The 57,671-nt window shown below is 47.6% G+C and carries 39 protein-coding genes and 1 pseudogene (1 of these 40 running past the window's edge); 17 read left to right on the top strand and 23 right to left on the bottom strand.

What is annotated here, in order from left to right; translation table 11 throughout:
- Positions 1-388 carry the 3' portion of a cupin domain-containing protein gene (locus LZG94_RS23855; RefSeq protein ID WP_233794176.1) on the top strand. Its footprint begins 179 nt before the window's first position, so only the last 388 of its 567 coding nucleotides appear in the window; its start codon lies beyond the left edge, outside the window; it ends in the stop codon at positions 386-388.
- Between the two features lie 175 nt (positions 389-563).
- On the opposite strand, the gene LZG94_RS23850 is transcribed toward LZG94_RS23855, so the two are convergent.
- Positions 564-1,874 carry a serine hydrolase gene (locus LZG94_RS23850; protein WP_233794175.1) on the bottom strand — a complete coding sequence of 437 codons (1,311 nt, stop codon included), beginning with the start codon at positions 1,872-1,874 and terminating at the stop codon, positions 564-566.
- A gap of 171 nt (positions 1,875-2,045) precedes the next feature.
- Here LZG94_RS23850 and LZG94_RS23845 point away from each other — a divergent pair, with 171 nt between their 5' ends.
- From LZG94_RS23845 to LZG94_RS23820, 7 genes are all read left to right on the top strand, one after another.
- Positions 2,046-4,442 carry a GAF domain-containing protein gene (locus tag LZG94_RS23845; protein ID WP_233794174.1) on the top strand — a complete coding sequence of 799 codons (2,397 nt, stop codon included), beginning with the start codon at positions 2,046-2,048 and terminating at the stop codon, positions 4,440-4,442.
- Positions 4,443-4,476: 34 nt separating this feature from the next.
- The gene (locus LZG94_RS23840) at positions 4,477-5,700 is read left to right on the top strand and encodes a Pycsar system effector family protein (RefSeq protein ID WP_233794173.1); all 1,224 of its coding nucleotides are present in this window, start codon (positions 4,477-4,479) and stop codon (positions 5,698-5,700) included.
- A 3-nt stretch (positions 5,701-5,703) separates the two neighbouring features.
- Positions 5,704-5,817, top strand: a complete 114-nt coding sequence (locus tag LZG94_RS26605) for a hypothetical protein (RefSeq protein WP_409013358.1) — start codon at positions 5,704-5,706, stop codon at positions 5,815-5,817.
- Positions 5,814-6,668 carry an SdiA-regulated domain-containing protein gene (locus tag LZG94_RS23835; protein ID WP_233794172.1) on the top strand — a complete coding sequence of 285 codons (855 nt, stop codon included), beginning with the start codon at positions 5,814-5,816 and terminating at the stop codon, positions 6,666-6,668. Before LZG94_RS26605 ends, LZG94_RS23835 begins: the two co-directional genes overlap by 4 nt.
- Positions 6,665-10,453: a metallophosphoesterase gene (locus LZG94_RS23830; RefSeq protein ID WP_233794171.1), complete on the top strand. Its 3,789-nt coding sequence runs from the start codon at positions 6,665-6,667 to the stop codon at positions 10,451-10,453. Before LZG94_RS23835 ends, LZG94_RS23830 begins: the two co-directional genes overlap by 4 nt.
- Positions 10,454-10,617: 164 nt before the next feature.
- A complete protein-coding gene (locus tag LZG94_RS23825) occupies positions 10,618-14,481 on the top strand; it encodes a GEVED domain-containing protein (protein ID WP_233794170.1) in 3,864 nt (1,287 codons plus the stop codon).
- Between the two features lie 42 nt (positions 14,482-14,523).
- Positions 14,524-14,706, top strand: a complete 183-nt coding sequence (locus LZG94_RS23820; RefSeq protein ID WP_233794169.1) for a phage tail protein — start codon at positions 14,524-14,526, stop codon at positions 14,704-14,706.
- 18 nt (positions 14,707-14,724) lie between these two features.
- Here the strand turns inward: LZG94_RS23820 and LZG94_RS23815 are convergent, their stop codons facing one another.
- From LZG94_RS23815 to LZG94_RS23765, 11 genes are all read right to left on the bottom strand, one after another.
- A complete protein-coding gene (locus tag LZG94_RS23815; protein ID WP_233794168.1) occupies positions 14,725-15,357 on the bottom strand; it encodes a response regulator transcription factor in 633 nt (210 codons plus the stop codon).
- Between the two features lie 102 nt (positions 15,358-15,459).
- On the bottom strand, positions 15,460-18,576 hold the full coding sequence (locus tag LZG94_RS23810) for a sensor histidine kinase (protein ID WP_233794167.1): 3,117 nt from the start codon (positions 18,574-18,576) through the stop codon (positions 15,460-15,462).
- Positions 18,577-18,684: 108 nt separating this feature from the next.
- Positions 18,685-18,981: a hypothetical protein gene (locus LZG94_RS23805; RefSeq protein ID WP_233794166.1), complete on the bottom strand. Its 297-nt coding sequence runs from the start codon at positions 18,979-18,981 to the stop codon at positions 18,685-18,687.
- Between the two features lie 88 nt (positions 18,982-19,069).
- Positions 19,070-19,381, bottom strand: coding sequence for a hypothetical protein (locus LZG94_RS23800; protein ID WP_233794165.1), 312 nt, complete (start codon positions 19,379-19,381; stop codon positions 19,070-19,072).
- 238 nt (positions 19,382-19,619) lie between these two features.
- Positions 19,620-21,080 carry a RagB/SusD family nutrient uptake outer membrane protein gene (locus LZG94_RS23795; RefSeq protein ID WP_233794164.1) on the bottom strand — a complete coding sequence of 487 codons (1,461 nt, stop codon included), beginning with the start codon at positions 21,078-21,080 and terminating at the stop codon, positions 19,620-19,622.
- A gap of 12 nt (positions 21,081-21,092) precedes the next feature.
- The gene (locus LZG94_RS23790; protein WP_233794163.1) at positions 21,093-24,185 is read right to left on the bottom strand and encodes a TonB-dependent receptor; all 3,093 of its coding nucleotides are present in this window, start codon (positions 24,183-24,185) and stop codon (positions 21,093-21,095) included.
- 70 nt (positions 24,186-24,255) lie between these two features.
- Positions 24,256-25,749, bottom strand: coding sequence for a PQQ-dependent sugar dehydrogenase (locus LZG94_RS23785; RefSeq protein ID WP_233794162.1), 1,494 nt, complete (start codon positions 25,747-25,749; stop codon positions 24,256-24,258).
- Between the two features lies 1 nt (position 25,750).
- Positions 25,751-26,815: a dihydrodipicolinate synthase family protein gene (locus LZG94_RS23780; RefSeq protein ID WP_233794161.1), complete on the bottom strand. Its 1,065-nt coding sequence runs from the start codon at positions 26,813-26,815 to the stop codon at positions 25,751-25,753.
- Positions 26,816-26,834: 19 nt separating this feature from the next.
- Positions 26,835-27,851: an NAD(P)-dependent oxidoreductase gene (locus LZG94_RS23775; protein ID WP_233794160.1), complete on the bottom strand. Its 1,017-nt coding sequence runs from the start codon at positions 27,849-27,851 to the stop codon at positions 26,835-26,837.
- 6 nt (positions 27,852-27,857) lie between these two features.
- A complete protein-coding gene (locus tag LZG94_RS23770) occupies positions 27,858-29,090 on the bottom strand; it encodes an Nramp family divalent metal transporter (protein WP_233794159.1) in 1,233 nt (410 codons plus the stop codon).
- A 189-nt stretch (positions 29,091-29,279) separates the two neighbouring features.
- A complete protein-coding gene (locus LZG94_RS23765) occupies positions 29,280-30,338 on the bottom strand; it encodes a LacI family DNA-binding transcriptional regulator (protein WP_233794158.1) in 1,059 nt (352 codons plus the stop codon).
- 203 nt (positions 30,339-30,541) lie between these two features.
- Between LZG94_RS23765 and LZG94_RS23760 the strand changes: the two genes are divergently transcribed.
- The 4 genes from LZG94_RS23760 to LZG94_RS23745 all read left to right on the top strand — a co-directional run bounded on the left by LZG94_RS23760 (position 30,542) and on the right by LZG94_RS23745 (position 32,103).
- The gene (locus tag LZG94_RS23760) at positions 30,542-30,964 is read left to right on the top strand and encodes an XRE family transcriptional regulator (RefSeq protein ID WP_233794157.1); all 423 of its coding nucleotides are present in this window, start codon (positions 30,542-30,544) and stop codon (positions 30,962-30,964) included.
- A 7-nt stretch (positions 30,965-30,971) separates the two neighbouring features.
- Positions 30,972-31,274, top strand: a complete 303-nt coding sequence (locus LZG94_RS23755; RefSeq protein WP_233794156.1) for a nucleotidyltransferase family protein — start codon at positions 30,972-30,974, stop codon at positions 31,272-31,274.
- Positions 31,264-31,602 carry a DUF86 domain-containing protein gene (locus tag LZG94_RS23750; protein WP_233794155.1) on the top strand — a complete coding sequence of 113 codons (339 nt, stop codon included), beginning with the start codon at positions 31,264-31,266 and terminating at the stop codon, positions 31,600-31,602. The genes LZG94_RS23755 and LZG94_RS23750 overlap by 11 nt, the downstream gene beginning before the upstream one ends.
- Before the next feature lie 126 nt (positions 31,603-31,728).
- Positions 31,729-32,103 (top strand): hypothetical protein, encoded by a 375-nt coding sequence (locus tag LZG94_RS23745; protein WP_233794154.1) that lies wholly within the window; start codon positions 31,729-31,731, stop codon positions 32,101-32,103.
- A gap of 14 nt (positions 32,104-32,117) precedes the next feature.
- On the opposite strand, the gene LZG94_RS23740 is transcribed toward LZG94_RS23745, so the two are convergent.
- The 7 genes from LZG94_RS23740 to LZG94_RS23710 form a co-directional block, all read right to left on the bottom strand.
- Positions 32,118-33,332, bottom strand: a complete 1,215-nt coding sequence (locus tag LZG94_RS23740; RefSeq protein WP_233794153.1) for an ABC transporter substrate-binding protein — start codon at positions 33,330-33,332, stop codon at positions 32,118-32,120.
- A gap of 110 nt (positions 33,333-33,442) precedes the next feature.
- On the bottom strand, positions 33,443-35,803 hold the full coding sequence (locus LZG94_RS23735) for a TIM-barrel domain-containing protein (protein WP_233794152.1): 2,361 nt from the start codon (positions 35,801-35,803) through the stop codon (positions 33,443-33,445).
- Positions 35,804-35,826: 23 nt separating this feature from the next.
- Positions 35,827-37,698: a glycoside hydrolase family 44 protein gene (locus LZG94_RS23730; RefSeq protein ID WP_233794151.1), complete on the bottom strand. Its 1,872-nt coding sequence runs from the start codon at positions 37,696-37,698 to the stop codon at positions 35,827-35,829.
- A 228-nt stretch (positions 37,699-37,926) separates the two neighbouring features.
- Entirely contained in the window at positions 37,927-39,093 is a 1,167-nt protein-coding gene (locus tag LZG94_RS23725; protein WP_233794150.1) for a glycan-binding surface protein, read from the bottom strand.
- A gap of 19 nt (positions 39,094-39,112) precedes the next feature.
- Complete coding sequence (locus LZG94_RS23720) at positions 39,113-40,738, bottom strand: RagB/SusD family nutrient uptake outer membrane protein (protein WP_215232187.1); 1,626 nt, start codon at positions 40,736-40,738, stop codon at positions 39,113-39,115.
- A 34-nt stretch (positions 40,739-40,772) separates the two neighbouring features.
- Complete coding sequence (locus LZG94_RS23715) at positions 40,773-43,991, bottom strand: TonB-dependent receptor (protein WP_233794149.1); 3,219 nt, start codon at positions 43,989-43,991, stop codon at positions 40,773-40,775.
- A gap of 304 nt (positions 43,992-44,295) precedes the next feature.
- Complete coding sequence (locus LZG94_RS23710; RefSeq protein WP_233794148.1) at positions 44,296-48,432, bottom strand: two-component regulator propeller domain-containing protein; 4,137 nt, start codon at positions 48,430-48,432, stop codon at positions 44,296-44,298.
- A gap of 174 nt (positions 48,433-48,606) precedes the next feature.
- Between LZG94_RS23710 and LZG94_RS23705 the strand changes: the two genes are divergently transcribed.
- Positions 48,607-49,971: an acetylxylan esterase gene (locus LZG94_RS23705; RefSeq protein WP_233794147.1), complete on the top strand. Its 1,365-nt coding sequence runs from the start codon at positions 48,607-48,609 to the stop codon at positions 49,969-49,971.
- 159 nt (positions 49,972-50,130) lie between these two features.
- Here LZG94_RS23705 and LZG94_RS23700 read toward each other — a convergent pair whose 3' ends face one another.
- The 3 genes from LZG94_RS23700 to LZG94_RS23690 are packed head-to-tail and all read right to left on the bottom strand — an operon-like array spanning position 50,131 to position 52,327.
- Complete coding sequence (locus tag LZG94_RS23700; RefSeq protein WP_233794146.1) at positions 50,131-51,042, bottom strand: ClpXP adapter SpxH family protein; 912 nt, start codon at positions 51,040-51,042, stop codon at positions 50,131-50,133.
- 27 nt (positions 51,043-51,069) lie between these two features.
- Positions 51,070-51,789, bottom strand: coding sequence for a PorT family protein (locus LZG94_RS23695; protein ID WP_233794145.1), 720 nt, complete (start codon positions 51,787-51,789; stop codon positions 51,070-51,072).
- A gap of 7 nt (positions 51,790-51,796) precedes the next feature.
- Positions 51,797-52,327, bottom strand: a complete 531-nt coding sequence (locus LZG94_RS23690; protein ID WP_233794144.1) for a hypothetical protein — start codon at positions 52,325-52,327, stop codon at positions 51,797-51,799.
- 177 nt (positions 52,328-52,504) lie between these two features.
- Here LZG94_RS23690 and LZG94_RS23685 point away from each other — a divergent pair, with 177 nt between their 5' ends.
- Positions 52,505-52,840: a PadR family transcriptional regulator gene (locus LZG94_RS23685; RefSeq protein WP_233794143.1), complete on the top strand. Its 336-nt coding sequence runs from the start codon at positions 52,505-52,507 to the stop codon at positions 52,838-52,840.
- Positions 52,837-55,455: an ABC transporter permease gene (locus tag LZG94_RS23680; protein ID WP_233794142.1), complete on the top strand. Its 2,619-nt coding sequence runs from the start codon at positions 52,837-52,839 to the stop codon at positions 55,453-55,455. Before LZG94_RS23685 ends, LZG94_RS23680 begins: the two co-directional genes overlap by 4 nt.
- Before the next feature lie 18 nt (positions 55,456-55,473).
- Here the strand turns inward: LZG94_RS23680 and LZG94_RS23675 are convergent, their stop codons facing one another.
- Positions 55,474-56,229, bottom strand: coding sequence for a hypothetical protein (locus LZG94_RS23675; RefSeq protein WP_233794141.1), 756 nt, complete (start codon positions 56,227-56,229; stop codon positions 55,474-55,476).
- A 64-nt stretch (positions 56,230-56,293) separates the two neighbouring features.
- On the opposite strand from LZG94_RS23675, the gene LZG94_RS23670 reads away from it, so the two are divergent.
- Positions 56,294-56,680 (top strand): barstar family protein, encoded by a 387-nt coding sequence (locus LZG94_RS23670; RefSeq protein WP_233794140.1) that lies wholly within the window; start codon positions 56,294-56,296, stop codon positions 56,678-56,680.
- Between the two features lie 79 nt (positions 56,681-56,759).
- A pseudogene (locus LZG94_RS23665) lies at positions 56,760-57,378 on the top strand (nitrilase-related carbon-nitrogen hydrolase).
- Positions 57,379-57,671: the final 293 nt, after the last annotated feature.

Below are 57,671 nucleotides of genomic sequence, written 5' to 3'. Positions count from 1 at the left end.
TAAGGTTTCGGGTAGCGATACAGATGGTGGTTTTGCGATTTTTGAGCAAACCTCACTCAGTCAGGGCCGCGGGACGCCGCTACATGTGCATCCGGGCCAGGACGAAGTTTTTTATGTGCTCGAAGGCGCCTATGAATTTCTTGTCGATAAGGAAAGGTTTAGTCTGACGGCCGGCGAGAGTATCTTTCTGCCGCGAGCCGTCCCCCACGCCTGGACCCAGGCATCGGCCAAAGGCAAAATGCTGGTAACCTTGCAGCCAGCTGGGAAATTGGAAGAATTTTTCTTGCAAATGGCAGCACTGACTCACGATCCTACGCCACAGGAAATTGCCAAATTGTTCGAAGCAAACGAAATGAAGGTGGTAGGGCCACCGTTGAAACTGGATTAATGATGCACCCTAAATCGCCTCAATCTCCAACACCACACTAGTCCTTTTCGCATTTAAAACCGGATTGAACCCGGCCGTCATCAAATATTACGTGTGCGCTTTGCGCGATCGGGAAAAAATAAGAATATTCCCATTGCATCAACACGCGTTCCAAAGGATCGATGTTGTCGCTCAATTACTTGAAGAGCTGATAAGCTTTGCTCAAAAATGGCTTATACATCGGCTCGTGCTTGGGCATATTCAGGTAAAACAGCACGATCATATTATTTTCAGGATCAATAATGTAATCCGTGCCGTACAGCCCTCCCCAGGCAAACGCGGTGTTGGAAACTTCCGGAACCGGTTTCTTTTCTGCATTGTACAGCTCAAATCCAAGTCCAAACTGAAAGCCTTTTCCACCGGAATTCACCTCAGGCAGGCGGTTCACTTTGGTCATCAGCTCAATGGTCTCGGGTTTGAGAATGCGCTTGCCATTGTATTCGCCTTTGTTGAGCAGCATCTGGCAGAATTTGGCATAGTCGCCGATAGGTCCGTTTAATCCAATAGCTCCCTCCGCATAAGTTTGGACCGGGCTGATCGTGGTCTCGCTATACTTGTTGGATTCCGGCACGAGTTTGCCATCAATGTCGCTGTAAGCCTTCACGAACCGGCTCATTTTAGAGGGCTCGTAATACCAGTCCGTTTCGGTCATTCCCAATGGATCCAAAACCGTTGACTTGACGTATTCACGCAGGCTTTTGCCCGAAATGAGCTCCACCATATAAGCCAGCATATTGGTGCTGATATGATAACTCCATTCGCTGCCGGGATCAAAGCCCAGCGGATATTTGGCAAGCGCGATCATTTCGTCTTTGAGGTATTTCGCCGTGCCATCTCCGCCGGTCCGCTGTCCCGGCCCTGCTGGTGGCGTGGCTCCTGAGGTTGCAGCGGCACTCTTCTTTTCCATTTCGGCGCGACGCGCCTTTCCTACCAGCCCGGCGCTGATCCCCGACGAGTGCGACATCAGATGTGCGAATGTCATCGGCGTCTTCACCGGCCTTGTCTCAAATGTTCCATCCTCTTTAATGGCTGTCGCTACTTTATCGGAAATCTCGGGGAAATATTTAGAAACCGGATCATCCACCGAAACCAATCCCTTTTCCACGAGGGTCATAAAAGCTACCGTCGTCACTGCTTTGGTCTGAGAAAACAGGATATAGTAATCGTCCACAGCGGCTGGAACCTTGTTCTCAACGTCTTTATAGCCAAATGCTTTGTTATAAACGACATTACCGCCTTTGGCAACAAAACCTACAATGCTGCTGGCCTTTTTCTGATCAATAAAACTTTGCAGCAGCGAGTCAATGCGTTTTGTTTTGTCTACGCTCGTGCCGGTGGCTTTGAGATCAGCTTTGTAGTTTAATGTTTGCGGCGCAGGCGATTTCTGCTGCGCTATTGTGCTGTTGAATGCAGCAAAAAGCGCAATGCTTAAATAGATTTTTTTCATAACAATTTAAAGGGTCAGGAATAGCAAAGCTTACTTAAAATCCTTGAAACTAACCTTATCCAACCAATGTTGAACTGAAAGAGTAATAAGAGATTTTACATTGGATTTTACCGAAAAACGCGGATTTTTGGTGACCGCCAGTAAGTGAGCGCGTTTTTAAAAATAATAATAATGGAACCGACGATTATTGATGTAATCCAAGATGCACCATACGGTCTCCAGAAAATCGATTCTTCCATTTCATTCAGAAACTTTATCAACTTTCTGGAAGAGAAAGCAGGACAGGAACAAACAGTCAAAAAAACATTCTTCTCCATGGTGCTGGACCGGCTTCGGTCGAATCCGGCTTTCTCGGCGGACATTGATATCAACAATATTGCAGATTTCAGAGAGGAACTAAGTTTGGTTTACGGCATGCTGATGCCGCCCGTTACGAATGAAGATGAAGTTTTTTGGGCGTTAAGTACGCCTGTAAGTCCGGTCGTATTTTACGGCACATCGGGTTTTTATAAGCTGATGACCGACAATTCTGGCAATGTCAGATGCGAGATTGCGGATAAAACCGCGATCAATGTGAAGCAGAAAATGAAAAAGCTGTACTCGTTTATCCTTGAACGGCTTTACCAATTTCCACCACTGCACGAGAGCGACCTGATCATTGCGCTGAACGACGAAAAGACCGGACTGAAACGATATTACCGTGCAAATCTGGACACCCGGTTTGCAGACGTATATGCTAAGGAGAGTCTTCCTGAACTTGATCGGGAAGAGATCCGGAAGGAGTTGCAGGAGTCCAACGATATTGATGTGCTGAGCCGGGTGCTTCCGTTAAACATGTTCCGGTTCGAAGGTTTTTCGGTCATTGTATTTACCGATGTAACAGCCGAACATGCAGTTGACAACATCAAAAGTGCGATTCTTGGCCGCGCTTCCTACGACGCAAATACCTATTTCAGCAACGTTACCAATGCGCTGAAAATGCTCGCCTGCAATTCTGACATTGATTTTGGATTGTTGCCCGTGCTGCGTGTGAACAATAAGCTTGTTTTCGACCGGAGTACTGTGCTTTTCAGTAAGCTGATGACCGCAGCACTTCAGGACAATGAGGCGGAAGATATGTATCTGTCTATGGCTAACCAGTATTTCCAGGCGCCTAAGGTGCTGTTTATGAGAAATCTGGCCCTGGAAGACGAAAGCAAGATGGATTTCATCCGCATACTCAAAGCCGATGGCGTGGAATCTTATGCTTTGCTACCCGTATACTACGATAACAAGGCTATCGGAGTGCTCGAAGTTTACTCCAAATCAAATACAGCGATCGACGAGCGTGTGCTGGCGCGGCTGGATGCCGCACTTCCTTTCATCGGGCAAATGATGAAATATTACATTGATGAATTCAATGTGGGAATCGATAATGTGATCAGGGAGAAATTTACGTCTTTGCAACCTGCCGTACAATGGCGGTTCCGCGAAACGGCCTGGCATTACCTCCGCGACAAATCGCTCAAAATGCCTTCTTCTACCATTGAAACGATACAATTCCGCAATGTATATCCGCTTTACGGTGCCATTGATATCCGGAATTCGACATTGGAAAGAAATGCCGCGCTAAGGGACGATTTACACTTACAATTTGATTTATTGATAGAAACCTTTACGATTTTAAAGCAGAAACTGGGATTCGGGCTCGCTGATGAGATGATCTATAAATGCAAAAAATGGATCGAAGAAATCGACAATGATTCCACGGACAGCGATGAGATGCGTGTGCGGGATTTCCTGGAATACGAGGCACATCCTTTTTTGTTACATTTTAAAGAAGCACGGGCTTTTCAATCGGCCTCTGGCGTGGCGGATGATGAAAATGAGGAACTGGCAGATGTTATCGATAAGTATTTCGAAATAACAGACGAACATACCGGAGCTGCTTATTCCAACAGACGCGCGCTCGAAGCTTCCATGCAAACGGTCAATTCATCTGTAAACCTGTATCTGGATCTTTTCAGAAAGGAAATTCAACAGTCTTATCCCTGCTATTTTGAGAAGTTCAGGACGGATGGCATTGAATATGATATCTATATCGGCCAGTCTATTGAGCCGGAAAAGAAGTTTAGTGAACTGTATCTTAAAAACATACGGCTCTGGCAACTGACTTCGATGGCAGCCATTTCAAAAATCACAAATTCGCTTATTCCGCAGATGGAAAAACCGCTGCAAACCACGCAGTTGATTTTCATTCATTCCAGCAGCATTGACATTAGTTTCCGCGATGATGAGCGGCGTTTCGATGTAGAAGGCGCGTACAACATTCGTTATCAGGTTATTAAAAAGCGTATCGATAAAGTACATATAAAAGGAAGTGGCGAGCGCCTTACGCAGCCGGGGAAAATAGCGCTCGTATATTTCAATACTAAATCCGCCGATGAATATGTCGGGTATATCCGGTATTTACAGGAGAAAAATAATTTAAAAGACGATTTGGAATTCCTTGATCTGGAAGAATTACAGGGTGTTACGGGATTAAAGGCGCTCAGGGTTGGGGTTAACCTCGACTCAGAGTGGCTCTGATACAATATTGAATGCAGCATTAAATTGAACTTCTATGAATTACAACCATCGGCTTGACAAGGTGCGGTATTATGTCCATCATTTTTTTGGCAAAAAAGAACTGGCGCAACTCAGTTACCATAACCTGGTGCATACCGAAGCCGTTGTATCCAATGCAGTCAAAATTGCCAATCATTACCGTTTGGAGGACAAGGAAACTTTCATCGTCGTCACCGCCGCCTGGTTCCATGACACGGGTTACAGCACCGGCGAGGCGGCAGGTCATGAACAACGCGGAGCTGCACTTGCAACCGAATTTCTACGATCCGAAGCATTGGATGAAAGTGTGATAGCAGAAGTGGAAGGGTGCATTCTGGCGACTATATGGCCGCAAAATCCCAAGAATTTCTTGCAGCAGGTGGTTTGTGACGCAGACCTTTTTCATTTCGGAACGCCTGAGTTTTCGGGTTGGAACAAACTGGTGCGCAAAGAAGCAGAACAGCGTTCCGGCAAAAAAATGGACAAAGCGGAATGGCGAAAAAGCACCATTGCATTGCTGGAATCGCACACTTTTCAAACCGACTACTGCCGTGATTTGCTGGCCAAGCAGAAGCGCAGGAACATTGAAAAGCTGAAAGAAAAGGAGCTGGAATCGTCGACCGTTGAACCGGTTGTTGAAACCGTTACGGAAACATTTACTCCGGCAACTGCGCCGGAAGTCTCAGACATTAAAAAGATAAAGAACGACCGACCGGACAAAGGCATTGAAACCATGTTCCGGATCAGTTCCAATAACCATCAGAGGTTGAGCGATATGGCTGACAATAAGGCTCATATCATGATCACAACCACATCCATCATCATTTCTGTCCTGCTTAGCGTTCTCATCCGGAAGCTGGAAGACAACACTTACCTGATCATTCCTACCATACTTCTGCTTACAATTTGCATGATCACAATGGTGTTTTCCATCCTTTCAACACGCCCGACGATCCCGCATGGAACATTTACGCAGGAGGATATTGATACGAAAAATGTGAACCTGCTGTTTTTTGGAAATTTTTACCGGATGTCGTTTAGCGACTATTCCAACGGCATGCAGCGCATGATGAACGACCGGGAGTTTTTATACGGGAGTTTGACCAAAGATGTTTATTCCCAGGGCGTTGTGCTTGGCCGGAAATATCGGTTGCTGCGCATTGCCTACAATGTATTTATGTTCGGTATAGTCGTGTCCGTCATCGCCTTCGTGGTTGCCTCCGCACTTTTTGAACATTGATCAATGATGGTTCTCAACCGTGATATCAGCTGGCTTTCCTTTAATGGGCGTGTTTTGCAAGAGGCAGCCCGCCGGCAGAATCAGCAGACCTATCGGACTAAACGTATTAAAATATGACAACATTCTTACAGCAGATTAGTTTGCTGGCTTTGCTGACTTTGGGCGGGTGCGACTCTACAAAGAAGGAGCGGGTAGTTTACAAAGATTACGATCTGGGCAAGCCGGATAAATTCAACATGCCGGAAAGTCTCTTCGAGATATCCGGCATTACCTTAAATCAGGGCAATCCGGACACTATTTACGCGATCCAGGACGAAGACGGGCGGCTTTACCGGCTGGGTTGGGACGAGCCGAAGCAGCTGAATGTTAAGTTTTCTAAAAAAGGTGATTACGAGGATGTTACCATTATCAAAAACAATGTCTATGTCCTGAAAAGCAATGGCGTCATTTATAATTTTCCATTGACAGAAGCGGTTTTTGAGGAAGTGGAGCAGATCAGGGAGATAAAGAAAATATTACCGAAAGGAGAATATGAAGGCATGTTTGGCGAAGAAACTTCTGACAAAATTTACATTCTCTGCAAAAACTGCGAGCAGGATAATGCCAAGCGCAGCATTACAGGCTACATCATTGAGCCGGACAAAGATTCTTCGCAGATTGCTGGTCAGTTTTCCATCAATGTGGAGGAGATTAAAGCGATCACGGGCAAAGTAGAACGCGGTTTCCGGCCGTCGGGTCTGGCCAAAAATCCGTTGACAAATGACTGGTATATTATCTCAGCTGTCAACAAGCTCATGGTCGTAACCGATAGTCAATGGAAGGTAAAAGAGGCTTATGCGCTGAATGGGAACCAGTTTATCCAGCCCGAGGGTATTACTTTCGATAAACAGGGAAACCTCTACATTTCCAACGAAGGTGACGATCTGTTTTCGGGCAACATTTTAAAGTTTAAAAAAATCAGCCGATGAATCGCGTGTTGCGGGTTATCATTTTTTTCGTTTTGCTGGCTGGTGCTTTTTCATGTGCCAGCTATAAAACCCAATTTTCAAAAGAAGCAGTTAACTGGGAGCAGGACGCGCCGGCCCCGGATCTGGTTTTGAAACACACTATGTATCTCATCGGCGATGCCGGAAACGATTCGCCAGAGAGCCGCGCGCCGGTTTTGGAGTATCTCAAAATAAAGCTGGAAACGGAGTCGAAGAACAGCTCTGCATTGTTTTTGGGAGACAATATTTACGAATACGGCATGCCGCCTGCGGAGGATTCGGCAGACCGGAAAATAGCCGAGTTCAGGATCATTTCCCAGCTGGAAACATTGGATAAATTCAAAGGAACGCCCATTTTCCTGCCCGGCAATCACGACTGGCGCGGCTGGGGCGTGAAGGGTTTGAAGCGTCAGGAAAAATTTGTTGATAAATATATCAATGAAAAGCGCGGTGTCACGGACAAGGAAGATTACGAAAATTATTTTCTGCCCTTAGATGGCTGCTCAGGTCCGGAAGTGATCGAACTGAATGACAATGTGGTGGTTATTGTGGTTGATTCGCAATGGTGGCTTACGGATTGGGATAAGGATTCAAAGATCAATGATGGCTGTGAGATCAAAAACAGGGAACAGTTCCGGTTTATTTTTGAAAACGTGGTTCGTAAATACCGCAATAAAAATGTGGTCTTCGCTATGCACCATCCGCCTTACACCTACGGGCCGCACGGGGGAAGGTTTACCATCAAGCAACATATTTTTCCTTTAACAGAGCTTAATCCCGATCTATGGATCCCACTGCCTGTGTTGGGCAGCATCAGCGCCATATTCCGCGCAACGATCGGCTCGAAGCAGGATGTTGCCAACAAGCATTACAAAGACTTGCGCACCGCTGTGATGGCAGGGGCGAAAAAGAATGGCAAATTCATTTTTGCCAGCGGCCATGAGCATGCATTGCAATTTATTGAAAACGATAATCAGAAATTCATTGTCAGTGGAAGCGGGAGTAAGAATAGCCCTGTAAGCCTGGGTAAGGGCTCGCAGTTTGCTTCATCCAGGCTGGGTTATTCAACCATTGATTTTTATGAAGGCGGCGAGGCATGGACCAATTTCTGGGAAGTTAGCGCCGATGGAAAAGAGGCCAAGGTGGTTTTTCGTAAAAAGATTAAGGATAAGCAAACCATTGAATTGCCTGATTCTACCATCGCATTTACAGAATATAACCAGCATAATGATTCCACAAGCCGGTATGTGACCAGCAATGAGGTAAAACCTGTGGGCAGATTTCATAATTTTCTGCTCGGCCGGCACAACAGAGATCTTTACGTTCGAAAATATACATTCCCCGTTTTAGACCTGAGCAAATACAAAGGTGGCGTCACGGCCGTCAAACAAGGCGGCGGTAACCAGACCAATTCTCTTCGATTGCGGGACAATGATGGGAAAGAATACGCATTAAGAGGCCTGACCAAAGACGTGAGCCGGTTTTTGCCATTTCCATTCAATCAAATGATCGCTGCGAAATATCTGGTTGAAGATAACTTCCTGTCAACCAATCCTTTTGCGCCGCTTTGTATGCCTGTATTGGCGGATGCGGTGAAAGTTTACCATACCAATCCGAAATTGTACTATGTCCCGGCGCAGCCCGGGCTGGCCACTTACAATGCGCTTTTCGGTGGCACAATGAACTTACTGGAAGAACGGCCGGACGGAAAACGATGGAAGCAGGCCGCTTTTTTTGGGAATCCTGATAAAATCGTCAGCACACCTGAACTGGTAGAAAGCATGCTGGAAAATGGCAAGCATAAGGTGGATGAAGCATGGGCGATCCGAACCCGCCTCTTCGATTTTGTCGTGGGTGATTGGGACAGGCATGATGATCAATGGGCGTGGTCATCGGTGAAGCAGCCGGATGGGACAATATTATACCGCCCGATCCCGAGAGACCGTGACCAGGCGTTTTCCATGTATGATGGCGTGCTAACCGGCGTTGCGCGGCTGACATTGCCATTTCTGCGTCAGCTTCAAAGTTTTAGTCCCGAGATCCAGAGTATGAAATGGACCACATGGAGCGCCCGGCTTTTTGACAGAACATTCCTCACCCGGCTTACGTGGCAGCAATGGGAAGAACAAGCAAAATTCATCCAGCTTAACCTGACCGACGAAGTTATCCATAACGCTTTTGCCAGCTGGCCTGAGGAAGCCAGAAAAATATCCTCGCCTGCATTGATCCGCAACATAATAAGCCGCCGGGATAACCTGCATAAAATGGCCCGGACGCATTATGAATTTGTAAGTGAAAATGTAAATGTGATAGGCACGGAAGAAGAAGAACGGATTGTGGTGGAAAGGCTGGATGACAGGCGGACCAAAGTATCGGTTTACGAAACAGGAAAAGACCGCCATATCAAGCACTTGAATTACGAGCGCGTTTTTGACGCGGACGTTACCAGGACGATCAATGTTTATGGCAATGGCGATGATGACGAATTCATCGTAAAAGGAGATGCGAATAAGGGCATTCAGGTTAGATTGATCGGCGAATTGGGAACGGATGTGTTTGCGGACAGCACGAAAGCGGGCGCGGGAAAGAAAAAAACGCTGGTTTACGACGATCTTCGCAACAACACAGTCGTTTCCGGTGCTGACATAAAAGACAAACGCACAAATCTTTACCGGTACAATGTCTATGACAGGCGAAGTGCCGACAGCAATTACGACATTGCCATCCCCGCACCCATTCTGGGCGTCAACCCGGACGATGGCCTTTTGCTCGGTGCAAGTGCTACCTGGATGCGTTATGGATTCAAAAAAGAGCCTTATGCCTCATTACATGCCTTTGGGGCCAGTTATGCATTTGCTACCAAAGGCTTCAAAGTCAATTATACCGGTGATTTTATCAATGCTTTCAAGAAGTTTGATTTTTATCTGGACACTTATTATCACGGGCCAACCTACGCATTCAACTACGCAGGATTAGGAAATGATACGGAGAGGCCGGTTGATGATCCGGATTTTTACCGGGTACGACAAAGCTTTTTACACATTTATCCTGCATTAAAAAAACGGTTCGGAGGTACTTCGGGCTTCATTACGCTTGGCCCAACCTTGGAGCTGTCAGACATCCAGCCAACGCGCGGAAGGTTTATTACAAGTGCGGAAAACGAATTATCCGATGATGTTTTTGAAACAAAAATGTTTGCCGGCGGCAAGTTTCAACTTGACTTTAACAGTGTTGACAACATTTTTGCACCGCACACAGGTATCCGTTTTTATGCCGGTTTCAACTGGACGACCAACCTGGATAACAAGAATAACTTCGGCTCATTCCGGGCGAAATTCGCCTACTATACCAGCCTCGATGCCAGAGAAAACATTATTCTGGCAACTCAAATAGGAACCGGGCTGATCTTTGGGGACAGTTATGAATTTTTCCAAATGCCCACATTGGGAGGTAAGCAAGGTTTGCGGGGCTATCGTACGGAGCGATTTTACGGGCACAGCAGCATCTGGCATGATACCGACCTTCGTATCCGGTTGGGGAGCAGCTATAACCCGACGTTACCCCTTACTTACGGCGTTTTTGGTAGCTTCGATTATGGCCGTGTCTGGCTGGACGATGAGGAGTCAAAATCTTTGCATTATAACTATGGAGGCGGGGTCTGGTTTGCGCCGGTTGATATTCTCACATTCGCGGTAGGGGCCTTTATACCCAAAGAAAAAAAAGAAGAAAAGCCGCGGATCGCGTTTCAGATCGGTTTTTGGTTCTGAAATTCCAAGAAATATTTTCGGATCTAATAACAGAATCGGCCGTGCGCGCCGGTCTGCATTGCTATCACACCGTTTGATACCGAAACGCTGAGTAGCAATTATTTGCTATTGTGCACCGTGTGTAGTTTACTGTTTTTTGTATAAAAGACCTTAACTACGTTCGGATGAAAACCATAAAATTCTACTTCACATTCTTTTTATTCCTCTTGTGCCTGGCCGACGGTAGCAGCCTTTATGCACAAACGTATTGCGCTTCTGCGGGTGTTAATGGCCAGAGTATATTTAATGTAACGATTGGCACTTTAAACAATTCTTCGAACTGTAGTCTAACGGGTGGCGACGGGTCTGTTTTAAATGATTATGCAAATTATACCGAGCTGGCCGCTCCGGATCTTTTCCAACTAGCGCCTCTTCCTTTTTCTATCGGCATCGGTAGTTGTAGAAATTACGGACAATCCACGACATCGATCTGGATTGATTATAACCATGACGGAGCTTTTGATGGGGAGGGTGAACTCGTATATCGCTCAGCTGGATTTTTCAACCCGTCTTATACGGTATCAGGTTCAATCGTTATTCCTCAGACCGCCCTGCCAGGCCCAACCCGGATGCGGGTTATCAACTCCAATGAATCGAATGTAAGTCCTTGCGGAGATTATAGCGGAGGTGAAACAGAAGATTACACAATAAATATTCTAAGCACAGTTGCGTGCACTGGCCAGCCTGCACCGGGAAATACCGTAGCAAGTGAATCCGTTACCTGCTTCAATCGCACCATTGATTTGTCGTTTTCATCCGCTTCCGCACTCAACAGTGTCGATGCTGCCGGCTTCACTTACCAATGGTTTAACAATGCGGGTCCGATTTCCGGTGCGACCAACCCGACATACACGGCAACCATTACAAACGCAGACAATTTTTATTGTGAAGTCACCTGTACGGTGAGTGGCCAAGTTGGTCAATCAACTCCGGTTTCCATTAGTTTAAAACCGTTTGATCAATGCTATTGTACTTCTGTTGCTGCCAGTGCCGCGGGGCTGGACATTTTTAATGTAACAGCAGGGACGCTCAATAACACTTCTGACCTTTCCGCGGCAGGCGGCCCCGGATCAGTTACAAACAGATATGCCGATTATACCACTGTGGTGTCATCGCCGGTCTTTAATCAGTTGGCGGCAATTCCATTTTCCGTGCAAATAGCTGAGAACACCGGTACTGCCGCCACTTCTGTCTGGATCGATTACAATCAGAACGGCATTTTTGAAGCTCCCGATGAAAGAGTATATCAAACAGCAACGCCAACTTCCGGAAACCAAACGCTTACCGGCTCTTTTATCATTCCATCCAGTGCGTTGACGGGCACAACCCGTATGCGGGTAATTACAAATGCTGGTCAAAATCCGGTAGGCTCTGCTTGCGATAGTTATGATCAGGGCGAAACGGAAGATTATCTGGTCAGCATCGAGCTGCCGCTGGTGTGCAGCGGCGCCCCGGCACAAAGCAATACAATCGCTACACAAGAGCAGGATTGCGCGGATGGAAGGTATACATTTTCGCTGAGCCCTGCTGTGACGACGATCGGCAATACGTTTCAATGGTATAATAACGACGGACCCATTGCCGGCGCAACAGGCGAGACTTATACTGCAAAAATTACAAGAGAGGATGTTTATTACTGTGATGTATCATGCTCCAACGGCGAAACAACGACGAGATCGATCCCGGTTTCTGTTGCTCCCTGCTATTGCAAATCTTACGCTCGGGACCCAGAGGGATTAGATATTAATAATGTGACAGTAGGGACGCTCAACAATTCAACCACCTCTTTTCAGCTTGGTGGGCCGGGATCTGTGTCGGGTGCTTATTCTGATTTCACAACCCTTGTGGATGCGCCTGTCTTTAATCAATCAGCCACGATTCCATTTTCAATATCCGCTGGCGGAAGCGCTTTTTTCTTTAATACAATGATCTGGATTGACTACAACCGCAATGGTTCCTTTGAAAGTCCGGACGAATTGATATTTCAAGGACGGGGTGAGGGGAGTCTTACTGCCACGGGCTCATTTTTAATCCCTAAAAACGCACCCACAGGTACTACCCGTATGCGGATCATTTCCGCCCAGAACGCCGGCCAAAGTCTGTTTACTTCTCCGTGCGGAGACTATTTTAAAGGAGAAACAGAAGATTATCTGATCAACATTGTACCGCCACCGTCTTGTAGTGGAACCCCTGCCCAAACAACTACTATTGCGACCCAAAACCTGGTTTGCCCCGAAGTAAGTTTTACTTTTTCGCTGAGTCCGATCATCACAACGGGCGACAACACTTATCAATGGTACAATGATGCCGGTCCCATTGCCGGTGCTACCGACGATACCTACACAACCACCATCACCGGTCCCGACAATTTTTATTGCGCTGTAACTTGTCCAACCGGCGAAAGCACAACCCTATCAACACCCGTGGCTGTTCAGCGCCCCTCCCTTTATTGTTCCTGTACTTCCATTTCAGAAGATGCCAATTCTGCCGACATTGCCAATGTGACGATAGGCGAATTAAACAACTCCTCGAATTGTGGTCAAACCGGCGGACCTGGCTCAGTGCTGAGTCGGTACTCGGATTACACCCGGGTGATTGCCGCCACTAACCTTACAGCAGGTAACACCATTCCGATCTCTGTATCAATGACTTCTTGTGGTCGATTTACTATGAGTTCGACATCTGTATGGATTGATTTTAATCATAATGGAAGTTTTGATGCACCGGGGGAAAGAGTTTTTTCCTCACCAGATAACCTTGGGGCCGAATACACTTTGACAGGTTCCGCTTCCATACCGGAAGACGCGCTGCCTGGCCTGACACGTATGAGAGTCATATCCGGGAGCGGAGATATCATTAATTCTGCCTGCGGGGACTATCGACTGGGCGAAACGGAAGATTACTTTGTGAATATAGTTGCTCCTATTTGCAGCGGTAACGTCACGCTCCCCACAGCAGCAACAACAAATACGCAAAATCTAGCCACAACGCCTCTAATAGCCAATGATTGTGAATATATAGCCAAAGTAGTGCCCACAAACGGTTTTACGGAAGCTACCATTAAAAGCTGGCTTGAAACAACCCCGCCTTTCAACTATGTGCCGCGGCATTATGAGATTACACCAGCCACAAACGCAAACACAGCAACCGGCACGGTAACCTTGTACTTCTCACAAGCCGATTTCGACGTCTATAATGCAACGATCAATGCTGGCCTGCTACCAACCGGCCCGGATGATGCCGCGGGTATTGCCAACTTCCAGATCGTTAAATTTTCAGGAACCAGCGCGACAGGCCTGAACTATCCAGGACCACCAAAACCTATCCCGGGCGCGGGAAATTCATGGAATGCAGGAGAATATACTTTTGTCTGGAACGCAACTAATTCCATCTGGGAAGTAACATTCCCTGTAACCGGATTCAGCGGCTTTATTGCGAAATCGATTGGTCAACCTTTACCAGTTACACTGATTTCTTTCACGGGCAAGACCGTAGAAAAAAGTAATGAACTTACCTGGAAAACCAGCTCCGAAGTCAATTTCAGTCATTTCGAGATCCAAAGGAGCGTGAATGCGAAAAAATTTGAGAAAATAGGTGAACTAGCATCGGATCAACCCGGAATTTACACTTTCCTGGATCCTAATGCATCTATCGGAAAAGTATATTATCGCCTGAAAATGATAGATCTGGACACCAAATACAGCTTTTCCAAAATAATCGCATTGGAAGGCAACACAGAAAACGCGGTAGTCGGCAACATTTATCCCAACCCAGGTACTGGTAAAGTATATATTGAAATCAATGCATTAACGAAAGGAACCTGGAATATAAGCAGTTACGATTTGTCAGGGAGATTACTATCGCATAAGAGCAAGATACTAAAAGCCGGATCGAATATCATTACGATTGACAAGCTGTCTCCTGGTCTGAACATTTTGAAATTTGACAACGGAAGTATTTCCGAAATCAGGAAAGTTGTAAAAGAGTAGCGGTTGTAAAAGAGTAGCGAAAGCATAAAACGATTACTCGCCATGGATTATCCCTACGTAGGCGAAATCAAGCTATTCGCCGGGAAATTCGCTCCTGATGGTTGGATGTTCTGCGATGGGAAGCTGCTTCCCATCGCAGAAAACCATTTCCTCTTTCACGTGCTGGGAACCACTTACGGCGGCGACGGGCAGGTTACATTCGGCCTGCCGATATTTCCCCTGTGAGTAACACAGCTCCCGGCGTTACACCAACCTCTCCCTGATCGCCAGACTCACCGCCTCGGTGGCGCTATTGACATAGAGCTTATCATAGATATTGCGGATGTGGTTATTCACCGTATTGTACGCGATATCACATTCTGCGGCGATTAATTTGTAGCTATAACCTTTAACCAAAAATCCTAAAATGTGCTTTTCACGCTCCGTGAGGTGGTAGTCCTTCTTGCTGGCTGCATCAGCAGAAAAGTAACGCAGTACCTTGGTTGCAATGCTGCCGGTCATCGGCGCACCGCCTTCAAGTGCCTCTCTTAAGCTTTCAATGAATCTTTCCGGGCTTGTTTTTTTGAGTAAATATCCGTTTGCGCCGGCTTGCAGACTACCAAAAATCCGTTCATCTTCCTCAAAGTTTGTTTGGATGAGCACAGGTAATGCACCAAAATGTCTTCTGATCAGGATGGTTGCGTCTATGCCGTTTATTCCGGGCATATCAATATCCATGAGCACCAGATCGGGCTTCGATTCGGTAATGTTCGCTAAAAGATTGTTGGCATTGGGAAATGTCCCCGTGCACACAAAACCATCCGAAAGATTGAGCAGCATGGACACACTATTTAACCTCTCCTGATTATCGTCGAAAATAATGATCCTTGATGCCATAGCGTGCATTAACAGCATTTAGTATGATATTGAAATTCATGCTGCAAAATTAACAATCGAATTTTTTCTACAATATAGCAAATACTAGTCATCTCTATTTGATCAGAATATCAATGTAATAGTAGTGCCATTATCAATAGCTCCGTGGATCGTAAGCTGTCCCTTCATCTGTGCCGCGCGCTGATGCATATTGGCGAGCCCATTCCCTTTTTTAATAAATTCCGGGTCAAACCCCCGGCCATTGTCCCTGATAGTTAGCTTAATACGACCGTCCTCGCGGGTCGTCAACACTTCCACAATACTTGCACTCGAATATTTGGCAGCATTGTTCATCGCTTCTTTAAAAATCAGATACAGGTTTTTTCGTGTCTGCATATCCAATTTCAGGTTTTGGATCTGGCTATCCGCCTCAAAGCGAAAAGCAAACCCTTTGGAATCTGCCAGTGTGCTGCCAAATTGAAACATACGTGCAAACACATCCTCGATCTGATCGCTGCCCGCTTTTACACTCCATACGATATCACTAAGTCCTTCCTGAACCTGCTGGGCATTATCCTTAATTTTCTGGACCACCTGCTGATGTTCAGCTTTCTCCATTTGCATAAGCAAAGCCTGGCTGTAAAACGTAATGCTGCTGAGCGTGCTCCCGATCTCATCATGCATATCCGCGCTGATCCCGTTACGGATTTTTTGAATATCCATGATTTGCCGAAGCCGGTATTGGTAGAATAGGTAAATCAAAGAACCCACGGCAAGTATACTAAGAACGAAAAACCAAACTGATTTGTACCAGGGCGTAAGCACCCGGACCGGTGACTGCCATTCCTGGCTACTCCAATCGGCGCCTCCCACAGAAACCTGCACTTTGAGCGTGTAATTTCCGGGTGGCAGGCTGTTGAATAGTAATTTATTCCCGTTTTCAATCACCTGCCAGCGATCATCCCCCCATCCTTCCAGTTTGTAACGAAACCGGTTCAATGAGGTGTTCTGGTAGTCCGGGCTCATAAATGAAAATGCAAAAAGCCGGTCACCGGGGTTGAAAATGATCTGTTGCCCAGCCGGATGCGTAATGATCGTATCGGTTTTGTTTTGACTGGCATCGAATTTCGAATAGGAAATAAGTTGTAATGCGCTTTCTTTATTTGAGCTTAAATCAAGCTGCTCCGGATTGAATGCAACAACGCCATTCAGGCCACCGAAATAAAGTGTACCGTCTCTCGATTTCAGATACGACCCGTGATTGAATTCCAGGTGAGGTAATCCGTCTGACATTCCGTAGTTATGGAATTTTCTGGTTCTTGTATTAAAACGCGACAAACCTTTGTTGGTACTCAGCCAAAGATTTCCCTGTTTGTCGGGCAGGGCCGCATAGATATTGTTGTCAGGCAGGCCATCGTGCGTGGTGAACAGCTGCGTTTTTTTACTGTTCACGTCAATGCGGATCAACCCCTGCCCGGTTGCTGCCCACAAGACATTTTCATAAAATACTGTGTGAAAGATCTGTAAAGCAGGCAGCTTGATCTTGTCGCCCGCCGCCTGTCCATAATGTTCATAAATGCTGGCATCCCGGTTCAGCACATATAAGCCATTTGTGGTACTCACTAAAACCCGGTTTTCCTTCCACGGCATGAAGTTATTCACACGTTCATTCTTGATATAGCGACCGGCTTTATCATTTAACAGAACAGGTTTGAGATCCCGCGTACCGATTATGCCCATTCCACCCCAGGTGCCTGTCCAGAACGTAGAATCATTGAGCTTGTAAAAAGAGGTAAAGCCACGTCCGCTCACAAAAGGGAAATCCACCTCGGTGTAAGCCTCGGTCTCGGGATCAATTTTGATGAATTCTATGCCATCTGTGACCGCATAAACCTCGTCTTTGGTGAAGAGCACTTTGTAGGGGATCACCATGTTCTTTGTAGTTTTGTCATGGCTGTGCAGCTGCATGTGTCTGCTCCGGTGTGCCACAGGATCAATCTGATGAAGCAGAAATTGCAAACCATCCTGGTTATAACCATAAGAACACACCCAGATCATTCCCGAATTATCCTCGGTAATGCCCCGGACGCTGCTACCGATATCGCCCGACTTTTCTAACGGGACACTCATGTACCTTCTGAAAATTTCTTCGGTGAGCGTCACTTTTATAAGACCATCAACGCCCGAAACCCAAAAAGTGCCGTCCGTGCTTAAACAGGCACCAAAGAAGAAAATATCAGCACCCGATTTTTGTAAAAGGCGGGTTGTCAGGTTTGTAAACTGGCCCGTCTTTTGATTTAAAAATCCAATCTCTTTTGCAGATTTATACCACTTGTAATTTCCTTTATGTGCATAAATGAAATCGGGCGCCACCGGGGAATCGATGTCGGTAAGCGGGCCAAAAGTTCGGGCTCCGAGCGCGTATTGACGCATCCGGAACAGCTTACCCGCTTTTTGCTTGTAATATATCAGCAATGAATCCGCACCGGACTGCACAACACCGAAGACACTGAAATGTCGCGAATCCATATCTTTTGCGAACAGTCTGGTCCGGTTGACCAGATTTGCTTTTTCATCGATTTCGTCCAGAAAAGTACTGTCGCTGAATGCATATCTCCTGCTTTTTCCATCCAGAAATAATTTAATTACCTGGCTTCCAACAGCAGCAGGATGTCCGGCGTCGGTGGGCGGCGTGTACAGAGCGACAGGGGCGTGATCCTTATTGATTTGAATAAGCTTACCCCGGGGTATCGACACCCAGGCACTTTGATCACCGTCGAAAAATACATCTAGATGCTGTTTTGAATCAACACTTTTAAAGGCAATGGAAGGATTAATGGTCTTGCAGGTCAGATTAAGTGGATTAACAATGCTGACGCCGATATTATGCGCTACCCAGATATCCCCATTGGGCCCGGTCTTGATCTGATTGATCAGCGTTCCGCCGCCGATGGAGCGGGTAAGCATTGCAGTAAAATTCTGGAAATTATAACCATCATAGCGCCAGAGTTCCTGACCGGTAGCCACCCACATAAATCCCCGGCCATCCTGTGCCAGCGAACGCGTATTGCGGCTGGGTAAACCCTGCTCCGGGCCAAACAACTGAATATTCACACGCGTTTGCGGCGCCTGACCATAACAGATGTTTGTAAAAACCAGGAATACAAAAGGAAGCAGACGATACGACCGGATTAGTATACAAAACAAATTCAACTTGAACCGTAAAAGTCTGCGCTGCATGAAGAGACAGGAAGTGTTGGTAAGACGGATGTAACTAGTATACTATTAAAGTCGATTTACAGATTAAAAGACTTACCAGTTCTTTTCTAACCAAACTCACGTTACTTCTTATTTACGTTCGCGTATGGATGTGATGATAATCCAATTACCCTGGACTTTCGAACCACTACTTTCGTCTTTTTTAAAGCGAATCCAGACAGGCTTATTTTCCGTGTTGTATGCTGCCGGTATGTTAGCTCTATATTGAATTGAATCCACATAAACGAACCAACCACCACACCAGCCGCACATTAACGGATCTGCGCGACCAATGATAGCTGCCTTTTCCTTAGTCTTCACTTCGGAGCAGCCTACCAAACCAGCAACAGCCAGGAAAAGAACAAGGAACGCTACGTGAGTTTTCATATTAACGGATTGTTTTGACTTAAGAAACTCAGACAACGTAAATAGTTGTAAATGTCCGCCCGGATCGGACGTTAGTTTCCATAAAGCACTACCCTTTAATTTGCGCCTCCCGCCATCGCATTTTTAAAGCGTTTAATTCAATTGCCTGCTTAAAAATCAGCTCCGTTCTTTTCTGTTGTATCCGAAGTTTGTACCGCTGCATTTGCAAATGTTGCCTGCGAATTTGCAGTGCTTTGCTCAAAAAGCTCCCTTCTTCTTCGATTGATTCCAGCTTCCTGAAATGGCGATAAAGGAGACGTTGCTTGCGTTCGGCAGCCTCCTTGTCGTAGTTTGATATCTGTGCTTGATGTTCACGTAGTAGTTTGACAATTTCCTGTCTCAAATCCAATTCACTTAACATTAATTCTACATTGTTTATCTAAAAAATTTGAGTTAAACAATTAATTATCAGGGTGGTACGAAGTAACGTGGCTTCACTAAAAAAGTTATGCCGCAGCAATTAGTTTATATTTCCGTGATTGAATTTACTCCGCATTTCCTCTTCTGATCTTCAATAAAATGAGTTAGTTAAGGACTTAATAAAAAGAAAAAGCGGCCTGCCCTATAAAAAGGGCAGGCCGCTTTGCTTGCATCAGAAATTAATACCCGTTATTCTGTTTCAGTCCCGAAGACAGGTCGATCTGCGCCTGTGGGATCGGGTACACACTCATAAAAGGTTGGGGAGAAAGATTAACTACAACCGGCGTTTTGGAAGCGTAGTTATACAGCCTTTCCTCCTGCTTCATCACACTCAGGAATTTGCCCGTGCGAACCAAGTCAAACCAGCGCTCGTTTTCGTAAGCCAGTTCCAGCTGACGTTCCAGCAGGATAAGATCCATTAAATCCGCCGCCTCGGTGCCTTTGTAATTGTGCGTTGCATTGCCAAAAGCACGCTGGCGCACGCGGTTAAGCTGGGTCAATGCGCCTGGTTTGTCGCCCAATGCATTCAGCGTTTCGGCGTAAAGCAGCACCGCATCGGCGAACCGCAGCACAGGAATATCAATGCCCGAAGCGCCATAGGAATGTTTTACGGCGTATTTGCTCACATAAGGATACCAGATCGCCGGCGCATTGGGTTGTGCAGGTGATACCCACCATTCCTGAATTGTGGCCGCTTTGCGCTTGTCTCCTTCTTCATATTTTTTCATGAGGCTCCACGAAGGCAGCGACGTTTCAGCGCCACGGTCCGTCACGCCTACGATCCCGCCATTGGGTGCGTAGTTGGTCGATAAACTGTGTCCATTGGTACCGTCAATGTATTTCACGGTGAAAAGTATCTCGCTGTTATCCTCCGTACCCAGTTGCCAGAGTGAGGCAAAATCATTGACCAATGCATAATCAAAATCCTTGATCAGCCTTTCAAACTGCGTTTTTGCATTCGCATAATCTTTCCGGTACACATACACTTTACCCAGCAAACCCACCGCCGCGCCCCGGCTCGCACGCCCGGTCGCAATCGCATTACGAAGTGGCAGCTTGGCAGCAGCGTCGGTCAGGTCGGCGATGATCTGCGCGTAAATCTCTTCTTCGCTCGATTTGGGCAATGCTGCGGCCTCCGAAATAGATATTTTTTCTGTCACTTTTGGCACGCCGCCGAAAATGCGGACCAGATCAAAGTAGTAGAGCGCGCGCATGAATTTGGCCTCACCAATGTACTGATCCTTCGCGCCAGCCGCATAATTGACTGGGTTATCAATATTCAGCAAAACCGAATTAGCCCGGAAAATTCCGTTGTAAGTCGTGTTCCAGAATGCGGCAGTTAATGCGTTATCGGAGTTAAGCGTCAGAAAGTCAACGTCGTTGGAGCCGGCAATGGTGGTGTTGGTCGACATGTACAAATTGTCTCCCGGCACTTCCATCAGCAGGTAATCCGATGCGCGACGGTTTTGCAGATTGTTGTAAATCCCCAGCACCGCCTGGTTGATATCATTGGCAGTTTTATAAAAATTGTTGGCAGTCAGTACTGATTCCGGCGTCGGATTGAGCAGTTTGTCTTCGCAGCCGGCCAATCCCAATGCCAGCGCGGCAAAGCATTTTATGAGGTTATTTCTGATATCCATGGTCGGTTCAGTTTAAAAATTGAAGTTGATACCCAGCGTGTACACCCGGTTGATCGGCGCAGCACCGTTGTTGAAACCCGGCTTGCTGCCCGTTCCCGCAATCTCACCGCCGGTATACCCTTCCGGATTGTAGCCGTGAAATTCCTTTTTAGTGAACATGAATGGATTGGCCAGCGAAGCGTAGATCCTGAAATTGGACAAATGAGCCTTTTGAACCAGATCCAGCGGCAGCGTATAACCCAGGTTGATGTTGCGGACAGCCAGGAAAGAAGCGTCTTCAATGTAAGCGTCGGACGAAGACTGGTAAGTAAGCTGGCTCAGCGAGCTGCCGGGCGTCATGCCGTCTCCGGTTTCCGATTGCGACCACCATTGTCTCTCCACGAGCGGGCGGCGCATGGCACCCAGTAATGCACCTTCGTAATATTCATTTTCAAAATTGTAGATCTTCGCACCTACCGAAGCCTGCATGGCAATGCTCAGATCGAAGCTTTTCCATGCAAAATTGTTGATCAGACCGAAATAGGCTTTGGGCTGAAAGTTGCCGAGAATGACCTTGTCCGCAGAGGTGATCTTGCCGTCGCCGTCCACATCCTGATATCTCGGGTTACCCGGTTTGGAGCCTGAAAGTACCGGTGAGTTATTGACTTCCTCCTGATTTTGCAGTACACCTGCAATTTTATATCCATAATAAGAGAACATTGGCTGCCCCAATCTCAAAATCCAGCCCATTCCGTACGTATCGGTCGTAATGCGTTCCTGCACGCCGCCCAGGTCTTCCACGGTATTGACATTCTTCGCCATATTGAACGAGGTCTCCCATTTGAATGCGCCAACTAGGTTTTTGGTGGTCAGCTCCACTTCAAAACCCTTGTTACGAACCGTTCCGACATTGGATAATGAACTCGTAAATCCGGTGATCGAAGGAATGGAAACGTTGTAAAGCAAACCGTTGGTCTTTTTGTCATAATAATCCAGGACGACACTAATGCGGTTTCTGAATAAACCCAATTCCAAACCCACGTCATAGCTCGACGTTTTTTCCCAGCTCAGACTATTGTTACCATACGAAACCTGCGTCTGGCCTTTGGTAAGCGTATTATTAGGCGCATAATACACATCGCCGATCTGGCCCAGGTATTCAAAATCGCCGATATTGAAGTTACCCGTCGCGCCGTAGCTCGCCCGCAGTTTCAGCTCGCTCACTGCCGAAAGGCTCTTCATAAATTCCTCCTGTGACACCCGCCATGCTACCGAGGCCGAAGGGAAATAGCCCCATTTATTTTCCGGCCCGAACCGCGAGCTACCGTCCGTACGGATCGAAGCCGAGAGCAGGTATTTGTCTTTAAAACCATAATTAACCCGGCTGAAATACGAGATCAAACCCCACTGCGACCTGGTCGAGTTGGTAGCGGAAGGGTTAATGATCGCATTGTTCAATGTCCTGACAATGTCGTTGTTAAATGATCCGTTCACCGCCGCCATGTTCGAATTATTCGAGTTGAACTTCTGGTAAGAAGCTCCCGCGATCGCGCTCAATGTATGTACTTCCTTGAAAGTCTTATTGTAGCTCAACACGTTCTCATTGGCAATGCTGTAACTGTTGCTCTGCGCCAGCGAGCCTGAATTCAGGTTGGTACTCTGCGCCCAGGAAGCCTGAAAACGGTCCGTCTGATTGGAAGCCAGGTTGGTACTGATCGAGGAGCGCAATGAAAGTCCTTTGGCAAGGTTCAGGTTCAAAAACGCCTCTCCCAGGTTATTGACAGTGGTCCCGTAGTAATGCGAACCTTCGAGCGTCGCCATCGGATTGGCTTGTCCACTCACCACGGCACCCCAGTATGAGCGTGAATTGGGATAAGTACCGTCGGGATTCTGAACTGCTACGAAACTTGGGAATTTAATATAATTGTTGATGTCCGTCGAAGCAAAACGTCTTTTGGAATAGGAAGGATTCAGCATAAACCCAAGGCTCACCACCGAGTTGACCGTCACATCCACATTAGCGCGCACGCCGTAGTTTTTGTACCAGGTGTTTTTCAAAGTTCCTTGCTCGTCTTTCAGCGTTCCCGACACATAGTACCGCACGTGGTCCGTTCCCCCGCCTACCGACAGGTTGTAATTCTGAACAGTTGCGCTGCCGAGCACTTCATCTTCCCAAACCACATTGTTTCCGTTTTTCAAAACATCGCTCACCTGGTATGCATTGGGGCGGCGCGGGTCGTTCCAAACGGGTAATGTCGGGTCGCCGCCAATCCACGCGTATTCCCTGTTTTGGTAGCGTACGGCATAATCGTAGTACTCCTGCCCCACCAGCCAGTCGCCGTGTTTCTTCGGACTCGCAACGCCTGCGTAGGCATTAAAATTGAATTTTGCCTTTCCCGATTTTCCTTTTTTGGTTGTGACAATGATCACCCCGCCTGCACCTCGCGAACCGTAGATTGCAGCAGCGGATGCGTCTTTCAGTACTTCAATGGATTCGATATCATTGGTGCTGATGCTCCCCAGACTACCGCCGGGAAAACCGTCGATCACCACCAATGGATCGTTACCTGCGTCAATAGAGCTTGCTCCGCGGATCCTGATCAGCGGCGCGCTACCCGGCGAAGTATTTGTTTGTGAAACGTTTACCCCTGCCAGCCGGCCAGCCAGCACCGATTCGGGCCTGCCGACGGGAATCTGGTCTAAAACGGTATTTTCAACTTTGGATACCGCCGCTGTCACCGAGCTTTTCTTGATCGCACCATAACCCACTACCACCAGCTCGTCGAGTACGGTGTTGTTTTGCCGAAGCGTCACATTGATCACCGATTTACTTCCAACCGGCACTTCACTTTTTTCGTAGCCAATAAATGAAAACGTGAGCACATCGCCTGCACCCGCCTGGATCCGGTACTTTCCGTCGGCGTCGGTGCTGACCCCTTTACTGGTCCCCTTGATCACCACGCTCACACCCGGCAGCGAGACGTTTCCGACACTGTCGACCACAATACCGGACACCTCCCCGGCATCCTGCGCGCGACCGGTGAAGGTCAGGAGCATTGCCAGCAGGAGCATAGGCAATCTCCATTGGGGTAATGTCCACTTTTTGTAAAAATTTAATCTGTTCATAGGAATTGGGTTTATTGGTTGTTTGGAAAAACGCTGGCTCGGGCACGTGCCCGGTATTCATCAAAAAAAATCACTTTGCGCGCGCGGCTTTGACTTCCTGCTCGGAAACCGCACTGAGCTGGTTTCCAAAGTTCTGTCGTACATAGGTTGCTACTTCGGCAAGATCACTGTCTTTTAGAAATGACATGGCCGGCATGTGCTGGTCATAAGATTTTCCACTCACTTCTATTTTGCCTGAAAGTCCATTGAGCACGATATTGATCAGCTGCTCCTTATCCTTTACCTGCGCAGTTTGCCGCAGCGGTGGAAATACTTCGGCTACCCCTTCCCCATTCTGTTTGTGGCAGGAGGCACAATACTGATTATAAATGCGTTGTCCTTTCGGCGCTTCCGGAGAAGTGGCAGTTTGCGCTACCTGGTCTGTTGCTTTGCCCGGCGTAAGGCGTAAAATCTGGTCGTCAGCTGGCTTTGGAAATCCGGTTGCCGGGTTCCAGTCGCGGTTGCTGGTGGAAACGTAGATGCTGCCATCCGGGCCAATGCAAATGTCGCGGAGCCTGCCATACTTAGCGTCCAGTACAATGCTTTCGGATTCTATTTTCTTACCGGTTTGATCGGGTTTGAGAATGCGCAAATCACTTTCTTTCAGGGTTGTAAGTAAAATGGCATTCTTCCATTCCGGAAACAGATTCTTATTGTAAAAAACAATCCCTGCCGGTGCAATCGTCGGTGTCCAGGATTTAATGGGCTCAATGATTTTAACCGAATCACAAAGCTGCTTTTCTTTCGGCTGATCACAAAAACCTTCCACTTTCGGCCAGCCATAGTTGCCGCCTTTTTGAATAATATTCAGCTCATCTTCCAGCGCGTCGCCGTGTTCGGAGGCGTACAGCAGCCCGTTTGCGCCATAAGTCAATCCCTGAATATTACGGTGTCCCCAAGACCAAACCAGGCTTCTCTTGATCGGATTATCTGCCGGCGCAGTACCATCTATATTCATGCGTAAAACCTTCCCATTCAGTGACTTCTTATTCTGTGCGTTGGTGATCGTAATCGCGTCTCCGGTGGCAAACATCAGTTTTCCATCGGGTGCAAAAACGATCCTGGAACCATTATGGCCCGTGTGCGCAGGAATTTCAAGCAGTATTTTCGGTTCGGTAAGCTTGTTGTTTTTATAGGTAAAACGAACCAGCCTCGTGGTGATCGCAGAATCTTTTTTACACATATAATCCACAAACACGAACGGCTGACGCTTGAAATCGGGGTGGATCGCCATGCCCAGCAAACCCAGCGAACGATAGCGGTATACATCATCGATTTTTGCGAGCAAGGTTTTCACGCCCGTTTTCGGATCGACTTTGCTGATCGTACCACTTTGCTCTGTAAACCATATCTGATTATCGGGTCCCCAGATGATCTCCCAGGGAACATTCAGTCCGGATGCTACGATGCTGACTTTCAATGGCGTATCGACGGGCGTTACGGACCGCTGCGGTTCGTTTTGCCTAACCCAAAAATGCAGCATGCCCGTCACAAACAAGACTGCCGCTAACCGATACACCACCATGTTACTGGATCAGATTGACTTCTTTTTCCAAAAATGCGCTTACAAATTCATCATCCACCAGATGCGGATACGCTTCGGTAACCCTGGTAATTTCATCGGCCTGTCCCGGCGAAAGGTCTTCTTTCGGATTCAATGTCCAGATTCCTTCCATTAATCCCTGCCTGCGAAGTACCTCGTGAACACCGGTAATGCAGCCGTGAAAATTGTTGGCTGGATCAAAAATCGCTGCATTCATGTCAGTCACTTCCACATTCGCGCTGAGCAGTTTTTCAATATCTTCTTTGGTGCCGTTCATGGCTTTTTTAATGTCTGCCAACAACTGCACCGATCTTTCAGTCCAGACAGCATAATGCCCCAGCAGGCCGCCTACGAAGCGTTTTTCGACAACATTTCCATTGATATTGAATACAAATGGCGTCAGCAGATCGGCTACGATGTTATCGTCGTTTCCGGTGTATAATGCAATGTCATCTTTCCGCGAAGAGCCCGCCACGGCCCGAACAACATCCAGCGTCTGATAGCGGTTGAATGCCGCCACTTTGATCGCAGTTACATTCGGTATCTCGGCAAATTCCTGCCAGAAATTATAACTGAATACCCTTCCTCCCACAGCTACCTGCAAATAGAACCCGAATACCGGAATTTTCGCCGCCACCTTTTTTACATGCGCAATGATCTCATCCTCAGGCTCAGTTTTGAATGCGGCCATGCTCACCAGTCCCAGATCATAGCCGTATTTAATGGCGATATCTGCCTCCTTTAATGCCTGCTGCGTTTTTCCGCAGATCCCTGCCACTTTGATAAATGGCCTGTCTAGTGCTGCTTTGTCTATTTCTTCCGAGGTGATCGCGAGTACTTTTTCAAACAAATTAATGTGCGGATCTCGGATCTCGAACTGGGTGGTGTGCACGCCGATCGCCACGCCACCGGCGCCGCTGGCCATGTAGTACCGCGTCAGTCCGCGCTGCCTCTGCTCGTCCAATTGCAGCTCCCGGGTCAATGCAAGCGGGTGCGCAGGAATGACCGTTCCTTCAAACAGCAGCTTTTTCTTCTGTTCGTCTAACATCTTGTATTCAATTTAATAATTAAAAGTGTCCCTTGCGCTCCTGGAAATGCGTGGGCTTGTTAATGGTTTGTCCGCCTTCCAGCAGCCACTGCGCGGTAATGCCGATCATTTGTTTCAATGTGGTTCGCGGATAGCCAAACAAGCGGAATGATTCCGCCGCATTGCTCAGCAGCGCCGTAGGCTGTTCTTCACCCAAAAATTCAGGAACGGTATTAAATATACGTCCGAATTCCTGAGCCAGCCAGCGGAGTGAAACGGTCTCCGGTCCGGTAATGTTCAAAAGCTTCGCCGGCGCCTCGCAATGCAGCAGCGAGCGGATCGCCATTTCATTTGCATCGCCCTGCCAGATCACATTCACATGTCCCATACTCACATCGATCGGCTTCCCGTTCAATACCGATTTGGCAATTTCCAGCAGTACACCATAACGGAAATCAATGGCGTAGTTGAGACGGTAGATCAAAAGCGGTGTTCCGTAAACCGATGAAAAGTATTGAAACAAACGCTCGCGCCCCAGGCACGACTGTCCATACTCGCCTACCGGATTAGCCCGCAGCTCCTCGGTAGCACCACCAGAGTTCACCGCCGTAAACGGATACACATTCCCCGTTGAATACACCACTATCTTCGACTTACGAAATTTCTCAGCCACGCGGCCCGGCAGGTAGGTATTCATGGCCCAGGTGTAAGGCTCATTATTGGATGTTCCGAATTTGGTTCCTGCCAGATAAAGCACATTATCTATCTCAGGTAAGTTCTGCAATTGACTGTCATCCAGGATATTTGCAGAAATCGTCTCAATACCTTCTGCATTCAGTTCGGCGGCAAGTCCGGCCTCGCTGAACCGGGAAACTGCCACCACGCGTTTGTCCAGACCAGCGCGCTCGATCGCCTGCTTTGCGAGCCGGCAAATGCTCGGACCGATTTTGCCTCCTGCGCCCAGCACCATGATATCGCCGTCAATGCGCTTAATATCCTCGATCAATGCCTCCGACGGGCTCAGCCATTTTTCTTCCAATGAAGCGATGTCAATCATAAAAAGTTATTTGAAAAGCGGATTATTAAAGAATAGTTCTTTGGAATTAATGATCGCAAGACCGAAAATGACCAGCAGCCCGATTCCCGCCACAATTTTCACAAGCGGACTATTGACCTTATCGCCCATGATCTCCTTATCATTCCCGACCATATAAATAGCAGTACCGATAAAAGGCACTACAAAAATGGTCACGCTCTGGGCGAAAACGATCAGTTCGAGCGGCAGTTTACCAAAACGTACTGCCACCAAAGCGCCGATAATCATGACCAGCGCCACCAGGTAACGCACTGATTTTGAACTAAAATTACTCCCTAACCCAAGCGCGTCGCCCAGCAATGTGCCGCCTACGGATGCATTCCCGATGAGCGAAGAGAAAGCAGCACCAAACAAACCGATCAGAAACAATGTCGATGCATTTTCACCAAAAATCGGTTCAAGGGCCCTGGCCATATCCGTGGCGGAGTTCACTGCAATACCTTTGGGATTCAGGATCGCGGCGGCGCAGATGATCACAATAGCGCACATCACGCCCAGAATGATAATTCCGGTCGTACTATCGTTTTTCGCCTGGCGTAGTGCCGGATTGATCCGGATCCTTTCCTGGATCAGGTACGACTGGTATAATGCACCCACAATGGAAAAGCACGATGCCACAAAAGCGATGATCAAACCCTGCGAACCTTCCGGGATCACCGGCGTCGTAAAACCTTTTACAATTTTTACCGGATCAGGCGCAGCCCAAAAGAATGTAGTAATGAATGAAAACAGCATTACAAAAATCAGCACGATCATTGTCCGCTCTAACACAGAATAGAAGCTTCTAAAAAATAACAAACTGATCCCGAGCGCATTGAAAAATATAATCCACGGAACCGGAGAAGTATGGTACAGCTCTCCCACCGCAATACCCACACCTACCGAGTTCCCCGCCTGAAAAGAAGTACTCACCAAAAAGACGCCCAATCCCATTGCCACCGAAGCTGGCTTGCCCCATTTCTGTTTCACAGAAGCCAGAAGCGATTGATTCGTCGCTACTCCAATACGTGTAGACATCGCCGTGAATACAGCCATGAAAACGATCGCAATAATCACCACCCACAAAAGGGAGTAACCGTAAACCGCGCCGATCTTCGAAGTGATGGTCAGCTTACTTGGTCCGAATACCAATGCGGCGGTGATCATTCCGGGGCCAAGTGATTTGAGCCACCTGAGGACTTTGTCTTTCAGATCTTCCAAGATAAAAGGTGTTTAAGGGTCAGGTAAAGAAAACGCTGATGCAATTTACGGGCACGTGCCCGTAAAGGTAGAAAAGAATTTTAAAATTCTAGTTTTGCCGAATTTATTTATAGAAAATTCTGTGGTATTATTTACCAGTGCCGGATTCTAGCGCGAATGGCAGCGAATGCGTTATGTAATCTAGGAATGCTAATTGTGGTAGAATTCGTAGTTTTCCTTCGTAACAATATCAATAGGCATGTAGCTCAGCTTGCTTACTTGCGCATTCACCACAAGTGTCTGGTAAAGCGCCATGATCCCTCGGTAACCCTGGTCTTCGGGCCGGTGGCAGATCAGAAAATCGATCACGTTGTTTTCAAGGTAGGCGACGTTTTCCGATATAAAGTCAAAGCCGATCAGCGATACGTGTGTCCGGTGACTGTTTTTAAGAAAAGAAGCGACCGTATGCACGCGTGAATTGGTCACAAACGCGGCGCCGATATCTTTATTTAAATGAAAAACATAAGTAAGGTGCCGGGCAACGGATTGGTAGTCTGTTTCACGAATATCAATGCGCACGATCTCACCGGACTGACCGCGATCCTGAAAATAGCTTCTGAAACCCTCCTCTATTTTTTGATAATTAAAATTATCGATCTCTTTGGAGATATTAATGATCAGGATCTTCTTATCACGTTCCAGCCGGTAAGTGAGCAGCTTCGCACCGACGTAGCCACTTTTGAAAAGGTGGGGGCCAATATAAGAAAGGCTGTGAAGTTCGGGGATATTGGAGTCGAGAAATACGAACGGGATCTTCCGAAGTTCACATTCGGCGGCAAATTTCGTCGTTTCTTCAATATAGGAAGGCGAAATCAGCACACCCTGAAAATCTCCGCGCAATACCTCTGCGATTTTTCCCGAAAAAGAATCTTTGTCATTGAGGTCAAAAAAGAAGACCTGCGTGCTGACACCATATTGCTTGATCTCCGCCTCTGCTCTTTTAACTCCCCGCAGGGGCGCCTCCCAAAAGTCGGTTTCTTCCGACACACTCGGGATAACAATCGCAATACTGATGATTTTTTTGGAGGCGAGCCGGCTGGCGAGCAGATTGGGCTGATAGTCCAGCTCCTTGATGATTTCGTTGATCCGCTTCTTGGTTTTTTCAGAAACGCCGGTACGATTATGCAGCACGCGGTCCACTGTCGCAGTGGAAACATTGGCACGTCGGGCTATTTCTTTTACTCCTTGAGAGGTATTCTCCTTTTTCATTCGGGGCCTTCGTTTCGGTACCTTTCAGTATGTGTCACTATAAAACCGGAGGGTAAATATAGTCTGCTAAGTGATAACTGCCCACATTCTGCTGGACAATATTGACAATAGCTTCGTTCGGTAACCTACATTGCAAGCCTGTAAATTATCCGAAAACTTCCCGAGGGATTTATATAAATTGCCTTTTCAAAACAGCTTTCCGCATGACATCTACTACCTCCAACCCCCAGATCCACGAAGGCCGCAACCTGAAACGCTTCCGGGAGATGCTAGGAATTAAGCAGGATGTCCTCGCTTTCGAGCTAGGCGACGATTGGAACCAGCAGAAGATCTCTCTGCTAGAACAGAAGGAAAAGATTGATTCCAACATTTTGGACCAGGTATCGGCCATTCTTAAAATCCCGACTGAGGCTATTCGAAATTTTGATGAGGAGCAAGCGATTTATAACATATCCTGCAACTTTTCAGACAATGCAGTAAATAATAATGGTTTAAATATTCAGCACATAAATCCGGTCGACAAAATCATTCAATTGCTTGAAGAGAAACTTGCGTTGTACGAGCGAATGTTAAAAGAGAAGGATGAAATGATGGCGCGATTAGAGAGGTTACTTGTGAGTAAATAAATCAGCAATGGAAACGTTGGAAAAATATAAAACCGCGATCATTAATCTTTGTAAAAGGCACAAAGTGAAGAGCTTGTATGCATTCGGCTCTGTTCTGACTGATAAGTTCGACGGAGAAAGCGACATTGATCTAATCGTAGACTTCACAAACATGGAGGTTGAAGAGTATGCGGACAATTACTTTGACTTCAAATTCTCTTTGCAGGATATCTTCAAACGGCCGGTTGATCTTTTGGAAGAAAAGGCTATCAAAAATCCTTATTTCCTTCAAAACTTAAACGAACAAAGGCAGCTCGTCTATGGACATTGAGATCAAAACGTGGCTGTTTGATATGCTAAATGCGATTTCCGAAATCGAGAGTTTCGTCGCAGATCGCCCATTGCTCTTTGCTAACTATCAAGCCGATTTGCGAACTAAACGCGCGGTTGAAAGAAACGTAGAAATCATCGGTGAGGCGATGAATCGGATCATGAAGAAGGATACCAGCATCCATATTACCAATTCAAGGAAGCTTGTTGATGTTCGGAACCGGATTATCCATGGGTATGATTCGGTTTCGGATGAAGTGATCTGGGGAATTGTAGTTAGACATATTCCGATTTTGCGAGCAGAGATTGAGGCTCTGCTTGGAAACTAGGCTACCGGCGGCGCGTCACACAAGGTAAGGTCAAGCGCACTCTGCCCGATAAATATCACAAAGCCAAGATTTATTTTTATTTTAGATTAAATAATTGATCTTATCAAAAATAAACTTCATGATAATATGAAAATGAAACGCTACATTCTTTTAATGGTGATCGCAGTCAGTGTTTGCTCGGTTGCAGCCCGGAATGCATTTATCGCCGACGATCTGATCGGTACATGGAAATACCAGATCAGCGACGTTCCGCCGGAATATGAAACCGGATTTTTAGTATTTGAACAAAAAGATAATAAAACCGTCGGCTACGTCGAAGGGGGTGAAAAGAATGAGATGCAGGCATTAACAGTCGACCAGGGAAAGGTCACTTTTACGACAGAAAACGGGAGCGGCGTGTTCAAATACAGCTTTATGCAAACAGGCGACACGCTCACCGGAATAATCGGCTCGCAATACGGGGACTTTCCGATCAAAGCGATCAGACAGCCGAAAAAGTAACCCCGACCCAGCTTTTAATTCGATTTCCCGACAAAACTCCACTGGTAATCATTGCCTGATTTGACAATTCCCCAATAATCAAACGAGCCGCTGGCCCTGTCACCAAAAGTATCGAGCGTGGTAGGGCCGGTAGCGCCCGTATAAGCGTTGGCCTGGGAAACGAAGGTGCTTTTTAAAGTTTCAATATCGGCAGGAATTCCGCCTTCCGCCTCTACCGTTCTGGCGATTACCCACATCGCGTCATAAACCGCTACGCCGAAAGCATCGGCGTCAATGCCGGATTTTGATTTGATTCTGGCGATCAAAGGCTCCCACGTTGCTTTATAAGCATCTGGTAATCCAAATGTTGGCGTGAAAAATTGCGTTGCCACTGCGAATGCTGCGGCTGCGGGGTCAGCAATTAAGGCCGCACTCTGCGTTACACCGTCACCGCCATACCAGCGAACGGAACTTAATACCGGATCAGCTGCTGCTTTCTTGAACAGCGCCACGCATTCGTCAAATGACGCGAGGTACACACCTACGTGGGCTTTTCCATATTTGGAAGTCAATGCATTGATCTCTGTTTTGATGGCAGCGATGGATTCTGAAAAGTCTGATTCCGTCACACTGTAAGGATTGAGCGACCGCGTTTCGCCGCCCGCGCCCGTAAAGAATTCCCCTGTTGCATTTTGCAGACCTTTATTGCCAGCATCGTCACGTGCAATGGTCACAAGCCCTTTTATCCCCTGCGAATAGATCGTTTTCGCAACAGCTGCGCCTTCGATTTTATCGGCCGGACAAAACCTGAAAACCCGGTCGCCTGCAATGGCCAGACTTCCGGCGGTACTGCCCTGACTGATCACAATAGCGTTTTTTGTAGCAGACCTTGGCAGAATAGCCGCCAGCTCCGCACTCGACTGCGGGCCGATGAAAAACCGCGCTCCTGTCAAAGAATCGAACGCCGCGGCCGCATTGCCCGGGATCAGCCTGGTATCAAAAGTATTTACCGAGAACCTATATGTACTTCCCTTTTTTTCGAGGTAGGCGTTAATATCTTCTTCTGCAATGATCATCGCGGCCTGCGAAGTCATTCCCAGCGACGACCAGTTTCCTGTGAGCGAATACAGGCCGTCGACCATGATATAGGAAGTGATTTCGTGATCTTTGATACAACCTTGCAGGAATACCATTGAAAGCAATAATGTGCCAAAGAACAGGCGGGATTTTTGTAAAAATGAGGGCAGCATATAATGAGGAAAGTGATTGAATATGTGCTGATAAGTCGACGCAGAGATACATCTACTTTCGTAATTTCAGGGTTAATCCTGCAAACTAATTCTAACCTCTCAATTGTCTGCTATTTCACCTCGTTACCCAGTACAAGCTTGCTACCTTTTTTCACTATCCTGACATCCTTTACCTCATTTTCGCCTGGTAAAAAGAGCTTTATGCTCGTTTTGTTTTTGTCTGAGTTAAAATCTACCAGCTCAATATTTTTCCAGTCGATCTGATCGGTTGATTGCGCTACTTTTACGTGGGGCAGCACGGCGCCTTCTCGCACGAGCATTACTACCTCCAACGCCCCGGCTGCTATCTCGTGCCAGCCGCCTTCGTACACTTTGCGGGTCTGGTAATCCACCCATTTTCCTTTTGGTAAATACACTTGCCTGCTTTTCACATTCTCAAAAAGCGGCGCAACCAGTATCTCCGAGCCGAACATATATTGGTTATCAACCAGCCACGCGCCCGGATCTTCCGGGAAATCCAGCAGCAATGCCCGAACCATAGGCAACCCTTTTTCCGAAGCCAGTTTCGATTCGGTGTAAATGTAGGGCATCAGCTTGTACTTCATTTCAACTGCCTTCCTGAAATAGTTCTGAAAATCTTCGCCGTATTCCCAGGGCTCTTTCGGCGCCTGTCCGTGCGTGCGGGTGTGTGAAGAAAGTAAACCCATTGGTAACCAGCGGCGGTACAGATCTTCCGGCGTTTTCATCGTAAATCCGCCAATATCGTGACTCCAAAAAGTAAAACCCGACATGCCTAGCGACAACCCGCCGCGCAGCTGCGCTTCCATTCCCTTGTTGGTCGTTTCCGCGTCACCGCCCCAGTGGATCGGGTACCGCTGGCTGCCCGCCCACGTGCTGCGCGCCCAGATAATGTTATCCCCGGTCAGCTTTTTCGTCAGCTCGGACACGATCTTGTTGTATCTTAAAGGATAAAGGTTATGTTCATAAAAGCCCGTGCGACCTGATGCATACACGCCGGAAAGTGGAGCAGCTTCGCCAAAATCGACCTTAATAGCGCCAACACCCATTTTCAGCAGCCCGGAAATTTTATCTTCATACCACTTAATTGTATTCGGATTGGAAAAATCAAGCACCGCATCTTCATACGGAATCGTACCATTTGCATTCTTCACGGCCAGCCCTTTTTCCACAATTTCAGGGTAGAGGCTGTTTTTTGGAACAAAATAAGGCAGCTGCCAAAGCGACGTGCGGAAACCCTGCTTTTTGAGGTCGGCGATCATTCCTTCGGGATCTTTGAAACGGCTTGGCGCGAAGCGGTAGTCGCAGCGCCAGTCGGTCTCAAACCAGCCGGTATCGAAATGGATCACGTCGGAAGGAATGCGATTTTCGCGCAGTTTGGCCGCAACATTTCGTCCATCCTGCTCAGAAAAATAGGTAATGCGGCTCATCCACAATCCAAAAGACCACAAAGGCGGCATGGAAGCCTTGCCGGTCAGATTGGTGTATTCATCCAGAATGTCTTTTGGTTTACCCAAAAACACAAAAAGGTCCAGGTTCTCGTCACCGATCTGCATTGCATTCGACTCACCATAAGTAGCTCCGAAATCGCAGGTGATCGGCGAAGTGGTGTGCATAAACATCCCGTAACCGCGCGAGCTCATGTAAAACGGAATCGGCTTGTACATCGTTTGGGTTTCCACACCATTCGGATCGTGGGTCCATAACACAACTTTCTGCCCGTTCTTGTCAAGCCGCGTAAACGACTCGCCGCAGCCGAATATCTTTTCATCCGGCGAAATAGAAAATACCGCAGCGACGCTCCGCGAATAATCCGAAGCCCGGCGAACAAATGAAAACGGCAAAGTGGGCGTGTAAGAAGATCTCCCATCCGCCTGCCCGCGCGTCTGCGTCAAAATCTTCCCGGCTGCATCCCGGATCAGGACCTTCCAAGGATTTTCATACACAGTAACAGATCCGTGTACATTCGTGTATTCGTGGCCCCCACTAATTTTTTTGTATTTCCAAGAAGCGTCTTTAACAGGCTCCTTCACGAGCATCAGCGAAGGTTCACCGGGAGCCCCCTGAGCACCTGTATTCGCACGAATGCGCACGGTGCGTGGCGAAGTAAATTCGATAGAAAACGGCAAAACGGGATCCTGCGCGTATTCAATGGATGGAAATTCGTTGCTGTACGAACGCTTGTAACTCAGCATTGAATTATCAAAATTATGCGCCGAAAACGGCTCGTGCCGTTTCCATTTGATCTTCCCCTGGCTAGTCGCAGGATCAAATGCAGCCAGACTATCCGCAAAGAAAATAGTATTGGAAAAGTCCCGGAAATCGCCGCTGATATCTACCGGATCGTTCACGAGTTTACTCTGCTGGGCGACCGCCCGAAACCCGGACACGCTCAGGTTCAGCAACAATACAAGGGCAATCGTTTTTCGTAAAAATGGAAAGGTATTCATCATGGAGTGCAATGTGATGCCCGAAATCAGCGGGCAATGATTTTTTTGACAACCGACCGGCCGTTGGAGCCGGTAAGGCGGACCAGGTAAATGCCGCTGGTCAGTTTATAATTAATGGTTATTTCGCGTTGCGACTTTGCAAGCTTCTCTTCGTAAATCCGTCTTCCGCTATTTTCGATGATACTGATCTTTTCAAAATCACTATCAATCCATTTAACGGTTAAATTTTCCCAGGTCGGGTTTGGGAAAACCTGAAATGCTGCTGTTTCTGTTTCCACGCCCGTCACTTCTCCCCCGCCCCGCAGTACAAATGAAGTCACCGACATCGCAGGAATTGTGATAGCAATGGTATTATCAGCCACATTCAGCTCGGACTTCTTCAATGCATTTTGTGCACGTGAAACGAAGGTTTCGGTGGCAGGAAGTTGTGATAAAGTATAAACTGGTACCTGCTCTTTCAAAGGCAGAAAGTTCTCAATCTGGATATTGATAGTTTGATTCTGATCAGGTGAGCGGTTGATCAAGACCACAGTCATGGAATCTTTGGCCACATTGATGCTCGGGTAAGCAGATATTAGGGTTTCATTCGAGGAAACAGCTTTGACAGAATTCGTTTGGTTGAAGCGGCTCAGCAAATGTAAGGTTTCCCACATTCCCGGCTTCCAGCTCCACGGCGTAAATATCTCCACCTCGTTTTTCATAAACTCTCCCAGCGTCGAAGCATACCAGACGGCCGTAACGGACGGGGTTATACTTTCATCAATACCAGTTTCCGTCACACCGAGTGTTACCCCGTGATCGGCACCCAGGTATTGCGTCAACCAATCGTTGCAGCGGGCGAAAATGTACTCGCGGGTTTGAGTATTGTCGTAGCCGCCATTGATGGTTTTTACACCGTTGGCTTCGGGGAAAATGTAGTTTTTATCAAAATAAACGCGGTGCATTTGCACCACTTCCTCTGTTTTTTTAGTGCCGGGGTAAAAATGAATATCGAGCACATCTAAAAGCCGCACGCCGCTTTTCTGCTCTTCTTCTGCAATGGATTTAATGAAGTATTCGAGCCAGGGATACGTTTTTCCGTTTTCCGTCACCGGCTTTCCGTCCCAGTTGTACCACTGCCATTCATTTGCCGTAACCGGCCCAACGAGCTTGATATCAGGCGATCTGGCCCGCGCCTTTTTAGCAACATCAATATAAAGCTGCATAAATTCATGAGGAGATACCTGCTTCGGCATCACATCATCGTGCGTCCCCGACCAGATCTCCGGCTCATTGTCCATGTTCCAATACCGGATCCCCTCTTTTTTCAGCCCCAAACCTTTTGACCCAAACCAGTGATCCAGGATCGCAACCGACGAATCAGCATTCCACTTTTCAAGATATAAACTGGTATTCCCTTCGGTTTTGGCTTTGGTACCGGTTGCATTCGGTACGCCGCCGCCGGCCAGGTTCTGGTTCACACCTTCCCACCACTGCGACCGGTTATAGTCCCAATCCGCAAAGTTGGCTGCATTGCTTTTCGCTGCGTAACCCAGAAGTGGAAAAGCCCACATTCCCTGTGCGTTCGGAAAATGCTTTTGCAGCGTGAGCGCAGTCTGGTCCCAGCTGTTGTAATACACGTTATTGTACCAATCCGGGTGACTGCCCAGTTTCCTCCGCCAGTTATATTTCGAAGAATTATTCCCCCCGCTTTCCCGAAAAAACCGCACGCCCGCATCACGCAGCCTGACCAGATCCGCCTCCGGCAAAGTCCAGTTCGGATCCGTGGAAGAGAAGGAGTTGTTGCGGCCGTAGAGGTAGGGAGAAATGCGTTTTACGTCCGCGGCTCCGTCGATCCTGATCTCGATCTGCGCAAAAGCGAACTGGGATATAAAGAGAAAGAGGAGGGTCTTATACATGCAGTATTCATGAAATGTAAACTGACTGTTGCTTGTCACACTGAGCGCAGCCGAAGTGTATTTGTCACACTGAGCGCAGCCGAAGTGCGGTGTGCACGTCGCTTCGACTCCGCTCAGCGTGACAGGTAAAGGTGCAGCCAGCGTGACAGGTAAGGGTGCAAGTCAGCAACAAAGGAGCCATTCCCGCAAACTCCCCTCTCCGTGCGGGAGAGGGGGCCGGGGGTGAGGTCATTTCTTCACAATCCGAAAATTATCCACACTACCATTGAATGAAGCGATCGCTACATCTGGCGTATTAAATAGCACTTTCAAATCGGTAATCTTGGATGCATCCAGAATGCTGCCGCCGGCTGCGTTTTTGAACTCTGAAAGCTCGATCACAGCGGTTCTCCAACCGTTGGTCTGGTAGCCAGTTGCTGCGTATTCAGTTGAGTTCCATGGCTGGAATGAATAGTTGAATTCAGTTCCTCCGGCGGTGATCGTAATATCGTATTTACCCGCTTTCCACGGTTCTGCGATATTGTGCTCGAATTTGAACTGTCTTTCCGAAGCTGGTCCGGCGGCTAGTTTAAAATCGAAGCTGCAAGTAGAAAATACCCAAGCGTCCGCATAGCCCGTTGCAGGTAATTTGGTTTGTTTGATTCTCGAAAACTTGCCTGAGATAGCAGCCGGATCTGTGGCTGGTACAATAGGAGCTGCGCCCCAGCAAACTTCGGAACCCCAGCTTGTTGCCGGAATATCAAAGTTGACAAGGTTACCCTCGGTACCGTTCACTTTATAGCTCGTTTTTACGGTACCAAACTCTCCTTCAACCGTAATAACATCCGAAACAGCAGTTGCAGGCATTTTTACCGTGATCTGTTTTACAGAGCTGTTCACGATTTGCAGATCGGTCGTACCTACTTTTACAGATTTGATATTGTAGAAATAATCGCCGCCGATAATCAGGTTACCGCCCGGTTTCACAAACTCTGAATACAAACCCGAAAGAACCGGAGTCGGTGCTGACAGTACGAAATCGTAAGTAGCCTCACCGCCTTTCGTTTGAACCCGGATCTTATTGGAAACGGCTGGATCCACCGCTTTGGTCGGTGCATTCGCAGGTATCGTCACGATCACATTGGAATTACTGCCCAGTGCTGCATTGAAAGTAGCCTCGAAATCATTGAAATACACTTTCATCACACTACCCAGGTTCTGGCCCTGGATCACGATCAGACTTCCCGGTTCAGCCGCATTCAGCGAACTGTCGGCTTTGGTAGGATCGAGCAGACGAACATTGCTGATCATCGGCGCGCCGTCTACATCATCATCATTACAGCTCTGGAACGAAAGCAGCATTCCTGCCGCCAAGCACAGTCCGAAGGCTGTTTTAAATATATTCCTGAAATTCATTGTCAGTCGTAGATTAGGGTTAGTCAACAAGTTTGCTGAAATCGAAAGGAACCGGCTCGTCTTTCAACGAAGGCGCATTCACGATCTCTCCTTCCGGAAATGGCAGGTACAAAGTGTTCGCCGCCAGCGGATAATACTCAGCAGGAGAATACGTTACGGTATATTTTTTCGGATTGGTAGAACCCGGCACATACGTCATCGTATAGTTCTCACGACGTTGTTTAGCGGTGTAAGCGATCGCTTTGGCGGGATTGAAATAGTACCAGCGTACCACTTCATTCCAGGAGTTACCTTCAAATACCGTCTCAATCCTTCTTTCCTGGAAAATATCTTCGAAAGTCAGAGAAGTTTTATTAGCCAAACCAGCCCTTTTACGAACCGCATTGAAGTATTCCAATGCTTTTGCGTCCGAAGTTGAAGCCGCATTACCCAATACTGCATCCGCGTAGATCAGGTATACCTCGGCAAGGCGCAGCATGTAGGAATTGATATTAGCCGCCATAAATCCACCCAAACCACCATTGTCAGCAGGTGAACCTACGATGTATTTTTTGATCGCAGCAAGCTGTTCGGGGCGCACATATTTCAAACCGCCGGTCGCTTTTTGGAGATTTGGATACACGTCGCTGTCAAACATCGCAATCGCTTTTCTGCGAAGTGAATCTGCCGGATTTTCTGTAAAATACTTTACCAGATCCGCTGAAAGTCCCTGAGCTGCACCCCAGCCGTCGCCGGTAGTTGTGATATTGGCATCGTAGGCAAAATACGCCTGGAACGAATTGTTAACACCCCAGGGATTACTTACCGGCATCCATTGCAGTGAGAAAAGGCTTTCTGCATTGTTTTTGGATGCATTGTGATTTGCACTTTCGAACAGCTCGCCATAAGTCGGCGCCAATGTGCGGCCGCTTTTTGTGATCACATCCTCCGCATAGTATTTCGCACTGTCCAGATCCGACTGGTTACGCGTTCCGCTCTGGTTCAAGCCGGCGCGCATCAGGTACATACGGGCCAGCATTCCTTCCGCAGAATATTTTGTCAAACGTCCCTGATCGGCAGTTGCAGGCAGGTTTGCCGCTGCATAACGATAATCCTGGATCAGCAATTTCCACACATCTTCAATGCGGTTACGAACCGGCGCTTCGTTCAGCTGCGCCACGTTGTCGTAAACGATCGGAACAGCTCCCCAGTTGGTCACCAGGTAGTAATAGGCAGTAGCGCGCATAAAACGGCATTCGCCCAATCCCTGCGATTTCACAGCGGCCGAAGCAGTGCTTCCCGTTGCTTCATTGATCGCCTTGAAAGCATTATTGCTTTGCGCGATGATCTTGTAAAACGATTTATAACCTGGCAAAAGCGTGTTCACATCCGTTGAAGGAACAGCATGTTTTACATAAGCTGTGCGGTCATTGGAATTGAGGTTACCAGCCCGCGCCTCCTGAAAAGACATATTCGCCTTATCATTGAAATCGAACCAGACTATATTATAAAGCGGCGCGGTACCTGCCAGGATCTCCGCATCGGTTTTGTAAAAATTACCCGAGGTAAGTGCGTCCAGCGGCGGGCGATCGAGGAATTCCTCGCTACATCCCTGCAAAAGCATCAATGTGCTGATAGCCGCCAAGATTTTGATTTTGAATTGCATATAAAAAGGTCTTTTGAATTTAAAATTGAATCGATTAGAAATCAGCCGTCAAACCGAAAGAATACATCCGAACCGAAGGGTAGCGACCAGTATCCACGCCTGCCATGACAGTTCCACCGTAGTTCACCATACCAACCTCAGGATCATAACCTTTGTATTTGGTAATTGTAAACAGGTTCTGAGCACCTACCGAAGCTTTCAGCCCGCGGATGAAAAGGTCTTTCATCAACGATTTCGGGAAGTTGTAGCTCACTGTGATGTTTTTCAAACGCACGTAGCTGCCGTCTTCAATGAAGTTGGTGCTCATCCGGTTGTTACCGTTCGGGTCACCCGGTGCTATACGCGGGATTACGTGGCCAGGGTTGGTCAGCGTAACATTCTCTGCGTCGCCTGCTGCATAGCTGCTTGGACGTGCATAGTTCGCTACTGATTTCCACTGGTTTCCAAACACACCACCATTGCCCGGTACTTCTGCACGGTAGCGCGGGTAGTTCAGAATGTCATTTTTGAAACTTCCTGTCAGGAATGCATTCAGCTCGAAGTTCTTGTAGGTCATATTGTTATTGAAACCCAATGTAAACTTCGGCCAAGGGTTACCGATCACCGTGCGGTCTTCTGCATCGATTACGCCATCGGCATTCAGGTCTTTGAACTTGGTATCTCCTACCCAGCTGCCTGTTTGTGGATTGATGGTCAGTTCGCCGTTTGAAGTCTGGATCGCGTGGTTTCTGATATCTTCCGCATTCTGGAAAAGACCTTCTGCCACGTAGCCGGTCAGCATACTTGCAGGTTGTCCTTCCTCGGTTTTAAAACCAACTGAAGTTGCATTCCAGATCGGCGTAATAGGGTTCAGCAGTGAGGTTACCTTATTGCGGTCGAACGAAAGGTTAATACCTGTTCTCCAATAAAAACCACCTTTATCGATATTCACTGTATTCAATGTAAGCCCAACACCACGGTTTTTCATCGAACCTGCATTCACAGCCGGCCAGCTCAGGTACCCTGGTGAATAAGCGATGTCACCACCATAAGTGAAAGGATAAGAGTTAACCGTGATCAGACTTGTGATATTCTTGATATAAGCATCCACGATCAGCTCCACGCGGTTGCTGAACATGTGCAGATCCAAACCTCCGTTGATCACATCGTCCTTTTCCCAGGTCAGGAATTCGTTGGCAAAGTTGGAAGCCAGAAAGCCTGTTCCCCAACCGGTAGGTACTGTTTGAAGGGTGGAATAAATGGCATTGCCACCGCTTCCCTGGTTACCCGAGCGTCCGATCTCGAATCTCAGTTTCAGGTCATTGATCGCATTCACACCTTTCAGAAAAGCCTCTTCCGATACGCGCCACGCTACCGAAACTGCCGGGAAGTTACCCCAGCGACGGCCGTCGCGGAATGCAGAAGATCCGTCCATCCGGTAAGTTCCCTGTACGATATAGCGCTCGTTGAAGCTGTAATTCACACGTGCAAAATATGATTCCCGTGATCCTGCGCCTTTACCGCTGTTGTTGCTAACATTTGAAATAACCGATGCGTCCCCACCCGAAAGTTCTTCAATCGTGTTGGTAATGAACTTCTTACGTGAAGCTGTAAGCGATTCATAAGTAAATGCCTGCGCCTCGTGGCCGGCCATCAGGTTAATGTCGTGTTTGCCCAGTTTCAAATCGTAGGTCAAACGGCTGTGTAAGCTCCACCAGTTATTTGTATTCGCATCCCTTCTTGAAGTTGCCGCATCCTGCGATACTACAAAACCACCGATTGTATAAGATGGATGGTAGGAATAGTATTTCAAAATCTCAGAGCTACCGTTCACTTCCGTGTGCCAGGTCAGGTTTTTGAATGGTTTGATATCTGCGTACAAACTTCCCAGAATAGAGGTCCGGCGGTTGTAATCGTTGTAGATCTTGGAGATCATCACCGGGTTGGTAAACTGGAACTGTGTAGAAACAGGTCCGCCCCAGCTGCCGTCAGGATTCGTTACCGGCACACTTGGATTTTGGTCCAATGCAAGCTGGATAATTCCTCCGTTGTTGGTATTTACTTTTTCTTCCGTAATACCAACACTCATATTCGCACCGATTTTCAGCCAGTTACGTGTCTGGTTTTCCAGGTTCAAACGACCGTTATAACGTTTAAAACCAGAACCTTCTACAATACCTTTTTGATTAAAATACTCACCTGAAAGATAATAAGTCGATTTTTCAGTACCGCCGCTCAATCCTACAGAGTATTTCTGTAAAGTAGTCGGGCGGAAAAGTGCGCCCTGCCAGTCAGTACCTTCGCCCAGAACAGACGGATCGGCAAACTGCGGCTCGGTAGCAGTACTACCCACAGCAGCAGCCTCATTCCGGAACTGCGCATATTCCCGCAGGTTCATCACATCAATATGTTTCGGCTCCGCTTGGAGGGTAACCAATGCATTGAATGTGATTTTAGCTTCACCCGCCTTACCGCGTTTCGTCGTGATCATCACAACCCCGTTTGCTCCTACCGCACCGTAAATCGCTGTGGCAGAAGGCCCCTGCAAAACGTTGATCGTTTCGATATCGTCCGGGTTAATGCTTGAAAGGATATTTGAAAAACCCGTCGGGCGGTTGTTGGGATCGTCGCGCATGTTATCAGGCTTGATCTGCACACCGTCGATCACATATAATGGCTGCGTTGTACCTGTCAGCGAGCTCAGACCACGTATCAAAACCGAAGGAGCAGCTCCCGGCTGACCTGAGTTCTGCTGCACCATCACGTTAGCCGCGCGACCTTGTAAACCTTGTTCTAGTGAAGTATTGATGGTTTTGCTCAGATCTTTACCCGAAACAGTAACCTGCGAACTGGAAACGTCTGTTTTTTTCATTTCCCCATACCCTACTACCACCACTTCGTCCAGCGCAGCAATGCTTTCCTGCAATCTGACATCAATTTTAGTTTTGTTTCCCACCGGAATTTCCTGCGTCACAGAACCAATAAAGGAAACAACCAGCGTATTTCCGGCAGCCGCCTCAATCGTAAATTCACCCCTTGCGTTGGTAGTAGTTCCGTTGGAAGTTCCTTTCACTACCACACTCGCGCCCGGAATAGCATCATCACGTTCAACCGAAACTACGGTACCGGTGATGGTTTTTTTGGCATCGCTCTGCGCAAAGGCACCCAGCCCAGCGCCCATGATTCCCAATGTCAGAAGAAGAGGTCGTAGCAACCCGGCGAGGAAATGCAAGCTGCGATTAACCCGCCTTGTTTCGTACAAATTTTGTTGCATGTTGTTTGGTTTTATAAAGTTACTATTGGTTCACTTTCGAATTTATACTTTTCCGATACCTCTGGGTTGAGGTCCTGGTTTTGGTATAAATCGAATGAATAGTTGGACAAATGTGCCTTTAAAAAACGTGCGGCAAGGGATCTTAATGTTTACAAATAGGGTGTCATTTGTAAACTAGCGCAAAAAATCAGGCTATTTTTTCACCTCTAAGTGCATTTGTAAAAGAAACACTCAAAAAAATGATTGAGCAGGTAATGAGCAGGCATATTTCTCGGATATGTTAGTATCAGGCTGATCTTTTGTACTATTCCTGGTCGACGAACTGCTTGCGGTAGGCAGTCGGAAGCATTTTATATTCTTCTTTAAAGAGCTTCGCAAAATACTTAGGGTTGTTGAACCCGATCTGGTAGGCAATCTCGGAAACGCTCAGCTGACTTTTTTCGAGCAAGCCCGCACCGCGCCGGATCCTGATAATGCGGATAAATTCGATCGGCGTTTTGCCGGTTAATGATAGTATTTTTTTATAGAGATAAACGCGGCTCATCGACATCGCGTCGCTCAGTTCCTCGACGGTATATTCCGCATTCGCCAGGTTCGCTTCGACTACTTTGACGGCGCTGTTCACAAACTGTTCGTCCAGTGAACGTACCGCCACTTCGCTCGGCCGTATCTCAACGTGCTGCTGGAATTGCTGCTGCAACTGCTCACGCTGGCGGATCAGGTTCGCAACCCTCACCTGCAAAATGTCCAGCCGGAAAGGCTTGGTCACATATGCGTCGGCGCCGGTCTGGTAACCTTGAAGCTGCTGCTCTTCCTCGGCCCGCGCCGTGAGCAATACTACCGGGATATGTGAAATCCTGCGGTCGGTTTTGATTACGCGGCAGAGCTCGATCCCGTCCATTTCAGGCATCATCACGTCGCTCACGATCAGATCGGGAATATGTTCGAGCGTAATTTCCAACCCTATCTTTCCGTTCGGAGCTTCAAGTATCTCGTATTCCTTTTCAAATACTTCTTTCAAATAGGCCCTGAACTCGTCATTATCCTCCACCAGTAATACCAGAGGCTTGTTTTTGACGGGTTTTTCAGCAAGAAGTTCAATTTCCGCGACGGGTTCCGGGGTCGACGGTACGTCCGCTGCGGGCAATGCAGGAATGCGCGCCGGACTGTTCAGCAAAGGCAAAGTGACCGTAAACGTGCTCCCTTCGCCCACAAAGCTTTCCAATTCAATGGTACCTCCGTGCATTCTGACAAATTCCCAGGCGATGGAAAGCCCGATGCCGCTGCCTTGGTTCATGATCTTGTCGGGCATCGGATGCTGGTAAAAACGCTCAAAAACCTTGGCCTGCGCCTCAGGAGGAATACCTATACCGGAATCAGCGACGCTTATTTCCAAAGTTTCACTATTATCCTGACTTACAATCCTTAAAGTAACGGTGACTTCGCCATTTTCAGGGGTAAACTTAAATGCATTCGAAAGCAGGTTGTACATTACTTTCGACAATTTATCCTGGTCAAAATCTGCATAGCGCGATGTTACTTCACTCTCAAAACGATAGCGAATATGCTTGTGCTCAGACAGATCCGAAAAAGTCTGTGCGATCTGGCTCAGGAACCTAACAATATCTCCCCGCTCGGGCCGGAACTCCGTTTCCTCCACTTCCAGCTTTTTGAAATCGAGTAACTGGGTTACGAGATTGAAAAGGCGCTGGGCATTCCGGTGCACGAGCGAAAGCTGCCGGTGTACGGCGTGGTCCGCGCTAATATTTTTCAACAGATTTTCCAGCGGCGTGAGCATGAGCGTGAGCGGCGTGCGGAACTCGTGGCTCACATTGGTGAAGAATTTGATCTTCATCATATCCAGCTCATGCATTTGCTGGGCATAGTGCCGCTCCTGTTCCAGCTTAAAGTTCATCCGCTCGCGTTCAATCAGTATCCAGCGCGCGATCATCAATGCGCCGGCTGCGATCAGGAAATAAAGTACATAAGCCCACGGCGTGCGCCAGAAAGGCGGCAAAATCACAACCCGAAGGCTACGTTCCGTGGAAGCGCCGCCTTCTTTCATCTGTACCTTGAACACGTAAGTGCCTGGATCCAGGTTGGTGTAAGTTACCTTTCGCGTATTATCCGCCTCAAACCATTGATCGTTAAATCCTTCCAGCGAATAGATGTAATGGTTTTTTTCGGGATGAAGGAAATTCAGAGCAGCAAATTCAATCGTAAATACATTCTGGCTGTACTCCAGCACAATGCGGTCGGTAAGCGAGATTGATTTTTCCAGCACCGCTTCCCCGTCGAATAATTCGCCCGGCTGTACACTTTTATTGAATATCTGAAAATCAGTGAGCGTTACTTTTGCGGAAATACGTTCGTCAGAGATTTGTTTGGGGTCAAAAATTGAAAAACCATTGGCACCACCGAATACCATTTCCCCTGAACGCAGCCTCAGCGCCGCATTTTCATTGAATCCCCTACCCTGTAATCCATCAACTTCGTTGAAAGTACGAACCTGAAAAGCTGTCGGTAATCCGCCGTTTCGTTTGGAGATATTGATATTGACCAAACCTTTGGGCGTACCGAGCCACAGGTTTTGCATTTCGTCAACAGCCACTGTCAAAATCGAATTATCCGGCAGCCCGTCGGTCGTATTATAGGATACAAATGCATTATTTCGCGCGTCATACCGGTTCAGACCTTCGGAAGTACCGATCCAGATATTGCCGAAACTGTCCTGTGCGAGCGAGGTAACCCCGTCGCTGCTCAAACTGGCCGGATCGCCAGGCTTATTCGCATAATGCACAAACCGGCCAGTTTGCCGCATTAAAACGTCGACTCCGTTGGCAGTTCCGATCCAGAGATTTCCTTGCTTGTCTTCGAGCATTGCCGAAATATAGTCCGAGTTGACCGAATTGGGGGCCGCACGCTGGTAATGCCGGAAAGTCTTTTTGTTTCGGTCAAATAAATCCAGCCCGTCGGCCAGCGTACCTACCCAAAGACGTTTTTGTGAATCTTCGAAAATCTCCCAAACGCGGTCGTCGATCAAACTTGTGGAATCGGCCGGGTTATGCAGATAGCGGGTGAAGGTTTTGCCATCGAAACTGTTCAGTCCGCCAAAGTAGGTACCAATCCAGAGTACATCACTTTTATCAAGAAACAAACTGACAATCACATTGTTACTCAAACTATTAGGGTCTCCTGGAATATGCCGGTACTGTTTGAAACTGTTATTTTTTCGGTCAAAATAGATCAGTCCTCCCCCGTTCATACCCAGCCACAGGTTACCTTTCCGATCTTCCACAAACATATTCACATCGTCGAAAGGCAGACTGCCCGGGTCGCCGGGCGCGTGCTGAACGAGTGAAAATTTGAAGATATTCTTGTGATAGCTGCAAAACCCTGTCTTGAACGTACCCGCCCAGATCATCCCGGTCTGGTCTTTATACAAAGCCTGAATACTATTCTGGCTGATCGTCCTCGGGTCGCCGGGATTGAACAACAGGGTCGAAACTGTTCCGCGCTTTTTATCTAATACATTAATCCCGCCGTGGTCAGTACCGAGCCAGATACGCCCGTCGGGGCCGGCTACCATCGAGCTTACCGTATTGTTACTGAGCCGAAAATCAGAGCCGGCAGTATTGGCGACGCGTAAAGTGTTGTTTTTAAAATCAAAATAAAACGCGCCCAATGCGGCTTTCACAACATAAACCCAGGGTTCGCCATCGTCATCCACAAAAACCTTGTGATTGGATAAGTTGCCCAGGTTACGATTTTGCAACATTTCGCTCTGCACGTCGACTTTTTGAGTCTGCACATTCACGCGGGCCAGAAACCCGTCGTCACACACAACCCAGAGGTTGCCAAGTACATCTTCGTCAAAATCAGAGATAACACGTTTCGCAGGAGCAGACGGGTCCTCGGAAGGGCCAAACCTGACCTTTACGATCTTTTTGGAACGTGTCAGGAATTTCAGTAAGCCCAGCCGGTTATGGTTAATCCAGTAGTCGCCCGAGCGGGTTTTGATAATGCGGCTAAAATTGGCGTCGGGCAGTCCCAGTCTTTTGGCCGCCGCATCGGCATGGTGGTCAATGCGCTCAGTAACAGGATCATAAATATCAAACCCAACCTGTGTATTGATCCAGATATACCCCTGCGGATCTTCAAAGATCGCGATGATCCGGCGTTCTGATATCGTAGTGGAATCGCCCTGAATGGGCTTGAAAACGCGGAAAGAATAGCCGTCGAACCGGTTGAGCCCATTGGCGGTCCCGATCCAGACAAATCCCCGGCTGTCTTTTAAAAAGCAATTGACCTGGTTGTGAGAAAGTCCGCGTTCCGTATTGAACCGGGCAAACTGGTATTCATTGGATTGAGCCGCGCCCTTTTCCACCCATCCCAGCACCCCGGCCACTACCCAACAAAAACGCCAAAACCAACTTTGCATCGCAGAAAGAAACGAACTTTTACCTCACTTTATACATATTGTTTCCAAAGCAAGTTCGTGCCAGATTCTATTCTTGCCCTGCGCACTACCTTCGGAGCTTATAAATTCGTCGTGAATTAGTTAAATTCTTAGTTGATTGCGGGTGTTACTGGTTTTTTTCGTCTTCTTGATCACATGAGATCTATCCAACACATTCTGTTAGCAAGCTGCCTCAGCTTTTCAGCGCTGGCGCAATCCAACCTTACCCCTGCCCAGCGCGACAGTCTGAAACAGGCCACGGTCGCTGATCACAACAATATGCTGCAACAATTGGGCATCGCCGCAGATCAGCTTCGCAAAGGTCCTTCCGGCAATCCAAAGGATCCCAATGCAGCCAACAGCTCGGAGGAAAAAGTGAACAAATACACATTGCCAGATCCGCTGGTTTTGAAGAACGGACAGAAAGTAAAGAATGCAAAAGATTGGTTTGAAAAAAGAAGACCGGAAATCGTCGCGGATTTCGAAAGTGAAATATACGGGCGAATGCCTGCGAATATTCCTGCTGTAAAATGGCAGCTGGTGTCAACGAAAGACACGCTGGTAGGTAACCAGGCGATCCGGGAAAAAACTTTGAAAGGTATCGTGGACAACTCAACCTACCCTGCTATTCGGGTCGAGATCAGTCTGATATTGGCGACGCCGCTGGCTGCAAAAGGCGCTGTCCCTGTGGTGATTGAGTTCAGTTTCCCCCGCTCGCAGTTTAACCCGGGCAACGTTCAGGCGATCGGTATGGGCTCAGCCGGCGAACCGACCTGGCAGGAGCAGCTGATCTCGCGCGGCTGGGGGTATGCCGTAATTGCGCCGGCCAGCATTCAGGCGGATAATGGTGCGGGGCTTACCCACGGTATTATCGGACTTGTGAATAAAGGTGCACACCGGAAACCGGAAGATTGGGGCGCACTGCGGGCCTGGGGCTGGGGAGCGAGCCGCGTGATCGATTATTTAGAGACCGATAAGGATGTTGATACGAAAAAACTGGCCATAGAGGGACTGTCGCGATATGGAAAAGCCGCGGCTGTAGCGATGGCATTCGAGCCGCGCATCGCACTCGGTTTCATCGGATCATCGGGTGCGGGCGGCGTGAAGTTATTGAGGAGAATCTTTGGTGAACAGGTCGAGAACCTCGCTTCCTCGGGCGCATATCACTGGTTTTCAGGCACTTTTATTAAATATGCCAGCAAGCTCACTGCGGATGATCTCCCGGTGGACGCCCACCAATTAGTGGCACTCTGCGCCCCCCGGCCAATATTCATCAGCGCCGGTTCCCCGGAAGTGGAAGGGCAATGGGGCGATGCCAAAGGAATGTTTCTCGCAGCCGCCCACGCAGGCCCGGTGTATCGTTTATTAGGCAAAAAAGATATGGGTACCACCGAATTCCCTCTATTAGGTATGCCGCTTATTAACGGTGATATTGCTTACCGCCAACACGCAGGCGGGCACAGCACCGGCCCGAACTGGAGTACCTGGATCGCCTGGGCGTCGCGGTATTGGGGTTTGTAGGTGTCCCCGAGTGTAGTTTTGGGGTTGGGGCGTTTGGGCAATTTTCCCCTAAATCCCCTGAAGGGGACTTTGCTTGGTTTTATAAACCGACGAATAAGGGGACTTTGCATTGTTCACTAAGTCAAACGAAAAGCCCCCTCCCAGGGGGTTGGGGGTAATTCACCTCATCCAAAGCACCCCATTCTTACTAACTAACTTCGTAAGCTTCCCTTCGTCAACCAGCTTTTGAAGGATTGCGTCGGTTTCGTTGCGGGGGGTTTGTGAGAGTTCGGAAAATTCTTTGGAAGTAAGGGTTTTATATTTACCAAACAGATTTTCCCATTTTGGATCAATATCCATTTTAACTGCATCGGGAAGCTGCTTCAGAAGCGCTGATTCGTATACTGAGTAGGGCTTGGTACCATACACTTTCTCCTGGTTCCCCTCCTGATCGGCGAAAAACATGGTCGGGAAACCACGGACTCCCAGCGACGCAGCGAAATTCAGGTCTTCTTTAAAAAGAGCTTCGGCATTTCCGTTAAAATCTCTTTCGAAAGCTTCCATGTCGAGACCGACTGTTTTCGCAGCGACCGCCAGATTTTCCCATTTTGCAATATTGATCTTTTTCAAAAAAACCATTTCCCGTAATTCGCGGAGCAAATCCAGCGCCTTGCTCTGATCCTGCAACTGCGCCGCTTTGAATGCGATCGAGGGTGGATAAGAGGAATGCAGCGGATCTTCCAGCCAAACGTCGCCGTCAATAGGCATATCATAATGCTCACTTACCTCGTCCCAGTGGGGCGCCACGTCGGATGGTTTGCTGATGCCGCCGCTATTATAATTCCAGTCAGGCAGGAGCCCGCCCATTCTGTATTCCACCTGAATATACTCGCCATATTCAAGTTTGAGTTTACGGAGTTGCGGCTCAATACCCCAGCAAGAAGAGCAAATAGGATCTGTGAAATAGATGATTTTCACCAATTTATCGGCAGCAGCTATTGATGCATTTTCCAGCTTTACCGATGCATCGTCGATTTCACACATGCCCGTTTCGATGTCACACAACAGCGGATTACTTGATTTCTCTTCCATTTTAAAGGTTATTTTGTCAAAAGCTGGCTATTTCAAACGGTAAGAAAGCAAAAAGTAATAGCGTTTTACGGAGGACTTCAGATTGGAAAAATCGGAAATTCCATCCGAAGATTCATAACGCAGCTCGGCACCAAAGCGTTTGTAGACGGCACCTAAACCGGCCGCCAGCCCAAACTCATAGCTACGCGTTGAGCCCAGCACCAGCTTTTTGGTAACCACCGGCTCCGGCGTCGAGAATTTGCTTTCCGTTTTCTGTTCGTTCGTTTCCGAAACAGTAACCGCATTTGATATGCCCGCGTTCAGAAATACCTTCAAATTACCCGCTGGAATATAGTACCGGACCATATTGGTCAGCTTGATATACCCAAAACCCAAACTGTTGGTGACCCTGATAAAACTGTTGCCCGAATAATCCGTCTGATAACTCTCACTCGTTTTGTAAGATGTAAATGCAAGCTCATTGTAGATCGACACCCGTTCTTTTAGCCTGGGTATTAACAGATTGAAGAAAAGTCCTCCGGCTGCATTATAGGACATTGGAAAGTTTGCGTCAGGTACCTTAGGATCATAATTTCCTTCAAAATCAAGCTTAGTAGCGGACAACCCGGCTACTATTCCAAACTGACCTACCGGCGACTCAGACTTGTAGGAAGTTACAGGCTTTGTGGAAGCGCATTTTTCGTAAAACTGATCAAACAATTTCCCGATGGCGCGCGAGGAATACGATATCCTGGTATTGTCCGCCACCAAACCGTCATTCGGAGAAGAAATTCTTCAACTGTTCCCGGTAGTGTGGTACGGTCACGATCTGTGAAGTGCCGCTCGATAAATATCTGTGATTGAGCAATAACTGATAATCGCCGGGCTTGTCGCTCACGTAAAGATGAACTCTGTTGTCCCTGCTTTTTAAATAATACAGACTTTTAGCGCCGCCATTAATAACCAGTAAAAAAACAACCGTCTTTTCCAGTTTGGGCAAAGGCGAATATGACAAATCCTCAATCTTAGACGAACCGGGATCGATCTCCACTTCCCCTCTCTTATAGTTTTCACCGTGAACAAAAAATCCGTGTAAATCACCCAATCCGAAAGTTTTAGCCTCTGCTTCCGGTGACGCCTTAAAACTGACCGTCTCCGGGTTATAAGGCCAGTTTTTGTAATCAATGTACCCTTTCAAAGTATCGCTTTCAGAAACAAGCAAATAGCCCGGCTCCAATGCATATTGGGCTATGGAACAATGGAAGGCAAAAAGCAAAAAAACAATGCAGGTATTCCTGTAATTCATAAAAGTTTAGATAGAGGTATTTGTTAAAAGCAAATAAAGAGAATTTGCAGGGATAGTTACCTGGTATTGGGAGGCTAGTGCTGATTTAGCCAAAAAACTATTTTACATACAAAACATAAATTAATAAACCCATTTTACATACATTTGGTGATAATATAAAGATATGTGCTTAAATAGATGAAAGGAGCCAATTTGGGAGAATTTGAGGAGCTTGTCCTGCTGACGATCGCCTCTCTGGCCAGCGAAGCATACAGCGTGGCAATATGTGATGAGCTTGAAAAATACACCGGCCGCACTGCCAAGCTAGGTGTGGTACATTCGGTACTCAACCGGCTTGAAGAGAAGGGACTGGCGAAGAGCCGGCTCGGCGAGGCGACGAGCGCGCGGGGAGGAAAACGGAAACGCTTTTACGAGGTTAGCCACGCCGGAAAAGTCGCGCTTGTGAAATCCAAAGAAGTGCGCGAAAATATCTGGCGGAACATTCCCGGTTTTAATCTGGAAGGTTCGATATGAAACAGCAACCGAAAGCCACTCCACCCCGCTGGGCCACCCGCTTTTTACACTGGTATTGCCGCCCGCGCCTGCTCGAAGACCTCGAAGGCGATCTCAACGAATATTTCGAGCGCAATGTAGCCCGCAAAGGTGTCAGAAGCGCCCGGCTGATCTATATCCTCGACGTACTTAAATTCCTCAGACCTTATACCATCCGAAAAATAGAATTCTTCCACTTTTTCATCCACTGGATTATGATCGGCAGCTATTTTAAGACTTCCCGGCGGAGCCTGGTCCGCAACAAACTTTTTTCCCTCATCAATATCGTCGGACTTGCGGTCAGTATGTCGGTTGGGCTGCTGGTGATTTCGATTGTCAGCGACCTGTATTCGTACGATGATTTTCAGGATAAAAAAGACCGGACTTACCGCATAATCACGAAAACGGTGGAAAATGGGCAGACGTCGGAGACTAATCTGGCTTCAACCTCGATTCGGGTAGGCGAAAAAATCAAAGAGTCGATCCCTGCGATTGAATATGTGACGGCAATGCGGGCTGGTTTTTCGGGCGATGCGAAAGTGGGTAACTCCACGGTTCCGATCGAGGCGACCTGGGCGGATAATTCGTTCCTGAAAGTATTCAGATTCCCTCTGCTGAAAGGTGATCTTGAAACAGCACTCAAAGAGCCGCAGTCCCTCGTTTTGACAGAAAAGACAGCGGAAAAGCTCTTCGGTGAATCGGATGCGCTGGGCAAAACGGTCCGGTTCGACTCAACAATTTATACGGTGACAGGCGTTGTACAGAACATCCCGAAACTCTCTCACATCAATTTTCAGGCACTGATCTCGCTGGCATCGATTGACGCCGGACACAACGACGCCGACCTGCACAGCTGGGCCAATATTTGGCAGAATTATGTGTATGTGACTTTCCCGGAAACCATTGATGCGACCAAATTGCAACCCGCGCTTGACCGGCTGAGCAAGCAGGAAAATAAAACACTCACAAACCGGACAGTATCGGTCTCTATGCAACCGATGAAGGATATTGTACTTGGCGGATCGCTTATGAACAATATCGGCCCCACCTTCGCGCCGCCTGTGATGTGGACGCTGTGTGGTCTGGCGATTGTGGTCATTCTTTCAGCTTGCTTCAATTATACCAATCTTTCCGTAGCCCGGTCCATGCGCAGGTCGCGCGAGGTGGGGATCAGGAAGATCATCGGCGCACAGAAAAGTCACGTACTGGGTCAATTTATGGCGGAGTCTGTCATCATCGCATTGCTGGCGCTGGTATTTTCGTTCGCCCTTTTTATGGTTTTGCGTAAAGAGTTTTTAGATCTGGACAAGCACATTGCCGACGTTTTTTCACTCAATATCTCCATTCAAAACATCCTCTATTTCATTCTGCTGGCGGTTATCACGGGTATTGCCGCGGGTTTGATGCCCGCATTGTTTTTCTCTAAAATGAATGCATTGCATGTGATGAAAGACGCTTCAAGTATGAAGATTTTCCGCCGCGTCGGGATCCGGAAGGTGCTGATCGTGGTTCAGTTTACGCTCTCGCTTATCTTCATCGCGGCCACGCTGATCGGCTACAATCAGTACAAAGGACTGGTTACATTTAATCTGGGTTTTAAAACCGAAAACATCATTAACCTCCGCCTGCAAGGCAATAAAGGAAATGTTTTAGCAAAAGAAATCGCGCAGATCCCCGCAGTAAAGGGTATTTCGCAATCGATGATGATCACCAGTCTGGGCTCAAAGCACGGCACAAACCTTACTTACGAAACGGATTCCAGTTTGGTTTGGGAAAATCAGGTCGACGAACATTACCTGCCGCTGCATCAGCACCAATTCCTGGCTGGCCAAAACTTCACGGCGAGACCCGAAAAGGGGAAAGAAAGCGAGATTATTGTCAATCAGCAGGTCTTAAAAAAATTTAATATCGGTGATCAAAATCCTGAGAAAGCATTGGGAAAGATCGTTTCTGTTAGCGGTCAGCAGCTGGCAATCGTCGGTGTCGTGAAAGATTTCCATTATGGTTCACTCGAAAACCGCATCGAGCCGGTGATGTTCCGGTATTCCAGCGAGCCGGACAGGTATCTCAATGTAAAAATCGTTTCTCAGGATTTACCAGCGACTTTAGAGAGCATTCAAAAAGTGTGGCGGAAGGTAGACAAGGTGCATGAACTGGATGCCAAAATCTACGACGAGCAAATCGAAGAAGCGTACGCGCAGTTTTCGCTAATACTCAAAATCATCGGTGTCATCGCATTTCTGGCGATCTGTATTGCGTCGCTGGGGTTGTTCGGAATGGTCGTTTTCACAACGGAAACCAAATTAAAAGAGATCAGCATCCGCAAAGTGCTGGGTGCCAGTGAAACGGGACTGATCTATCTGCTATGCAAAGGATTTTTGCTGTTGCTCGTGATTTCAACCGTGATCGCACTGCCGGTTACCTATTTATTTTTCGACAAGGTGGTACTTACCAAATTTCCCTATCACCAGGCAATCAGCATAAGCGATATGCTGGGAGGCTCGCTGATCGTCATGCTGCTCGCTTTTTTCCTGATCGGATCACAGACCGTCAAGGCGGCGCGCAACAATCCGGCGAAGGTTTTGAAAAGTGAATAGTAACCGCGGGGCAAATGATTAAAGCAGCGGTCTTTTTGAAATGTACACGACGCCCCTGCCAGCTTTGCTGTTGCAAAAACCGAATAAACCCGACCTAACATCCGAACAAACTGCGTCGCTACCGGTAACGTAAAGCCTTTGCTGATCATCCAGGAACAGGCTTTGCAGCTGGTGGAGCTGCGGGAGATCGATCCGCCGGCCGGTTGAAGTAATCACTCCGGGCGTCTCAAAAACACCGGTGGTCGCATTGGGCCCGTCCAGGAAAACTCTGTTAATCTCAGAAGTCAGCGCGCCCGGACCAGGAATTGGGTTCACATGAAATTTGTCTTTGGATTCAAATTCCGGAGTGCTTCCTAATATCGGATTCCGCGCAACGTATCGGTGCCACGTTTTACCATCGTCGACACTATAATTATCGGCAGTCGTCAAAATCTGCTGCTGGTCGCCCATCTTCGACTGGCTCACTAATCCATTCATTGTGAACAGCGTATCCTGAAATTGCACGACACCGAACATAGCTATACTTTGTTCGTGTACCTGCTCCCAGTGCTTGCCCTGATCCGTCGTGCGAAACAACTGGAACATCGTCGAGATCAATACCGTTTTGTCATAATTGCCCCATACACCAGCAATCTGGCGATCGATAGGTGCTTTCAGCGTATACCAATCGCGGTATTCATCGAGCACTGTATCCGGCCGGGTAACTACTTCCGGCCCCGAATTTTTACAGGACAATACCACTAAAAAAAGCAAACTATAAAGGAATGTTTTCATAGTATTAAACATAATTACAAATTTCGTATCAGTCAATACTACGCGGAATGTTAACTTTTTCATAATGATGCAACTGGTGATCAACGGCAGCTTGGTAGAAGATATCGCTTCTTTTTATGATGAGATAAACCGCGTTTTTATGGCTGATGAAAATTGGAAGATCGGACCCAGCCTGGACGCGTTTGACGATTTACTTTACGGCGGATTTGGGGTGATACGCAATGCAGAAAGAGTCGAAGTCGTGTGGCAGGATATTGAGAAAAGCCGGGCTGCACTGGGTTATGAAGCCACCAAAGCCTACTTTCTGGAAAAATTAAAACCTGGTTCTCAGTTTAATAGCGTGCTGTTTGAAGCAAAACTGGCTGCACTGGAAAACGGGACGGGTGAGACGTATTTCGATACAATCCTGAATATCATTGCGGAGCATAAAAATATCACTCTGAAAAATTGAAACTTCGCGACCGGCGACTATTCGTCTGATTTTTTGAGAATATGTAGACTTTCAACTTGACCAAAGAAAGAACACTCACATGCAAAACATCAGTATCGCGACGGCCCAGTTTGAAAACAGAAGTGGCGACAAAAAGTATAACCTCGAAGCGATCGACAGACTTTCGGCAGAGGCAGCGGCGAAGGGCGCACAGGTGATCGCATTTCATGAATGCTCTGTTACAGGGTATTCTTTTGCAAGAAAACTGGACCGCGCGCAACTGACGGACCTCGCAGAACTCATTCCCGACGGCCCCAGCATTCAGGCACTGACCGGCATCGCCGCGAAAAATAACATTGCGATACTGGCCGGACTTTTCGCTCCGCCTGGAATTCGACGGGCTGAAAGGCCGCGCCTGGCTGATGAAGTGGCTGCCCGCACGCGCCTATGATAACGCGATCTACGCCATTTTCTCAAACCCGATCGGAATGGACGATGACCAGCTTAAAAACGGCTGCTCGATGATCCTCGATCCTTTCGGAGATGTTATCGCCGAATGCAGGAAACTCGGGGACGACATCGCAATTGCCACCTGTACACCGGAAAAACTAACCCAAGCCGGCGGCCACCGCTACCGAAAAGCCCGCCGACCGGACTTATATAAAGACATTATCGGACAGGAGCACAACCCGGAACAAAAAGTAGCGTGGTTGAGCTGAATATTCAAAACTTCGATTTTCCATATTGCTAATGATTTGTTGATCCGTCAAAGAAGCCGGTCTAATAGCACCCTGATTCAATAAATCAAACAAAAGTTTACAGTAGTGACAAGTGAGGCAAGGCATAAAGTAGATTCTCTTTACCTTGTCTTTATTTTAGTTAAATTGGAATTGCAACAATAAAGCGGACAAGATATTAAGCCGCAATTTTTTGTTTGTGTAAAAGCTCCTCAAACTCTTTTGGTGAAACATATCCTAAGGCCGAGTGGAGCCTTTTTCTATTATACCAGGTT

The sequence above is a fragment of the Dyadobacter sp. CY343 genome (genome assembly GCF_021390335.1).
Classification (GTDB): Bacteria; Bacteroidota; Bacteroidia; order Cytophagales; family Spirosomataceae; genus Dyadobacter.
The sequence above is the reverse complement of the archived record's forward strand: the minus strand, read 5'-3'. Positions and strand labels throughout refer to the sequence as shown.

What these genes read in the sequence shown, in the direction of transcription:
- LZG94_RS23850 (WP_233794175.1), bottom strand. Translation starts at nt 1,874, where the DNA reads ATGAAAAAAATCTATTTAAGCATTGCGCTTTTTGCTGCATTCAACAGC.
- LZG94_RS23845 (WP_233794174.1), top strand. Translation starts at nt 2,046, where the DNA reads ATGGAACCGACGATTATTGATGTAATCCAAGATGCACCATACGGTCTC.
- LZG94_RS23840 (WP_233794173.1), top strand. Translation starts at nt 4,477, where the DNA reads ATGAATTACAACCATCGGCTTGACAAGGTGCGGTATTATGTCCATCAT.
- LZG94_RS26605 (WP_409013358.1), top strand. Translation starts at nt 5,704, where the DNA reads ATGATGGTTCTCAACCGTGATATCAGCTGGCTTTCCTTTAATGGGCGT.
- LZG94_RS23835 (WP_233794172.1), top strand. Translation starts at nt 5,814, where the DNA reads ATGACAACATTCTTACAGCAGATTAGTTTGCTGGCTTTGCTGACTTTG.
- LZG94_RS23830 (WP_233794171.1), top strand. Translation starts at nt 6,665, where the DNA reads ATGAATCGCGTGTTGCGGGTTATCATTTTTTTCGTTTTGCTGGCTGGT.
- LZG94_RS23825 (WP_233794170.1), top strand. Translation starts at nt 10,618, where the DNA reads ATGAAAACCATAAAATTCTACTTCACATTCTTTTTATTCCTCTTGTGC.
- LZG94_RS23820 (WP_233794169.1), top strand. Translation starts at nt 14,524, where the DNA reads ATGGATTATCCCTACGTAGGCGAAATCAAGCTATTCGCCGGGAAATTC.
- LZG94_RS23815 (WP_233794168.1), bottom strand. Translation starts at nt 15,357, where the DNA reads ATGGCATCAAGGATCATTATTTTCGACGATAATCAGGAGAGGTTAAAT.
- LZG94_RS23810 (WP_233794167.1), bottom strand. Translation starts at nt 18,576, where the DNA reads ATGCAGCGCAGACTTTTACGGTTCAAGTTGAATTTGTTTTGTATACTA.
- LZG94_RS23805 (WP_233794166.1), bottom strand. Translation starts at nt 18,981, where the DNA reads ATGAAAACTCACGTAGCGTTCCTTGTTCTTTTCCTGGCTGTTGCTGGT.
- LZG94_RS23800 (WP_233794165.1), bottom strand. Translation starts at nt 19,381, where the DNA reads ATGTTAAGTGAATTGGATTTGAGACAGGAAATTGTCAAACTACTACGT.
- LZG94_RS23795 (WP_233794164.1), bottom strand. Translation starts at nt 21,080, where the DNA reads ATGGATATCAGAAATAACCTCATAAAATGCTTTGCCGCGCTGGCATTG.
- LZG94_RS23790 (WP_233794163.1), bottom strand. Translation starts at nt 24,185, where the DNA reads ATGAACAGATTAAATTTTTACAAAAAGTGGACATTACCCCAATGGAGA.
- LZG94_RS23785 (WP_233794162.1), bottom strand. Translation starts at nt 25,749, where the DNA reads ATGGTGGTGTATCGGTTAGCGGCAGTCTTGTTTGTGACGGGCATGCTG.
- LZG94_RS23780 (WP_233794161.1), bottom strand. Translation starts at nt 26,815, where the DNA reads ATGTTAGACGAACAGAAGAAAAAGCTGCTGTTTGAAGGAACGGTCATT.
- LZG94_RS23775 (WP_233794160.1), bottom strand. Translation starts at nt 27,851, where the DNA reads ATGATTGACATCGCTTCATTGGAAGAAAAATGGCTGAGCCCGTCGGAG.
- LZG94_RS23765 (WP_233794158.1), bottom strand. Translation starts at nt 30,338, where the DNA reads ATGAAAAAGGAGAATACCTCTCAAGGAGTAAAAGAAATAGCCCGACGT.
- LZG94_RS23760 (WP_233794157.1), top strand. Translation starts at nt 30,542, where the DNA reads ATGACATCTACTACCTCCAACCCCCAGATCCACGAAGGCCGCAACCTG.
- LZG94_RS23755 (WP_233794156.1), top strand. Translation starts at nt 30,972, where the DNA reads ATGGAAACGTTGGAAAAATATAAAACCGCGATCATTAATCTTTGTAAA.
- LZG94_RS23750 (WP_233794155.1), top strand. Translation starts at nt 31,264, where the DNA reads ATGGACATTGAGATCAAAACGTGGCTGTTTGATATGCTAAATGCGATT.
- LZG94_RS23745 (WP_233794154.1), top strand. Translation starts at nt 31,729, where the DNA reads ATGAAAATGAAACGCTACATTCTTTTAATGGTGATCGCAGTCAGTGTT.
- LZG94_RS23740 (WP_233794153.1), bottom strand. Translation starts at nt 33,332, where the DNA reads ATGCTGCCCTCATTTTTACAAAAATCCCGCCTGTTCTTTGGCACATTA.
- LZG94_RS23735 (WP_233794152.1), bottom strand. Translation starts at nt 35,803, where the DNA reads ATGATGAATACCTTTCCATTTTTACGAAAAACGATTGCCCTTGTATTG.
- LZG94_RS23730 (WP_233794151.1), bottom strand. Translation starts at nt 37,698, where the DNA reads ATGTATAAGACCCTCCTCTTTCTCTTTATATCCCAGTTCGCTTTTGCG.
- LZG94_RS23725 (WP_233794150.1), bottom strand. Translation starts at nt 39,093, where the DNA reads ATGAATTTCAGGAATATATTTAAAACAGCCTTCGGACTGTGCTTGGCG.
- LZG94_RS23720 (WP_215232187.1), bottom strand. Translation starts at nt 40,738, where the DNA reads ATGCAATTCAAAATCAAAATCTTGGCGGCTATCAGCACATTGATGCTT.
- LZG94_RS23715 (WP_233794149.1), bottom strand. Translation starts at nt 43,991, where the DNA reads ATGCAACAAAATTTGTACGAAACAAGGCGGGTTAATCGCAGCTTGCAT.
- LZG94_RS23710 (WP_233794148.1), bottom strand. Translation starts at nt 48,432, where the DNA reads ATGCAAAGTTGGTTTTGGCGTTTTTGTTGGGTAGTGGCCGGGGTGCTG.
- LZG94_RS23705 (WP_233794147.1), top strand. Translation starts at nt 48,607, where the DNA reads ATGAGATCTATCCAACACATTCTGTTAGCAAGCTGCCTCAGCTTTTCA.
- LZG94_RS23700 (WP_233794146.1), bottom strand. Translation starts at nt 51,042, where the DNA reads ATGGAAGAGAAATCAAGTAATCCGCTGTTGTGTGACATCGAAACGGGC.
- LZG94_RS23690 (WP_233794144.1), bottom strand. Translation starts at nt 52,327, where the DNA reads ATGAATTACAGGAATACCTGCATTGTTTTTTTGCTTTTTGCCTTCCAT.
- LZG94_RS23685 (WP_233794143.1), top strand. Translation starts at nt 52,505, where the DNA reads ATGAAAGGAGCCAATTTGGGAGAATTTGAGGAGCTTGTCCTGCTGACG.
- LZG94_RS23680 (WP_233794142.1), top strand. Translation starts at nt 52,837, where the DNA reads ATGAAACAGCAACCGAAAGCCACTCCACCCCGCTGGGCCACCCGCTTT.
- LZG94_RS23675 (WP_233794141.1), bottom strand. Translation starts at nt 56,229, where the DNA reads ATGAAAACATTCCTTTATAGTTTGCTTTTTTTAGTGGTATTGTCCTGT.
- LZG94_RS23670 (WP_233794140.1), top strand. Translation starts at nt 56,294, where the DNA reads ATGATGCAACTGGTGATCAACGGCAGCTTGGTAGAAGATATCGCTTCT.